The 55,801-nt window shown below is 55.4% G+C and carries 63 protein-coding genes and 3 pseudogenes (1 of these 66 cut by a window edge); 55 read left to right on the forward strand and 11 right to left on the reverse strand.

Going from position 1 to position 55,801, the window contains the following annotated elements; all coding sequences use genetic code 11:
* The first annotated feature begins 761 nt into the window (after window positions 1-761).
* The 37 genes and pseudogenes from FHC51_RS10905 (at window position 762) to FHC51_RS11085 (ending at window position 27,779) form a co-directional block, all read left to right on the forward strand.
* Window positions 762-983, forward strand: a complete 222-nt coding sequence (locus tag FHC51_RS10905) for a helix-turn-helix domain-containing protein (protein ID WP_220435506.1) — start codon at window positions 762-764, stop codon at window positions 981-983.
* Window positions 984-1,196: 213 nt separating this feature from the next.
* Window positions 1,197-1,652 (forward strand): YbcN family protein, encoded by a 456-nt coding sequence (locus FHC51_RS10910; RefSeq protein ID WP_220435507.1) that lies wholly within the window; start codon window positions 1,197-1,199, stop codon window positions 1,650-1,652.
* Window positions 1,652-2,320 (forward strand): metallophosphoesterase, encoded by a 669-nt coding sequence (locus FHC51_RS10915; RefSeq protein ID WP_220435508.1) that lies wholly within the window; start codon window positions 1,652-1,654, stop codon window positions 2,318-2,320. Before FHC51_RS10910 ends, FHC51_RS10915 begins: the two co-directional genes overlap by 1 nt.
* Window positions 2,313-2,912 carry a recombination protein NinG gene (locus FHC51_RS10920; RefSeq protein WP_220435509.1) on the forward strand — a complete coding sequence of 200 codons (600 nt, stop codon included), beginning with the start codon at window positions 2,313-2,315 and terminating at the stop codon, window positions 2,910-2,912. The genes FHC51_RS10915 and FHC51_RS10920 overlap by 8 nt, the downstream gene beginning before the upstream one ends.
* A complete protein-coding gene (locus FHC51_RS10925) occupies window positions 2,909-3,034 on the forward strand; it encodes a hypothetical protein (RefSeq protein WP_220435510.1) in 126 nt (41 codons plus the stop codon). Before FHC51_RS10920 ends, FHC51_RS10925 begins: the two co-directional genes overlap by 4 nt.
* Window positions 3,031-3,531 (forward strand): antiterminator Q family protein, encoded by a 501-nt coding sequence (locus tag FHC51_RS10930; RefSeq protein WP_220435511.1) that lies wholly within the window; start codon window positions 3,031-3,033, stop codon window positions 3,529-3,531. The genes FHC51_RS10925 and FHC51_RS10930 overlap by 4 nt, the downstream gene beginning before the upstream one ends.
* 208 nt (window positions 3,532-3,739) lie before the next feature.
* The gene (locus tag FHC51_RS10935; RefSeq protein WP_220435512.1) at window positions 3,740-4,231 is read left to right on the forward strand and encodes an HNH endonuclease; all 492 of its coding nucleotides are present in this window, start codon (window positions 3,740-3,742) and stop codon (window positions 4,229-4,231) included.
* Between the two features lie 183 nt (window positions 4,232-4,414).
* A complete protein-coding gene (locus FHC51_RS10940; protein ID WP_061353777.1) occupies window positions 4,415-4,813 on the forward strand; it encodes a putative holin in 399 nt (132 codons plus the stop codon).
* Entirely contained in the window at window positions 4,810-5,091 is a 282-nt protein-coding gene (locus FHC51_RS10945; protein ID WP_156238568.1) for a phage holin family protein, read from the forward strand. The genes FHC51_RS10940 and FHC51_RS10945 overlap by 4 nt, the downstream gene beginning before the upstream one ends.
* Window positions 5,088-5,630: a glycoside hydrolase family 108 protein gene (locus FHC51_RS10950; protein ID WP_220435513.1), complete on the forward strand. Its 543-nt coding sequence runs from the start codon at window positions 5,088-5,090 to the stop codon at window positions 5,628-5,630. The genes FHC51_RS10945 and FHC51_RS10950 overlap by 4 nt, the downstream gene beginning before the upstream one ends.
* Window positions 5,627-5,899 (forward strand): hypothetical protein, encoded by a 273-nt coding sequence (locus tag FHC51_RS10955; protein WP_220435514.1) that lies wholly within the window; start codon window positions 5,627-5,629, stop codon window positions 5,897-5,899. The genes FHC51_RS10950 and FHC51_RS10955 overlap by 4 nt, the downstream gene beginning before the upstream one ends.
* Window positions 5,900-6,330: 431 nt before the next feature.
* The gene (locus tag FHC51_RS10960; protein ID WP_220435515.1) at window positions 6,331-6,858 is read left to right on the forward strand and encodes a KilA-N domain-containing protein; all 528 of its coding nucleotides are present in this window, start codon (window positions 6,331-6,333) and stop codon (window positions 6,856-6,858) included.
* Between the two features lie 168 nt (window positions 6,859-7,026).
* Window positions 7,027-7,305: a hypothetical protein gene (locus FHC51_RS10965; protein ID WP_220435516.1), complete on the forward strand. Its 279-nt coding sequence runs from the start codon at window positions 7,027-7,029 to the stop codon at window positions 7,303-7,305.
* Between the two features lie 61 nt (window positions 7,306-7,366).
* Window positions 7,367-8,005 carry a putative metallopeptidase gene (locus tag FHC51_RS10970; RefSeq protein WP_220435517.1) on the forward strand — a complete coding sequence of 213 codons (639 nt, stop codon included), beginning with the start codon at window positions 7,367-7,369 and terminating at the stop codon, window positions 8,003-8,005.
* A 30-nt stretch (window positions 8,006-8,035) separates the two neighbouring features.
* Window positions 8,036-8,422: pseudogene (locus tag FHC51_RS10975) on the forward strand (DUF2280 domain-containing protein); the annotation flags it as partial.
* 2 nt (window positions 8,423-8,424) lie between these two features.
* Window positions 8,425-9,117 (forward strand): annotated as a pseudogene (locus tag FHC51_RS10980) (PBSX family phage terminase large subunit); the annotation flags it as partial.
* Window positions 9,118-9,174: 57 nt separating this feature from the next.
* Window positions 9,175-9,375, forward strand: coding sequence for a hypothetical protein (locus FHC51_RS10985; RefSeq protein WP_114387220.1), 201 nt, complete (start codon window positions 9,175-9,177; stop codon window positions 9,373-9,375).
* Between the two features lie 240 nt (window positions 9,376-9,615).
* Entirely contained in the window at window positions 9,616-10,965 is a 1,350-nt protein-coding gene (locus FHC51_RS10990; protein ID WP_220435518.1) for an anti-CBASS protein Acb1 family protein, read from the forward strand.
* Complete coding sequence (locus FHC51_RS10995; RefSeq protein WP_220435519.1) at window positions 10,925-11,851, forward strand: phage minor head protein; 927 nt, start codon at window positions 10,925-10,927, stop codon at window positions 11,849-11,851. The genes FHC51_RS10990 and FHC51_RS10995 overlap by 41 nt, the downstream gene beginning before the upstream one ends.
* 2 nt (window positions 11,852-11,853) lie before the next feature.
* Complete coding sequence (locus tag FHC51_RS11000) at window positions 11,854-13,119, forward strand: hypothetical protein (RefSeq protein ID WP_220435520.1); 1,266 nt, start codon at window positions 11,854-11,856, stop codon at window positions 13,117-13,119.
* A gap of 12 nt (window positions 13,120-13,131) precedes the next feature.
* Window positions 13,132-13,581, forward strand: coding sequence for a hypothetical protein (locus FHC51_RS11005; protein WP_023300384.1), 450 nt, complete (start codon window positions 13,132-13,134; stop codon window positions 13,579-13,581).
* A 17-nt stretch (window positions 13,582-13,598) separates the two neighbouring features.
* Window positions 13,599-14,675: a major capsid protein gene (locus FHC51_RS11010; protein WP_220435521.1), complete on the forward strand. Its 1,077-nt coding sequence runs from the start codon at window positions 13,599-13,601 to the stop codon at window positions 14,673-14,675.
* 9 nt (window positions 14,676-14,684) lie between these two features.
* The gene (locus FHC51_RS11015; RefSeq protein WP_220435522.1) at window positions 14,685-14,978 is read left to right on the forward strand and encodes a hypothetical protein; all 294 of its coding nucleotides are present in this window, start codon (window positions 14,685-14,687) and stop codon (window positions 14,976-14,978) included.
* A gap of 62 nt (window positions 14,979-15,040) precedes the next feature.
* Window positions 15,041-15,442: a hypothetical protein gene (locus FHC51_RS11020; protein ID WP_163280478.1), complete on the forward strand. Its 402-nt coding sequence runs from the start codon at window positions 15,041-15,043 to the stop codon at window positions 15,440-15,442.
* A gap of 173 nt (window positions 15,443-15,615) precedes the next feature.
* A complete protein-coding gene (locus FHC51_RS11025) occupies window positions 15,616-15,852 on the forward strand; it encodes a hypothetical protein (protein ID WP_220435523.1) in 237 nt (78 codons plus the stop codon).
* 3 nt (window positions 15,853-15,855) lie between these two features.
* Entirely contained in the window at window positions 15,856-16,206 is a 351-nt protein-coding gene (locus FHC51_RS11030; RefSeq protein ID WP_220435524.1) for a hypothetical protein, read from the forward strand.
* 2 nt (window positions 16,207-16,208) lie between these two features.
* A complete protein-coding gene (locus tag FHC51_RS11035) occupies window positions 16,209-16,577 on the forward strand; it encodes an HK97 gp10 family phage protein (RefSeq protein WP_220435525.1) in 369 nt (122 codons plus the stop codon).
* Window positions 16,574-16,957 carry a hypothetical protein gene (locus tag FHC51_RS11040; RefSeq protein WP_220435526.1) on the forward strand — a complete coding sequence of 128 codons (384 nt, stop codon included), beginning with the start codon at window positions 16,574-16,576 and terminating at the stop codon, window positions 16,955-16,957. Before FHC51_RS11035 ends, FHC51_RS11040 begins: the two co-directional genes overlap by 4 nt.
* Window positions 16,958-17,015: 58 nt before the next feature.
* The gene (locus tag FHC51_RS11045) at window positions 17,016-17,771 is read left to right on the forward strand and encodes an Ig-like domain-containing protein (protein ID WP_148399973.1); all 756 of its coding nucleotides are present in this window, start codon (window positions 17,016-17,018) and stop codon (window positions 17,769-17,771) included.
* Between the two features lie 50 nt (window positions 17,772-17,821).
* Entirely contained in the window at window positions 17,822-18,565 is a 744-nt protein-coding gene (locus FHC51_RS11050; RefSeq protein ID WP_220435527.1) for a DUF6246 family protein, read from the forward strand.
* A gap of 72 nt (window positions 18,566-18,637) precedes the next feature.
* Window positions 18,638-19,012 (forward strand): hypothetical protein, encoded by a 375-nt coding sequence (locus tag FHC51_RS11055; protein WP_220435528.1) that lies wholly within the window; start codon window positions 18,638-18,640, stop codon window positions 19,010-19,012.
* 56 nt (window positions 19,013-19,068) lie between these two features.
* The gene (locus FHC51_RS11060) at window positions 19,069-21,393 is read left to right on the forward strand and encodes a tape measure protein (protein WP_220435529.1); all 2,325 of its coding nucleotides are present in this window, start codon (window positions 19,069-19,071) and stop codon (window positions 21,391-21,393) included.
* On the forward strand, window positions 21,393-21,890 hold the full coding sequence (locus tag FHC51_RS11065) for a hypothetical protein (protein WP_220435530.1): 498 nt from the start codon (window positions 21,393-21,395) through the stop codon (window positions 21,888-21,890). Before FHC51_RS11060 ends, FHC51_RS11065 begins: the two co-directional genes overlap by 1 nt.
* Window positions 21,890-22,360 (forward strand): DUF1833 family protein, encoded by a 471-nt coding sequence (locus FHC51_RS11070; RefSeq protein WP_220435531.1) that lies wholly within the window; start codon window positions 21,890-21,892, stop codon window positions 22,358-22,360. The genes FHC51_RS11065 and FHC51_RS11070 overlap by 1 nt, the downstream gene beginning before the upstream one ends.
* Window positions 22,361-22,373: 13 nt before the next feature.
* Window positions 22,374-22,739 (forward strand): NlpC/P60 family protein, encoded by a 366-nt coding sequence (locus FHC51_RS11075; RefSeq protein ID WP_220436681.1) that lies wholly within the window; start codon window positions 22,374-22,376, stop codon window positions 22,737-22,739.
* Complete coding sequence (locus FHC51_RS11080; RefSeq protein ID WP_220435532.1) at window positions 22,726-25,203, forward strand: host specificity factor TipJ family phage tail protein; 2,478 nt, start codon at window positions 22,726-22,728, stop codon at window positions 25,201-25,203. The genes FHC51_RS11075 and FHC51_RS11080 overlap by 14 nt, the downstream gene beginning before the upstream one ends.
* Window positions 25,204-25,259: 56 nt before the next feature.
* Entirely contained in the window at window positions 25,260-27,779 is a 2,520-nt protein-coding gene (locus FHC51_RS11085) for a tail fiber domain-containing protein (protein WP_220435533.1), read from the forward strand.
* 118 nt (window positions 27,780-27,897) lie between these two features.
* On the opposite strand, the gene FHC51_RS11090 is transcribed toward FHC51_RS11085, so the two are convergent.
* Both FHC51_RS11090 and FHC51_RS11095 read right to left on the reverse strand, forming a co-directional pair.
* Window positions 27,898-28,851 carry a glycosyltransferase gene (locus tag FHC51_RS11090; protein WP_220435534.1) on the reverse strand — a complete coding sequence of 318 codons (954 nt, stop codon included), beginning with the start codon at window positions 28,849-28,851 and terminating at the stop codon, window positions 27,898-27,900.
* Between the two features lie 27 nt (window positions 28,852-28,878).
* Complete coding sequence (locus tag FHC51_RS11095; protein ID WP_220435535.1) at window positions 28,879-29,154, reverse strand: hypothetical protein; 276 nt, start codon at window positions 29,152-29,154, stop codon at window positions 28,879-28,881.
* Between the two features lie 289 nt (window positions 29,155-29,443).
* Here FHC51_RS11095 and FHC51_RS11100 point away from each other — a divergent pair, with 289 nt between their 5' ends.
* The 8 genes and pseudogenes from FHC51_RS11100 to pheP all read left to right on the forward strand — a co-directional run bounded on the left by FHC51_RS11100 (window position 29,444) and on the right by pheP (window position 39,004).
* Window positions 29,444-29,683, forward strand: coding sequence for a hypothetical protein (locus FHC51_RS11100; protein ID WP_220435536.1), 240 nt, complete (start codon window positions 29,444-29,446; stop codon window positions 29,681-29,683).
* Entirely contained in the window at window positions 29,683-30,000 is a 318-nt protein-coding gene (locus tag FHC51_RS11105) for a hypothetical protein (RefSeq protein WP_220435537.1), read from the forward strand. Before FHC51_RS11100 ends, FHC51_RS11105 begins: the two co-directional genes overlap by 1 nt.
* A 549-nt stretch (window positions 30,001-30,549) precedes the next feature.
* Window positions 30,550-30,894 (forward strand): HNH nuclease YajD, encoded by a 345-nt coding sequence (yajD, locus tag FHC51_RS11110; protein WP_103178545.1) that lies wholly within the window; start codon window positions 30,550-30,552, stop codon window positions 30,892-30,894.
* Between the two features lie 120 nt (window positions 30,895-31,014).
* Window positions 31,015-31,818 (forward strand): hypothetical protein, encoded by an 804-nt coding sequence (locus FHC51_RS11115; RefSeq protein ID WP_220435538.1) that lies wholly within the window; start codon window positions 31,015-31,017, stop codon window positions 31,816-31,818.
* Window positions 31,819-32,085: 267 nt separating this feature from the next.
* Window positions 32,086-33,167: pseudogene (locus FHC51_RS11120) on the forward strand (YncE family protein).
* 65 nt (window positions 33,168-33,232) lie between these two features.
* A complete protein-coding gene (locus FHC51_RS11125) occupies window positions 33,233-35,419 on the forward strand; it encodes a TonB-dependent siderophore receptor (RefSeq protein ID WP_220435539.1) in 2,187 nt (728 codons plus the stop codon).
* A 119-nt stretch (window positions 35,420-35,538) separates the two neighbouring features.
* Window positions 35,539-37,512, forward strand: coding sequence for a PhoX family phosphatase (locus FHC51_RS11130; RefSeq protein ID WP_220435540.1), 1,974 nt, complete (start codon window positions 35,539-35,541; stop codon window positions 37,510-37,512).
* A 103-nt stretch (window positions 37,513-37,615) separates the two neighbouring features.
* On the forward strand, window positions 37,616-39,004 hold the full coding sequence (pheP, locus tag FHC51_RS11135) for a phenylalanine transporter (RefSeq protein WP_156237965.1): 1,389 nt from the start codon (window positions 37,616-37,618) through the stop codon (window positions 39,002-39,004).
* 44 nt (window positions 39,005-39,048) lie between these two features.
* Here the strand turns inward: pheP and FHC51_RS11140 are convergent, their stop codons facing one another.
* Together FHC51_RS11140 and FHC51_RS11145 are read right to left on the reverse strand one after the other, a co-directional pair.
* Window positions 39,049-39,348 (reverse strand): helix-turn-helix domain-containing protein, encoded by a 300-nt coding sequence (locus FHC51_RS11140; RefSeq protein ID WP_103178550.1) that lies wholly within the window; start codon window positions 39,346-39,348, stop codon window positions 39,049-39,051.
* On the reverse strand, window positions 39,336-39,698 hold the full coding sequence (locus FHC51_RS11145; RefSeq protein WP_220435541.1) for a type II toxin-antitoxin system RelE/ParE family toxin: 363 nt from the start codon (window positions 39,696-39,698) through the stop codon (window positions 39,336-39,338). Before FHC51_RS11145 ends, FHC51_RS11140 begins: the two co-directional genes overlap by 13 nt.
* 252 nt (window positions 39,699-39,950) lie before the next feature.
* Here FHC51_RS11145 and FHC51_RS11150 point away from each other — a divergent pair, with 252 nt between their 5' ends.
* The 4 genes from FHC51_RS11150 (at window position 39,951) to FHC51_RS11165 (ending at window position 44,414) form a co-directional block, all read left to right on the forward strand.
* Window positions 39,951-41,189, forward strand: coding sequence for an MFS transporter (locus FHC51_RS11150; protein ID WP_220435542.1), 1,239 nt, complete (start codon window positions 39,951-39,953; stop codon window positions 41,187-41,189).
* A gap of 14 nt (window positions 41,190-41,203) precedes the next feature.
* A complete protein-coding gene (locus tag FHC51_RS11155) occupies window positions 41,204-42,229 on the forward strand; it encodes a sugar phosphate isomerase/epimerase (RefSeq protein ID WP_220435543.1) in 1,026 nt (341 codons plus the stop codon).
* Window positions 42,222-43,364 (forward strand): Gfo/Idh/MocA family protein, encoded by a 1,143-nt coding sequence (locus tag FHC51_RS11160; RefSeq protein ID WP_220435544.1) that lies wholly within the window; start codon window positions 42,222-42,224, stop codon window positions 43,362-43,364. Before FHC51_RS11155 ends, FHC51_RS11160 begins: the two co-directional genes overlap by 8 nt.
* 75 nt (window positions 43,365-43,439) lie before the next feature.
* Window positions 43,440-44,414 carry a LacI family DNA-binding transcriptional regulator gene (locus tag FHC51_RS11165; protein WP_220435545.1) on the forward strand — a complete coding sequence of 325 codons (975 nt, stop codon included), beginning with the start codon at window positions 43,440-43,442 and terminating at the stop codon, window positions 44,412-44,414.
* 1 nt (window position 44,415) lies between these two features.
* Here FHC51_RS11165 and FHC51_RS11170 read toward each other — a convergent pair whose 3' ends face one another.
* Together FHC51_RS11170 and FHC51_RS11175 are read right to left on the reverse strand one after the other, a co-directional pair.
* On the reverse strand, window positions 44,416-45,660 hold the full coding sequence (locus FHC51_RS11170) for a mechanosensitive ion channel family protein (RefSeq protein ID WP_220435546.1): 1,245 nt from the start codon (window positions 45,658-45,660) through the stop codon (window positions 44,416-44,418).
* A gap of 66 nt (window positions 45,661-45,726) precedes the next feature.
* The gene (locus tag FHC51_RS11175; protein WP_220435547.1) at window positions 45,727-47,163 is read right to left on the reverse strand and encodes an MFS transporter; all 1,437 of its coding nucleotides are present in this window, start codon (window positions 47,161-47,163) and stop codon (window positions 45,727-45,729) included.
* Window positions 47,164-47,270: 107 nt separating this feature from the next.
* On the opposite strand from FHC51_RS11175, the gene FHC51_RS11180 reads away from it, so the two are divergent.
* From FHC51_RS11180 to FHC51_RS11190, 3 genes are all read left to right on the forward strand, one after another.
* A complete protein-coding gene (locus FHC51_RS11180; RefSeq protein WP_220435548.1) occupies window positions 47,271-48,137 on the forward strand; it encodes a helix-turn-helix transcriptional regulator in 867 nt (288 codons plus the stop codon).
* Window positions 48,138-48,274: 137 nt separating this feature from the next.
* Window positions 48,275-48,604 carry a type II toxin-antitoxin system RelE/ParE family toxin gene (locus tag FHC51_RS11185; RefSeq protein ID WP_114315711.1) on the forward strand — a complete coding sequence of 110 codons (330 nt, stop codon included), beginning with the start codon at window positions 48,275-48,277 and terminating at the stop codon, window positions 48,602-48,604.
* Window positions 48,585-48,872 (forward strand): helix-turn-helix transcriptional regulator, encoded by a 288-nt coding sequence (locus FHC51_RS11190; RefSeq protein ID WP_103178559.1) that lies wholly within the window; start codon window positions 48,585-48,587, stop codon window positions 48,870-48,872. The genes FHC51_RS11185 and FHC51_RS11190 overlap by 20 nt, the downstream gene beginning before the upstream one ends.
* A gap of 36 nt (window positions 48,873-48,908) precedes the next feature.
* On the opposite strand, the gene nfsB is transcribed toward FHC51_RS11190, so the two are convergent.
* The 3 genes from nfsB to FHC51_RS11205 all read right to left on the reverse strand — a co-directional run bounded on the left by nfsB (window position 48,909) and on the right by FHC51_RS11205 (window position 50,590).
* Complete coding sequence (gene nfsB / locus FHC51_RS11195) at window positions 48,909-49,562, reverse strand: oxygen-insensitive NAD(P)H nitroreductase (RefSeq protein ID WP_220435549.1); 654 nt, start codon at window positions 49,560-49,562, stop codon at window positions 48,909-48,911.
* Window positions 49,563-49,638: 76 nt separating this feature from the next.
* Complete coding sequence (locus FHC51_RS11200; protein ID WP_220435550.1) at window positions 49,639-50,010, reverse strand: MmcQ/YjbR family DNA-binding protein; 372 nt, start codon at window positions 50,008-50,010, stop codon at window positions 49,639-49,641.
* On the reverse strand, window positions 50,000-50,590 hold the full coding sequence (locus FHC51_RS11205) for a TetR/AcrR family transcriptional regulator (protein WP_114315708.1): 591 nt from the start codon (window positions 50,588-50,590) through the stop codon (window positions 50,000-50,002). The genes FHC51_RS11200 and FHC51_RS11205 overlap by 11 nt, the downstream gene beginning before the upstream one ends.
* Window positions 50,591-50,780: 190 nt before the next feature.
* On the opposite strand from FHC51_RS11205, the gene FHC51_RS11210 reads away from it, so the two are divergent.
* Both FHC51_RS11210 and FHC51_RS11215 read left to right on the forward strand, forming a co-directional pair.
* Window positions 50,781-51,884 carry an MBL fold metallo-hydrolase gene (locus FHC51_RS11210; protein WP_220435551.1) on the forward strand — a complete coding sequence of 368 codons (1,104 nt, stop codon included), beginning with the start codon at window positions 50,781-50,783 and terminating at the stop codon, window positions 51,882-51,884.
* 32 nt (window positions 51,885-51,916) lie between these two features.
* Window positions 51,917-52,258: a RamA family antibiotic efflux transcriptional regulator gene (locus FHC51_RS11215; protein WP_103178564.1), complete on the forward strand. Its 342-nt coding sequence runs from the start codon at window positions 51,917-51,919 to the stop codon at window positions 52,256-52,258.
* Between the two features lie 8 nt (window positions 52,259-52,266).
* Here the strand turns inward: FHC51_RS11215 and FHC51_RS11220 are convergent, their stop codons facing one another.
* A complete protein-coding gene (locus tag FHC51_RS11220; protein WP_103824118.1) occupies window positions 52,267-52,509 on the reverse strand; it encodes a DUF1158 domain-containing protein in 243 nt (80 codons plus the stop codon).
* A 492-nt stretch (window positions 52,510-53,001) separates the two neighbouring features.
* On the opposite strand from FHC51_RS11220, the gene FHC51_RS11225 reads away from it, so the two are divergent.
* The gene (locus FHC51_RS11225; protein WP_375373820.1) at window positions 53,002-55,704 is read left to right on the forward strand and encodes a cation-transporting P-type ATPase; all 2,703 of its coding nucleotides are present in this window, start codon (window positions 53,002-53,004) and stop codon (window positions 55,702-55,704) included.
* 77 nt (window positions 55,705-55,781) lie between these two features.
* Here the strand turns inward: FHC51_RS11225 and FHC51_RS11230 are convergent, their stop codons facing one another.
* A protein-coding gene (locus tag FHC51_RS11230; protein WP_220435553.1) for a YbdK family carboxylate-amine ligase crosses the window boundary here: on the reverse strand, window positions 55,782-55,801 show its end. Its footprint extends 1,102 nt past the window's final position; only the last 20 of its 1,122 coding nucleotides appear in the window; the start codon falls outside the window, past its right edge; its stop codon occupies window positions 55,782-55,784.

The following is a 55,801-nucleotide window of genomic DNA, read 5'->3' on the forward strand; positions in this document are numbered from 1 at the left end:
ATTTCCATACGAATCTCAAAAGTGATCATAAGCTCCCCTGTATTCAGAGGAGCAGATTAACCCCTGGATCAATTTTCAACCGCTGGGGTGGATCAGTTTTGCACCGTTGGTAACACTTCTTCACGAACGTGCATCCGAATCACTATGACGATGACCATATCAACGATATGTGGGCGGCATGGAGCGCCTGCCGCGCCGCCACGCTTCAGGGTGCCGAACCTGTGCATGATGTCGACAATACCAATCGACAATTTGAGTCTTTAGGTTGCGCAGAAGATACCACGCGACGATTCAAGTGTACTGGTTTAATCGTTACCTCGGATGAACGGAAGATGCAGATGCCAGCAGCACCGCAGCAGGAGGTGAAGTGACGATGTGTTCATTCTCATGGTACGGACGAAAGGCATCAGCCGCAATACTTCCATTTATGGCCGGAGCGGCTGCTATGCACCACTTCCCTGAGCGTTATTTTTTGGTGGCGATACCAGTAATGCTCATCTTTGGGTGGGCAAGAGAAACAGACGCAGCCAATCACTATTGGGCGGCGAAGAAGGGGGATGGGTGATGCTATTTAGCCTGTGCGAGTTTTGCGGAAGGAAGCGGATCAGGGTACTCATGAAGTCATACCCTTCATTCTGGGACCAATGGAAAGTTTATAGGTTCTGCAACAGGGAGTGCGCGGAGAAATTCTTGGAAAGAAACAGAGAGGAAGCGCTGAGCCGGTGGCATCAGCTTTGCAAAAGCATGCCAAAGGAGGCCAAATGACGTCTCTATCCGCGACCATCCAGGCACTGGCAAAGGAGAGAGGGTTATCCATCTCTGGGCTGGCCGATAAGATGGGCGTTAACCGTAAAACTCTTTATTCCTGCATTCACGGCAACCCGCGACTGTCCAGTCTGCAGAGCATTTCAGACGCGCTTAATGTCCGGCTTTCGGACGTGATCGCTATAGCCGAAGATGTTGAGCAGGCAGCGCCGCAGTAACAACAATCAGGCCTCCCCGGAGGCCTTTTTCTCGCGTTGATAATTCAGACTCAACGAGCGATAATAACAACGCACCGGCCTGAACACCCGGTGTCCCCTGCGCATATAATGGGGACGTTATATGCGACCACAATCTGAACATCTTCACCTGTCACCGATGCAGAAATGCACCGGCGATTTTCTGCATTCTGCGTTACCTCTCGGAGGTGGCGTATGAACATCCCTCAATGCGGCATCAAGCTGCACTCAGGCAACTTCGCGGCTATCGGCAAGATGCTGCAGGAGCAACTCGCTACCGGCAAACCTCTACGCCTGCAGGTCAAAGAGTGGCGCGAGAAGCGCAGCCTGTCGCAGAACGCACTCAGTCACATGTGGTACCAGGAAATCAGCGAATACCTGATTAAATCCGGCCGCACTGACGCTACCCCTGAGTGGGTTAAGCGCAACCTCAAAAAGACCTACCTCGGCTGCGAGGAGGTCACCTACACCGACTTCATCACCGGCGCAAAGGAAACCACCTGGGAGCCTCGTCACACGTCTCAACTCGATACCGGAGAGATGCATATCTTCCTGTGCAAAGTCGAAGCGTGGTGCGCTCAGTTTGGCCTGTCGCTGACTATCCCGAACGGCTGTGAATTCCAACAATTGCGCGATAAGCAGGAGTCCTAATGAGCATCTATCAACGCATCAACGGCGCTGACTGGCGCAATATCTGGGTAGTCGGCGATCTGCATGGCTGCTACACGAACCTCATGACCCAGCTTGGCAAGGTAGATTTCGACCCGGAGCAGGATCTGCTTATCTCCGTTGGCGACCTCATCGACCGCGGCACCGAAAACGTGGAGTGCCTGGATCTGATTAATCAGCCATGGTTCCGGGCCGTTCGTGGCAACCATGAGCAGATGATGATTGATGGCCTGTCAGCGCATGGCAACGTTAATCACTGGGTGGCAAACGGCGGCGGCTGGTTCTTCTATCTGGACTACGACAAAGAGATTCTGGCTAAGGCGCTGGCTCACAAAGCGGCCGAACTACCGCTGATTATCGAACTGGTGACCGGCGACCGGAAGGTAGTCATCTGCCACGCTGACTATCCGCACAACGAATACGCATTCGACAAGCCAGTGCCGGAGGAAATGGTCATCTGGAATCGCGATCGCATCAGCGACTCTCACGATGGTGTAGTGCGGGAAATCAAAGGCGCGGACCTGTTCATCTTCGGTCACACCCCGGCGCGCGAACCCGTCAAATACGCCAACCAGATGTATATCGATACCGGTGCCGTGTTCTGCGGGAACCTGACAATGATGCAGGTGCAGGGCGGTGCCCATGCGTAAGCCGGCCCGCCGCAAGTGCAAGGTATGCAACGAGTGGTTCATCCCCCAATACGACAACATCCGTTGGTGCTGCCCGGCTCACGGCGCTATCTACGCGCTGGAGCTGCGTGCCAAGGAGAAGATTAAGGCTGAGGCGAAGCGCATCAGGGAGAAGCATCAGGCCGAGAAAGAGAGTAGGGATCGGCAGGCCAAAAAACGCCTTGAGGTTAAGCCGCTAAGTTACTTCCGCGACCAGGCACAGCAAGCCTTCAATGAATTTATACGGTACCGGGATCGGCATCAGCCATGTATCAGCTGCGGTCGTTATCACTACGGTCAGTATCATGCCGGCCACTTCCGCACGACTGGTGCTAACCCAGAGCTTCGCTTCAATGAAGACAACTGTCATCGACAGTGCGCCCCCTGTAATAACCACCTTTCAGGCAACCTGACCGCCTATCAGCCAGCGCTTATCGCCAAGATCGGCCAAGCCCGCTTTGATGTCCTGATGGGCCCGCACGAATTACCGAAATGGAAACGCGACGACTACATCAGGATCCGCGACGAGTACCGCGCAAAACTCAAAGAACTGAAACAGCAGGAGGCAGCATGACCCGCGATCAGATAGCCAGATACCAGGCCGAAAGCGTCATGCGCGCCAAGATGCCGCCAGTAGCAAAGCACAGCCAGAACCAGCAGACCAAAACCAAACAGCCAGAGAGGGCCGCAGCATGAAACTGGAATTAACCAAAGAGCAGCATCAGTGGATTGATCAGTGGCTCCAGTTGTGGGGTGCATGGTCTCAGACGGGCAAGATAGACAAGGCGATGGTTAACATGATCGCCAAGTTTATGGCGACCGTAGAGCCTCAGCAGGCATCTCGCCCGGTATGTAGCGACGACGACGGCATGCTGATCGACGCAGTGCTGCGCCACTACCTGAAGAACATCGACGAAAACGCCTGGCGGGTAATTTTCGCTTACTACGTCTGCAACTCCAGCGAGATCCGCATCGCCACATGGCAGCATGCCGTCAGCAAACCGCGCCTGATGAAGACCCGCGCCGGAAACCAGTATAAACGCCCGAGTATCTCAACCATCCGCCGGGAAGTGAAGGATGTCATCAACGCTGCGCTGTTCTGCTTGTACCAGCCTCTGCAAAATGCGTTTAACGATCGCGAAAGTGTGAGGAAAATAGCAAATAAATATCACAACGTGCTTGCTTTTCAATGAACAAATGAGCAGAATATTTAGTGTAGGTTGCCGTATTTGCGTTTGACCTATAAGAACAACAAGCCCGAGGTTTATCGCCTTGGGTTTTTTTATGCCCTAGTTCTCATGGGCTAAGAAAAATCAAGTTACACCAGCATAAATTACAAAGCCCCGGAACGCGTCAACGTTGCCGGGGCTTTTTGTCGATAGCCGTCAAGGAGCCATCAACATGAAATTAAAGTTAGCACATCTCAGACTGACTGAGTTACTAAATTACGATCCTGAAACAGGAATTTTTTCTTGGAAAGTTGATAGGCAAAGGGTTCGTAAAGGCGACACATCAGGTCACCCCGACAAGGCTGGTTATCTTCAAATACGCATAGATGGAAGGCTTTATCTGGCGCACCGTCTGGCGTGGTTTTATGTTAATGGGTCATGGCCTAATCTGGAAATAGATCATGTAAACAGAGATAAAGCTGATAACAGGATCTGTAATTTACGCCTTGCGACAAGGCGAGAAAACATCATCAACAAAGCCCCTAGCAAATTGAATAGCTCTGGAGTGACCGGAGTGTATTGGAATAAGTCAGCGGGTAAGTGGCATGCCCAAATATATTCAAATGGGAAAAGATTCTCCCTGGGCATGTTCACACAAAAAGAATCAGCTATTGAGGCAAGAAAGCAGGCCGAAATTATTCATTTTGGTGCATGCGTAGCTTGATTTGATATCAGCACCGGCCAAACACAACCCCATACACTACCTGGGACTATAAGCGCATAGCGCAACGCAGCACCCATCGATTGGCGGACCAGAACCCGCCTTTTTTACTCAGGCCGCAGACAATCACCCTCAGATGCCACGTAGCCCTCGTGTCTGACGGCCTTCTCTACACATGGACCACCTATGTCTGAACCTCTAACCATTGCTGGCGGTGTCACGTCCGCAACAATCGGAGTGACGTTCGCATCTCTGTTCCCCGAGGCAACGCCCGGCGTAATGCTGTGCGCGCTGGCTGGCGCAGCAATGTACGTTCTGACATCCGATCCACACCAACTGTGGAAGCAGTTCCTGTTCGCCGTCATCAGCTTTGTCGGCGGGGTGTTCTTCTCGGTACCGATGGCGAAGATACTGGCCGGGGTGATTAACACCGCCCTTGGCCTGTTGCAGCCACCGGTGAGTATCGAGGTATCCCCGAATATTGGCGCGCTGGTTTCCGCTTCCATCTCTGTCGCAGTCCTGCTTCGTATCCTCGCCAAATCAAAACGGGGGAAGATGCCGGGACTGGAGGAGGAAGGTAAATGACATGGCAAACCATCGTTCTTGATGTAAACGCCATTATCTGCGCGCTTATCGCCATCAGGCTGTTGTTCTTCAGTAAGAGTGGAAAGCGACACCGTCCTGCCGTGGCGTGGATGGCGTACATGATGATCCTCGCCGCCGGTTTTACGGCATTCCGCATCCTCTACGGCAAATACCTGCAGGTTGACCCGGGCGAGCTGATGCTGAACATCGCTATCTGCATCGCCGTGTGGCGCTCCCGCGGCAATCTAGCCAAAGTATTCCAGAAGGCCGGGCAATGACCAAAGACGACATCTTCAACGCCATCCTCGGCAAAGAGGGCGGTTATGTGAATCATCCGGATGACAAAGGCGGCCCGACGAACTGGGGGATTACTCAGGCAACGGCCCGCGCCCACGGTTATACTGGTGATATGCGTGACCTGAGCCGCGATCAGGCCCTCAACATCCTCGAGGCCGATTACTGGTATGGCCCTCGCTTTGACCAGGTTGCAACTGTCTCCCCGGTCATCGCCGCCGAACTCTGCGATACTGGCGTGAACATGGGACCATCGGTACAGGTGAAGTGGTTCCAGCGCTGGCTGAATGTATTCAACAACCAGCAGCAGCTCTATCCCGACCTGATCGCCGACGGTCAGATTGGCCCGCGCAGCATTAGCGCACTGAAATCCTTCCTGGCGAAACGCGGCAGTGAAGGGGAGGTGGTATTGCTCCGCGCCATCAACTGCAGCCAGGGTCAGAGATATCTCGAACTGGCAGAGCAGCGACCAGCTAACGAGTCATTCGCCTATGGCTGGATGCGGGAGCGCGTGAGCCTATGACCAGACTGAAAGCTATCCTGGCCGGAATCGGGCTCGCCATAATGCTGGTACTGGCCGCATTTGGTATTGGCGGTATGCGTGGCCGGGAAAAGGCCGAAGCAGAGGCAGAAAAGAAACGCACCGACGAGAGCGCCGCTGCCACCAAAGCAGCTGCAGAGCGCCGCGTTGAAGTAACCCGGGAGGCCAGCAATGTTCAGCAGACTGTTAACCATATGCCTGATGACGATGTTGATCGTGAGCTGCGTGCAAACTGGACCCGCAAAGGTTGAAGTCATCGACACTGGCTGCGACTGGATAAGGCCTATCTACGCCACAGACCACGACTGGGATGTGCTGGACCGCCAGACGAAGAAAGACATCCTGGCGCACAACAAATCGTGGCAGGCGAACTGCCCGAGAATAGAACCTCATCCCTGAGGCTCTGACACAGTCTCTCCTCTGGACTTTAAGCATAGAGAAATAACGGAGCCTCGCCTCAGCTGCCATGACACCCCGCACGAAGAATTAGTTGTCAGCAAAGAGCAACATCAGCCTCGCGAATGCGGGGCTTTTTTATATCCGCAGTAAAAACGCGCATCGCAGCGCATAAAAATCCCGAGTCTTTCAGAAAGTTGAGCCTGAGAACTGCCGTATATGGTGGCGACCATCTCGGGGCGGCTTTTCTGTGCGAACAGGCTCACTTTCTAAAAGGTAAATCGCAATGACATACCCAACAGTTGCAGTAAACGGCGTATCCGTTCGAGTAGATGACGATGGCCGTTATAACCTCAACGACCTGCATGCAGCAGCGGTCTCCAATGGGGAGGCCACTGAATCACAGCGTCCAAGTAACTTCATCAAAAGCGCACAGATCAGGCGCTTTGCTGACGAACTGACCGAAGCTACGAAAATAGCTTCGACCCGGGTGGTTAAGGGCGGTACGGAATCAGGCGTTTGGGGGCTGGAATTACTCGCGATTCGATATGCGGCGTGGCTGAGTCCGAAATTTGAAATCCGGGTATACAACACCTTCCGGGAAGCGGTACTCAGCGGCATCAGCAATATGTCTCGCCTCAATCGGCTTGACCTTCTGATCGCCAATGAGACCAAAGAAGTCAGCGCCTGCGCCCGGGCGATGAATAAGTGGGGAGTTGGCGGTCGCAAGAAGCTTCTCAACTGCGCTCGTGAGCGGATCGTCAGCCAGATGGATCCTGACATGGTCACGCTGATGGAAGCGAAAGCAGGTTAGCCAACGCAGAATTGCGTCGACGGAGTAGCCATTCCAAAGCGTCTCACCCGGGGCGCTTGATAATGGTGGCGAATATCTCATTTTTTATTGTGGTTGACATAAGTTATTGGTTTGCATTGGTTATTTTGTCTTTGGTATAATTAACCGTCTACTTCAAGAGGGTTGAGTATGCTGACAATAGTTCTGTTTGACGATGGGCGGCCTGGCGAGATTTGGCCTACAGAAGAAGTTGGGAAAGTGGTAAAGGTTCCTGACTGTCAGTTTAAGGCTCGCGGAATGCTTGGCGGAGTAGCAAACATCACTGATGTGGAGTATCAGGTCTTTGAGTTCCGAGTGGATGACGAGGTTTATCTGATTGGAGTTAACGGGCGCAGGCCAAGCGACGCTGTTATTAGCTCTCACATCATGCATAACGACCCCAAGCCTAAGCCATACAAAACACTGTAACCGCCTCCGGGCGGTTTTTTATTGCCATCACCATGGGCATAGCAAACACTGGAGTTAACCAATGGCTGAACATGATGAGCGCAGGCCATATCCGCCGGTTAACTTCATTGGTGGCGACAACTGGCAGCCATACACCAGATTGATCCCCGCCAACGAGGTGCTGGAGTGGATTAACCGCCAAATCCTCAGTGACGAAGGCAGCATTCACAACCCAGATCATGCTCACCTGATTGACGCGGATCTCTGCTTCATGTGGGCGTCCGACTCGTTTGCGAAGAAAGGTCGCTATGTATTGGGGCAGGCTGAGCAGGTAATGCTCCGCGCAGGAGGATGGCAGAAGGCTCGGATGGAACAGCAGATGCATGAATGGTTCGGGCGCATCCCGAAGTACATCATCACACTGGCAGCCGATTACTGCTCACAGTGCAGTGACCTTGAGTTCTGCGCCCTGGTAGAGCATGAGCTTTACCACATCGCCCAGGACACCGATGATTTCGGCGCGGCGAAGTTCAACAAAGAGACCGGGCAGCCAGTGCTTACACTACGCGGCCACGACGTCGAAGAGTTCGTTGGTGTCGTACGTCGATACGGTGCCAGCAAGGATGTGCAGGAGTTGGTGGACGCGGCCAATGCGCCAGCGGAAGTAGCTCACATTGATATAGCCAGGTCATGCGGGACGTGCATGTTGAAACTGGCATAGGCTTTATTAGGATTGTCATGGAGGTAACCGATGGCAGCATTATCGACAGAGGTTAAAGCCTTCATCGTTCAATCGCTCGCCTGCTACGAGACCCCGGTAAAAGTCATTGAGCTTGTAAAGGCTGAATATGGCATCGATGTATCACGGCAGCAGGTGTCGCAGTATACGCCCGGTAACGCAATGGCGGCCAAGTTGAGCCAGAAGTGGATTGACCTGTTCAACGCTACCCGTAAACGATTCCAGAATGAGATCGGTGACATCCCGATCGCAAATAAAGCGTACCGGTTGCGCGTTCTCGACCGAATGGCGACCAATGCTGAAAAGATGAAGAACTACGGAATGACCTCGCAGCTTATCGAGCAGGCCGCAAAAGAAATGGGCGATGCCTACACCAATCGCCAAAAAGTCGAGCATACAAGCACACGGATAACCCGTGGTTCCCGGACGTGCTGGAAGGTGAGCGACAGAACGATCAGCGCCGCCTCGATCCGGCAACATACGCATGGGTGTGGGAGGGGGCTTACCTCGAAAACTCCGATAAGCAGGTGTTGGCCGGTAAATACCGGATTGCTGAATTCTCGGACCAGCTATGGAAAGAGGCCGATCGCCTTTTCTTCGGTGCCGACTTCGGTTTCGCCAAAGACCCTAACACGCTGGTGCGTTCGTTCATCTTGCACAACCGGCTGTACATCGAATACGAGGCATACGGTCAGCAGACAGAGCTCGACCACATGCCAGAGCTGTACGACACGATTCCCGGATCGCGTGATTGGCCCATCAAGGCCGACTCCGCTCGACCAGAGACAATCAGCTATCTCAAGCGGCAGGGCTTCAACATCGCAGCCGCCGAGAAATGGCAGGGAAGCGTTGAGGACGGAATCGCGCACCTTCGCGGATTCGACGAAATCATTATCCATCCGCGCTGCAAGAACGTGGCGCGAGAGGCCCGTATGTGGTCGTACAAAACGGACCGCATCACCGGCGAGGTATTGCCGAAGCTAGCAGATGGTTACGAGCACTGCTGGGACGGGATTCGCTACAGCCTTGACGGACACATTAAGCGCAAAGGCCAAATGGCAGGGATGATGATTCCGAAAAGATTGAGAAATTAAATTAAGTATTAGCTTATCCGTGCCGATTATCTTCTTGAACAAAACTAAGGAGATACTATGGAACAGTTCGATACAGATGATGGACGTCCACAAATCGTCGTCACGTTTGAATACGTTGATCCAGAAACGGGCAAGAAGGTTTTTGTCTCAAGAGCTGTTGATAAAGCAACATATGATAAAGATTCTGGCGCCTTGTATGCAGAAGCAGAAATTATGGCTCAAGAATTTAAATTACGGATGCAAGAAGAGGGCCTGTAAGCCCAATTCTTTTTCAAAGGTCGCTCCGGCGGCCTTTTTTATTGCCATAAATTCAGTGATGAGGACTCTTTATGACTGAATACTGGTGCTGCGCCTGCGGGAAAATCATCAAATTCGAAAGGGTCATGCCGCTGAATTACATACCACGGCATTGCCGCACACTGATGATAAGAAAGGTTGAATCATTCACACCGGCAAAGGGGCCAAAAATCCCGCCGATCAAACGCTGACGGACAATCCATGACTGACAAATTAACTCTCGCCGTCAACCATGCGTTGAACGATGCGCGGATGGCGCGCGCCAGAATGGGGCTGATGGCGCCAACAATGGGGTTGGACAATAAGCGCCATTCCGCATGGTGCGAATACGGCTTCCCTGAGCAGGTAACCTACGAAAACCTCTACGCCCTGTATCGCCGCGGTGGCATAGCCCACGGCGCAGTAGAGAAGTTGGTGGGCAAGTGCTGGCAGACTAACCCGGAAATAATCGAGGGTGATGATGCCGACGAGAGTAAGGATGAAACTGCCTGGGAGAAGAACACCCAAAAGGTTTTCACAAAGCGTCTATGGCGGGCCTTTGCTGAAGCAGATCGCCGCCGTCTGGTCGGACGTTATGCTGGAATCTTACTGCACATCAATGATTCCAGAACTTGGGACCAGCCTGTTGTTCTTGGGAAGTCACTAAAAAAGGTTACGATCGCATGGGCTGGGTCACTAACAGTCAGCGAGTGGTTTACTGACCAGAAATCGGCAGATTACGGCCAGCCAAAGCAGTGGAAATACGTTGAGAGCCTGCCAAATGGCGGGACGAATCAGCGCTTTGTGCATCCTGATCGCGTCTTCATCTTGGGCGACTACTCGAATGATGCAATTGGCTTCCTTGAGCCACCTTATAACGCCTTTGTCAGTCTCGAAAAGGTAGAGGGCGGTTCCGGTGAATCGTTCCTGAAAAATGCCTCAAACAAGCAGGCAATCAACTTTGAAAAGGACATCGACTTTTCTAATTTGGCTTCGTTGTATGGCGTATCGGTAGATGAGCTTCAGGAGCGCTATAACGAAGCAGCCAGAGAGCTGAATATTGGTAACGATGTACTCCTGATCACCCAGGGCGCGCAGGTTACCTCAATGGTATCTGCTGTTTCAGACCCTGGGCCTACTTACGACGTCAACCTACAAACCGCTTCAGCTGGGGTAGACATCCCGGCGCGCATACTGGTTGGCAATCAGCAGGCTGAGCGCTCGAGTACAGAAGATCAGAAGTATTTTAACGGTCGCTGCCAGTCACGCCGCGGTGACCTGTCATTCGAAATAGAAGACTTCTGCGACAAGCTTATCGATCTGCAAATCGTAGACTCAGTCAGCCAGAAGGCTGTTATCTGGGATGACCTGAACGAACAGACCGGTACTGAGAAGCTCACTAACGCCAAGACAATGGGCGAGATTAACCAGACCATGCAGGGCAGCGGCGAAGAGCCAGCATTCAGTCGTAAAGAGATTCGCACGGCTGCGGGCTATGACAATGATGACGAAGAGCCTTTAGGAGAAGAGGATGGCGACGAAGAAGACGAAGCCACCGATTCTGCCGCGTAACTACCAGGATCCGACCGGAGCCGATGCGCTGGAACGCCGGGCAATGAAAGACTTCGCCAGGCGAATGAATAAGATTGGCAAAGCGTACAAATCAGCACTCGACAAAATACCTTCCTCCCTCGCAGTAAACGCCAGATACGAATACCAGCTAAACCCAACGCTACTCTCCATCATCCTGAATGATGCCAGTTACCTGGTGGATCAGGTGCTGCTTGAAGGTAGCGATTACGACCTGTGGTTTTACGAGTACATCGATCTGGCATCGGAGAAAGGGACCGGGCAGTCGTACTACAACCTCAGCCAGCAGTCACCGGTGTATGCCGCCGGGCGCGAATCACTGGCGTCCATCCTCGCAAGCGACCCGTACCAGCAACGCATGGCGCTGGTGCATGCCCGTGTGTTTGAGGAAATGAAGGGGCTGACAGCTGACGTTAAGCGCGACATGGCGCGCGTGCTGACTGATGGAGTGGGGCGCGGGCTCAATCCGCTGGATATTGCCCGCAACCTGACAGACCAGACCGGCATCGAGAAACGCCGGGCGAACAGAATCGCGCGTACAGAAGTGACCACCGCGCTGCGCCGGGCTAAGTGGGATGAAGACCAGGAGGCGAACGACCTCTACGGCCTGAAAACGCTGCTTGTTCACATCTCGGCGCTGTCACCGACAACCCGTCATACCCACGCAGTGCGCCATGCCCACCTCTACACCAATGAAGAGGTCCGTGACTGGTACAGCAAGGATGGCAACTCCATCAACTGCAAATGCAGCCAGCAGTCGGTGCTGGTGGATGCGGACGGTAAGCCGGAATACCCGGACACCATCACGAAACTCAAACAGGAATATAAATCGATGCAGGCGCGCGGTTACGCCTGGGCGGAGAAATAACTATGCCTATGCAGGTCAACATCACCACGAAGGTGAACAGCCAGTCTATCCGGCGCGAAACATACAACGGTCGCGAGCATCTGGTGCTGCCGAGTTACACACTTCCGGCGAACGTCGTCATGAATGGCGGGCTGTACACGCAAGAGCAAATCGACGCCCACTATAAGGGGCTGGAAGGCACCCTGGCGCCGCTGGGCCACCCTCAGGTTAACGGTCAGTTCGTGTCTGCTTTCTCCCCAGAGGGGATTAACGCAGGCCATATCGGCGCTTGGAACCGCAACGTCAAGAAGTCCGGTAATCGCATCTACCTCGAAAAGTGGGTTGATGTGGCTCGCGCTAATGAGTCGGAAGGTGGAAGGGAGCTTCTTGAGCGTGTCGCTGCCATTGAGCGCGGCGAAGACGTTCCGCCCATTCATACCAGTGTCGCCGCTTTCCTCGACCAGCTTGAGCCTAACGAACAACAGAGAGCTACGGGCGCCGAGTGGGTGGCGAAGATTCACAGCATGGACCATGACGCCATTCTGTTGCATGAGGTTGGCGCGGCGACACCAGAGCAGGGCGTGGGCCTGATGGTCAACGCAGACCTCGCGCAGCCTTTGAGGGCTAATTCAGGCGCGTTGGTGGGTGAATCCTACCGTGAGCGCGAACAGCGTCTCGATCGCGCAGCGAAAGCGAAGTTTGCGGCGGGCGCGGATGAATACGCCTGGGTTGCTGACTTTACCGACTCGCAGGTGGTTATCGTGCGAAATGGCGGAGATGCGCAGGTTTACGGTTATTCCGCTGATGGCGGGAAGATCACTATCGACGATGCTGGCACCGCAGTAGCGCGCCAGGAGTCGTGGGTGGCCGTCGTCGCTAACAAATTCAAAGCTCTATTCACACCGCAGGAACAGCCTGCACCAAACCACAAAACGGAGGGCGACATGCCTTTAACCAAAGAAGAACTGGAACAAATCGGCAGCATGATCGGCCAGGCTGTTGCGACCAATACTGAAGCGGCTATTAAGCCTCTCGCGGAAAAGGTTGATGCGCTGCAGGCCAATCAGAAGCAACTCGCGGAAACCCTGACCGCCAACTCCCGTGCCGAAGAGAAAGCAAAGCGTGATGCGGTTGCTAAGGTCCATGGCGACATCGTGGCCAACGCGCTTTCTGGCGAAGCTCTGGATGCAATGTTCAAGTCGCTGGGCGAAGCTGCTCCGCTGGGCACCAACAATGCACAGCAGCACAAAGAAACCGGCGCACCTGCCGCAGACGAACACTTCAAGTAAGGAGCCGGAATAATGCCACGTTATCGTCGCGTTAATATCGACGGTCAGTCTCTGTACAAGACCGAAACCCGCACTACGGCAGCAGCGCTGCTTCCTGGTACTGCGGCAACTATAAACTCATCCGATAAATTCGCTCAGGCCACTGCGCTAACCGGACGCCTGTACATCATCGATGTCGGTTACCACCAGGGCCTGACAATCACCGAAGAAATCCCTGCCGGGGATTCGGCAGTAGGTAACTACGTCGAAGAAGGTCGTGAGCTGGCGCTACGCTGCCTGCCTGGTGCGTATAAAAAAGACAGCCCGATCAAGCTGGGCACTGCCGGTCAGTTTACCCTGGCAACCGATGACACTGATTCAGTGATCGGATACAGCCAGGATGAATACACCATCGCGGCCAGCACCACCGACTTCATCCGCGTGCGCATGCGCGTTGGCACTGCCGCCGCTGCTGGCGCGTAACAAAAGGACAAAAACATATGTACTTCTCAAAAGAGACGCTGGCGACTAACTCCCGCCTTGGCGGGCACTGGAGTGAGCTGTGGGCAAACCGCAACATGTGGAACCTACAGAACGATTCCATCATTGCGGCTAACCGCGCAATCATGACGCCTGACATGCTGGCCTGTAACGCCGTTGGCGGTTTCTCCCGTGACTTCTGGGCTGAGATTGACAACCAGGTGCTGCAACTTCGGGATCAGGAAGTTGGCATGGAAATCGTGAACGACCTGATCGGAGTTCAGACGGTGCTGCCGGTAGGTAAAACCGCCAAGCTGTATAACGTGGTAGGCGATATCGCTGACGACGTGTCAGTAAGCATCGATGGTCAGGCGCCATTCTCCTTCGACCACACTGACTACGCGAGCGATGGCGACCCGATTCCGGTGTTCACTGCTGGCTACGGTGTTAACTGGCGTCATGCCGCTGGCCTGAACTCTGTAGGCATTGATCTGGTGCTGGATTCGCAGATGGCGAAGATGCGCAAGTTCAACCAGAAGCGCGTCAACTACTACCTGAACGGCGATTCAAAAATTCAGGTTCAGTCCTATCCGGCGCAGGGCATCAAGAACCACCGCAACACCAAGAAGATTAACCTCGGATCTGGTGCTGGTGGCGCGAACATCGACCTGACCAGCGCAACCACAACTCAATATTTTGAGTTCTTTGGTAAAGGAGCATTCGGTACCACCGCACGCACCAACAAAGTAGCTCAGTATGATGTGATGTGGGTTTCCTCTGAGATCTGGGCAAATATGGCTCAGCCGTACGTAGTCAATGGTGTGGTGAGCGGCACTCTCCTGCAGGCTGTTCTTCCATTCGCACCGGTGAAAGAAATCCGCATGAGCTTCGCGCTGACCGGTAACGAGTTTATCGCGTACGTTCGTCGTCGTGACGTGATCTCCCCACTGGTTGGTATGGCTGTCGGCGTTGTGCCCCTGCCGCGTCCACTCCCTAACGTTAACTACAACTTCCAGATCATGTCTGCTGAGGGTCTGCAAATCACCGCAGACGATCAGGGCCTGTCTGGTGTTGTCTACGGCGCTAACCTGGCGTAAGGAAACAGCATGGCTAAATACGAAGTTGTGCGCGCGTGGTTCGGCGTGAAGGTAGGGCAGGTGGTGGAGTTGAAAGAGCTTCACCCGGCGCTGAAGTCTAACGTCCGGCTCATGAATGGTGAGGCAGGCGGAGAACTTACCCCGTCGACGCCTGATGCCGGTACCGGTGAGAAATCGCGCAAAGAGATTATTCAGGGGCGCCTTACTGAACTGGGCATTGAGTTCAAAGGCAACCTGGGCGCTGAAAAGCTCAGTGAGCTGTTGCCGGATGGCGAACTCGAAAAGCTTTTCCCTGCTGAATAACAGCCGCCGCTAAGGCGGTTTTTTTATGCCCCGCTCCGGCGGGGTATTTCACGGAGTCGATAATGGTAACTCTCGAACAGGCGAAGGAGTATCTGGAGAGCCAGGGAATTACCATTCCCGATTTTGTTCTTCAGGCTCTCGTCGACCAGGCCAACAGTATTCAGGAGTGTCTCGATGCACATTATCCTGCATCGACATCGCTGTTGATTCAGCTCTATCTGCTGGCGCTTATGGGGCTCGGGCAGGGGGATAAATACATCTCCAGCCAGACGGCTCCAAGCGGGGCGTCGCGCTCTTTCCGGTACCAGTCGTTCACCGACCGCTGGAAAGCATCAGTGAACCTGCTGCGCGGGCTGGATAAGTACGGCTGCGCCACTGCCCTTATTCCTGCTGACCCTACCGCCGCCCCGGCATTCGCTGGTATCTGGATCGGTAAGGGCGGCTGCATGTGCGGGGATAAGTGATGACGTACAAATCAGTTAAGCACAGCCTACCACGGTATTTCACCCGCGTCTGGGTGATGACCGACACCGGGCGGGAAACTACCGGCTACGTGAAATCGGATGGTGAGTGGTTCATCAACTGCCCGCGCATCAGGGCGACTGGTGCGAAGGTGCTGAGGTGGAAGGAGTGAAATATGGCAACTGTAACAAGCATGATTAGCGCGTTGAATGTGACGGTAGTTTTTCACGTTGCTGGAGAGGTTAAAACTTTCAGCGAGACAGTGGTTTCACCAATCGTCATTGAGCGGTATTTGCAGCTGGAGAGCGGTGATGTAATAGGTCTTTTCGTGCCTGTCGGTAAAGGACAGCAGGTCAATGCGCTGAATATCGAGTGGTTTGAGATTGAGCGCGTTACGGCGCCAAAGGAGTAACCAGTGTCGGCAACAGCAAACTGGTCATACACCGCTACAGCGACCATCTGGCGAAAGCTGGAAGGCAATGACGAATACGGCGATCCGCTTGGTTATGCCGAACCTGAGCAAATCCTCTGTGATTACGAAGGTGGGCTCAGCAAGAAGTTAGCCAGCCTGGGATCTGAAATCGTCGTTAAGAACACTGTCTGGACTGAGTTCGCGCTGGCTGCTGCGGGTGATTACCTGCTGATTGGCGTATCGACAGAAGCTGACCCGGTTGTCGCCGGTGCCGACGAGGTGCGGCAGGTTATACGATACGCCGACACGTTCGAGCGCCTGGCGGATGATTACGCCATCCTGACGGGAGTGTAGCCATGGGCATCAAAACCAGAGGGATTAAGGAGTCAAAGAGAAACCTTGATCGCATCATGAAGGATGTCCAGAGGCGGGACCTTGTCAGGGGCATGCATGCGGCGTTGATTATCGGAGCAGATCGGGCAGCACTTTACACCCCGATAAACATTTCAACCTTAATTAACAGCCAGTATCGCGAGGTTGAGGTTAGAGGTGTTGTCGTGACTGGCAGGGTTGGCTATTCAGCAAACTACGCTGTTTATGTCCACGATCCAGACGTCCCGCAAACATTCCGCAGAGCTACAGCCAAAAAGGAATTTCTTACTCTTGGCATGAATGAGACCAGAAACCAGATGCAAGCGGCAATACTCAGGGAACTTTCAAAATGACACCTCCTATGTATGAGCGCGTGCGTAACTACTTCGTTGATGCCGGGCTTAACACTGGCTTCATTGTTCAGATGCTGGCATGGGACGACACAACCAAGTTAACCGACGCATTCATCGTGTTCCGGCCTAACGGCGGTACCGACATCCGAAATGACCTCGGATCTGACCACTACGTGCTGGTGGATGTCATCTCCGCCAAAGATAAGCGCCGCGCAGCCGCTGAGAAGGCTCAGGAAATCATCAATTACGTCGAACAGAACGACATTGCCGACGAATGCCTTGGCCTGATTCAAAACCTCGGCAATATGCCTACACCTATCCTGACCGAAGAGGGGCGCCTGGTCTTCCGACTCCAGTTCATGTGCGTTTACGGCGAATAACCCAATCACCAACCCATCAGGCTGCCATCCGGCGGCCTTTTTTATTTGAGAGGTACACATGCAAGGCTGTGCTAATGATTTTGGCAAGCTGATCGGGAAAGTAGCTGTGCTACGCATGGCCTTTGGCTGCCCCGACGCAGTGCCAGCGCTTTCTGAGTGGAAGCGTCTCGGCGCTATGACGACCAAGGGTATCGACTATTCGATGAACACCATTAACTCCGAAGCTGATGATGCTAAAGGGCTGGTGGAAAACTTGGTCAACAACATGGATCTGACGATCTCCGGTGAAGGGGAGTTACGCAAATCTGATAAAGATAACGAGATCGGCGCGTGGCGTCTGTCGAAGTACATCTTTGACGAAGTTCAGGCAGGCCGTCAGCCTAACCTGTGGGTGCGTTTCGACTTCGCTGGTGAGAACGCCGGTACTTACATCCAGGGTTACATGAACACAACGTCATGGTCTGGTGATTTCGGAACCAACGATATCTCCACGTTCTCCGGCGAGTGGAAGGTATATGACGCCGACACCGTTGTGTTTGAAGTCGCTGATTCCATCGCGGCCACTGGCGTCGAAGTTACCCCTGCAACTGCTTCCCTGGTCGTTGGCGCAACCCAGCAGCTGAGCGGCGCAGTTCAGCCAACCGATGCGACTAACAAGGCGATCACCTGGACGACTTCGGCGGCCTCTATCGCCACTGTCAGCTCAACCGGCCTGGTAACGGCCGTCTCCGCCGGCACCGCGACTATTACGGCTACCACTGCTGACGGTGACTTCACCGATACCTGCGCTGTTACCGTGACAGCCGCGCCGTAATCACTACAAAGGGCGGCGTGCTGCCCTTGATACTGGTTATGGAGAACGATATGACACCCTTGAAAGAGATTGGCGAGTGCATGATTGGTGCTGGAGAGCGTGAATATTTCTTCCGGCCATCGTTCCGTAACATGACGCGGATCGGTGAACCAGAGCATATCGTCCGCACTTTCTATGCGCTGTTTAATGACGACGTCGCGAAGATGCTTGAGGCTGCGCGAGATATTCACAGTGCGATACCAGAGCATCAGCGCAGATTTTACGCCCACTATTTCGGTGACGTTTCGCTGCCACGTTGGGCGTTGGATGCAGCAGGTTCTGCCGCTTTTGTGCGTGAGGCATTGCTCTCGGCTATTAACGTCATTCAGTCATGCTGTGACGAGGACGTTTCAGAGTTGACAGGCTGGCATGAGCCATCACGTACTGGACGGCGAGCGTTTGTATGGCGCCGTGGCGCGCTGCCGCCGGAGAACCTGATTCTGATAGCTCAGTCACTGATCATGCATGGCATAATCGGCCGGGCGAAGGTTCGTAAACTGCAGAAGCACGAAAGCAAGGAAACGACGCCGGAGTTTCATGCCACGGAATACATCATGGCGGCGAGAAACCATTTCGGGATCAGCAGGGAAGAGGCTGAAAACCTTACCATGACCGAATTTGCCATGATGCTTAACGCCAAATATCCTGACCAGAAAGGCTTCACCAGGGAAGAGTACGACGCTGTTATGGACGATGACGATCGCCGCTGGCAGGAAATGGTTGAGCGCGAAAAATCAGCAAAAAAAGCGGCCTGAGTTAATAATGAATGTACCGTAATCGCCTGACCGCGCGTAATATGGCTCGACAATAAAACTCAGGGGATAAGAGTGAAGAAAATACTTTTGGCTTTGGCTATTCCGCTGGTTCTGGCTGGCTGCAAGCCGGGTGAAGAAAAGGCAATTTCTTTGGCGCAATCAGAAGTTTCAGCAAACCTGCTTGATCCAAGCAGTGCGCAATTCCGCAACGTGAAAGTTGCAAAAATGATGGATGCTGACGAGGGCCTGGTCTTTGCTATAGTTTGCGGGGAAATTAACGGCAAGAACGGTTTTGGGGCCTATGCAGGGTTTCACCCATTCTTCGTTGAGCTGAACATGAAATCGAAAGGTTTGTTCTCGAAAGGCGTCGATTACACGCTTGGCGAACATTTCCTGAGTTCGCGCGAAACGCCGCCACCGCCAGCCTATACCGAACGATGCCAATAAACGACACGAATAACTAACCCACCTCTCGGTGGGTTTTTTATGCCTGGAGAAAAGTGATGTCTGAAAAAGCAGGCGAGATTTATTACGACATCGAGGCCGATGTTTCTGGCTTGCTGAAGGCGCAGGGAAAGGCCAATAAGTCACTCGACTCAATCGGCAACTCTGCCACAACAGCAGCCAAAAAGATGGATGAGCTGCAGACGAATATCAACCGCGTCGCCGGAGCTATAGCCGCTTCACTCGTTGTTGACTGGGGTAAGGCATTCCTCGTTGCTGCTGACAACATGAGCCAGCTAAACGCGCGCATTGAGAGGCTGACGGGCAGCGCGGCGGCCGCATCACAAACGATGCAAAGCCTGATGCGTATCAGTTCGTCCACGGGCGGTTCGCTGCAGGATACCGCGAAGTTATGGGAAACCCTCAGCACAGCGTTGCGTGATACCGGTGCGACTAACGGTCAGATCATCCAACTAACAGAAACCCTCCAGAAAATCGGCCGTATCGGTGGATCGTCATCCGAGGAAATGGCGAATGCGCTCCGTCAGTTCGGACAGTCGATATCTTCTGGTGTCGTGCGGGCGGAGGAGTTCAACTCCATTCTTGAGCAAATGCCTGAACTGGCGCGCCAGATTGCTACAGGGATGGGAGTAAGCATTGGAGAGCTTCGCCAGTTGATGCTGGATGGAAAACTGACGGCAGAAGATGCACTCAATGCTATCCAGAAACAAACTGGCTCAGTCAACTCTGAGTTCGAAAAACTGCCGCGTACACTGTCGCAGGCCAATACCGCACTGACCAACTCTTTCCTTTCGATGATTGACTCAGTTAACCAGGCAACCGGTGCCAGTAGTGGCCTGGCGGCGGTTATCGATTCAATGACAGCTGCGCTCGACAGACTGGTAGGAAAAGCGGCGTCGGCAGATGCTCAGATATCAGATCTGAATAGCACGGCTGAAATGTTCACGCGCCGGGCGCGTACCTGGTCATGGTTGGGTCTCGACGGCTGGGAGGCGCAAAATAAGGCGCTTGCCGGGTTGAGCAATAAGGCCGCCATGCTGGTTGGCGATCTGGCTGCTGTTTCCAAGGCATCCCAGAACGCCGCTAACACAAAGCCGATCGAGATTAAAACGACCGGCACCGCTACTGGCAGCAAAGCGAAAGGCGGAAAGTCTGCGGCACAGAAAGAGGCTGAGCAGTACGCAAAAGCTCAAGAGTCGGTTAACCAAAAACTGGACGAACTGCAGCAGAAATCTGAGCTGGCAGCCAATAGCGTTGGCGAACTATCCCGGGCTCAATCAATACTCAACGCCCAGCAATCACTGGGCAAGGATGCAACTCAGGACCAGATTGCGCTGGCCGGGCAGTACGCTGCCAAAGCATGGGATAACGCAAATGCTTTGCGTGAGCAGGCTAAGGCTGAGAAGCAGCGAACTGATGCGGCCAATAAGTTCAGTTCCATCCAGGGGCGAGCAAGCAAGACGGCCGGTATTGATAGCCAGTATCAGCAGGATATGGCCGATCTGAATCAGTACGCTCAACTCTATCCACAAAAGGTTGCCGAGGCTGAGGCAGCCCGCGCTGCTATCGAGCAGCAATACAGGGATCAGCGCAACGCGGCGATGTGGGAAGAGTGGTCACAGCAGAATGCCGCGACGCAAGCAGCGTCTGCCGCCTTTGAGGCTTTTGGTAATAACGCATCCAACGCCCTGACAGGCATTATTACAGGCAGCATGTCAGCATCAGATGCCCTTCGCTCGATCGGCAGCACCGTTCTGAACAGCGTCATCAATACCTTCGTCCAGATGGGTATGGAGTGGGCGAAGGCAGCAATCATGGGCTCCACAACACAGCAGGCAGCCATTGCAGCAACCACAGCTGCCCAGGTTTCAGGTATCGGGGTGCAGACCGCAGCCAGCACAACAGCAGCTGCGGCGACCACAGCAGCGTGGACACCGGCGGCGATCATGTCATCCATTGCATCATTCGGCGGTGCGGTGGCTATTGGTCTCGGAGCGGTGGCGGCAGTTGCAGCCTTGTCTGGCAAGCGCAAAAACGGCGGTCCAGTCAGCGCTGGCGGGATGTACCAGGTCGGCGAAGGTGGCATGCCGGAGATATACCGGGCCAGCACAGGGAAGCAGTACATGATACCGGGCGATAATGGCAAGGTCATCAGCAACAAGGAATTGCAGGCCGGTGGCGGTGGGGTGGTCATCAACATCCAGAATTACACGTCATCCTCTGTTGATGCGCAGGCCGGAACCGATGCAAATGGCGGGGTAACCGTCGATGTAATTGTGGCTGACCTTAATAACGGCGGTCCAATTAGCCAGGGTATAACGGGTAATTTCAACGTTAAGCGCACGCCGCGGGGTCAAAGTTAATGGCAATAATTGATTACCCTGGCTGGTTGCCGCTCGCGCAGAAGGCCAGCAAGAATATGACGCTGGATACCGGGTTCCTGACTGACCAGCCAGCAGTCGGACCGGCAATCTTCCAGAACCAGACTGATGACCTGAAGGTGACCTGGTCACTTACCTGGATTTTCACCCTGGATCAGGAGAAGGCTTTCCAGCAGTGGCTGCGCAGTCCGAACTACCTCAACCGTGGCCTGAACTGGTTCCGCATGCCGGTTAATATCGGAGGCAGTGGCCTCCAGATGCAGGAACTGCACTTCACGCAGATGCCGGTGCAAACCAGCATTGATGGCGGGGTTGTGACCTGGACGGGCACGGTGATCGCGAATCGCCTGTATAACGCTGATGACGAGTTCGACGACATCATTGTAGAGCTGCCGCCACCTTGGAATACCTGGCTGGATATCATCGTTACCGGTTACCCGGACGGGCGCGATCCGGAGAGTCTGCCGAGGGTTCCCTGATGCCAAGTTACCGTGAATATCGACAACAGCGCCCGACGCGCGGCCTGTACGACACCATCACGTTCTACCACCACTCGTTTGGCTATGTCCGCCTGGTCAATAAGCAGTTCTTCGAAAAGATACTTGGCGGGCAGGTGTACACGCCAGCCAGGTTCGAAATCGAAGAGAGTCAGCAGAGCGGTACGCCGGTGATCGACGCGACGGTGAAGCTGGGCCGGTTGTCGGCAGATGTGAAAGCGCTGATGAAGCAGTGGAAGGGCGCAGCCCGGCTGACGGCCATCACCGCCACACGGCAGATATTCGACAGCGCTGACGTATCGGCCCCGATTAAATCATGGCAGCTATACGTGAAAACCGTCGATATCGACACGGACAGCGTCTCGGTCACGTTATCCATGACGAACCCGCTGAACAACAATATCGGAAGGCTATATGACCCTGTCGAATACACCGGCCTGCAGTACCTCTGATTTTATCCGGAGGATGATCGGCGTGCCATGGTCTAACCGGGCCTGCTCGTTCGAGAGGGTCGATTGCTGGGGCCTGGTGGTGTTGTACTTCCGCCACGTCCTTGGCACTGAACTGCACCAGACGCCGGACTACGAAGCCGGGGCTGACTTCTTCACCTGCTATCAGGGTGATGTGACGTTCTGGCGCCCGGCCGACAAACCGGTTGAGGGCGGGATTTTCGTCGGCTATCAGGGCTCGCAGCCTGCGCATGTCGGCCTGGTACTGAAACGCCAGGCGCTGCACGCGCGGGGCGAGGGCGGAAGCGTCCGGATGGACTCGTTGCTGGTTATCCAGCGGGCATTCACCAGAGTGGAGTATTTCGAATATGGCTCTGATTGAGCTGCAGCGCTTCCCCGGAACGCCAAAAGAACGATACAGGGTGCCAAACGGCACCCTTTTTTATTCCTGGCTTACGGAGAACGACAGCAACCTGCACCGGGATCTGCTCATCGTGCGCAATGGCGTTACGCTGGGTGATGACGATCAGCTGGATTTTGAGCTGAGTGAGATGGACGTTATCCAGCTGTTCGACCAGCCAAAGGGTATTATCGGCGACATCCTGAGTCCAATCTTCAAGGTGGTCGGGCAGGTGTTCTCCTTCCTTGCTCCGAAGCCGGCCATCGCGAACACCGGCGGCAACACCGTCGATTCGCCGAACAACAGCCTGACCGGGCAGACCAATACCGCCCGCGTGTATAAGGCGAAGCCGGACATCTACGGCCAGGTGCGTTCGTTTCCGGACCTGATTCAGGAATCGGTATTCGAGTACATCAGGCAGGATGATTTTGACGGCGGCCTGAAATACGTCACCGAGTGGATGTGCATCGGCATCGGGCATTACAGCTACGAGTCGGTGCGCTATTCGGAATCAAGCCTGGGCTCGCTGGCAGGCGCGGAATATCAGTTTTATCAGCCTGGAGAAGTCATCCCGCAGATCGTCGAGGGTTACGGCTTCGATGATGTGGATGGTCAGGAGGTTCCGGGCCAGAACGACGCTGACGATTTCCCGGTTGAAACGGCGACGGCTAATACGGTCGTGAGCGGCACGTATTCCGGTGGTCAGATAGCCATGCAGATCGTGAAGCAGGCCGAGTTCGACTACTTCATGGGTCTGGTATTGCCACACGCGGTGACGTTCACCATCAACGTCACCTATCCGACGGCATCCGGCAGCGTCACGAAGGATGTGCTGTTCTCCGGGACGCTTATCTCGGCGGTGGAGACCAACGACGGCGCGGTAATAGACCCGGTCACCTGGTACACGTTCACGATGGGGGATTTACAGGGCCCTTCTGACGTGCCGGCTACGGCCACAATTAACACCACCACTTTCATACTGAACGACAACGAGGCGCTGATAGTGGGCCCGTTCTTCTCGCCGGTGGAATCCACCGAGCTGTGGCTGCATACCCAGTCCAGTCTGGGCGGGAATAAACAAACCAACTGGAAGGTAGTTATCTGGAAAATCGACGACGATTACAACCAGATCCCGGGCACCACGGAGACGTTCACCTATTACCAGGGCACTCCACACGACCATACCAGCGAGGTGTTCTACCGCACGGACAAATTGACGCCTGCTGCCGGCTTCGGCAGATATGCGATCAGCTTCCAGCGCACCGACAACGCCAGTGACGCATCAGTACTGAAGGTGGAAGAGATTCACGCCATTAACATCCGCACGAACGTCGTTCACCCAACTGACACCCTGGTACGCGTGAAAGTGAGGGCGACAGAGAATGCCCTGGGTAGCCGGGAGCGCAAATACAACGCCCTAGTAACCCGTCACACCATCACTTACGACCTGGCGACGCAGACGGTGGACTACACGCTGCGTCCGTCTCGCTCATTTGCGGATGCAGTGGCGCACACCTGGCTGGTTATGGGAGCGCAGCCGGAAAGCAGCATTGACCTGTACGGCCTGTATGCGATCGCCGAAAGGCTGCCGGATGACCGGCTTGGGCAATTCGATTACACCTTTGATGACGAGAACGACTCGTTGGGTGACCGGGTGCGCGCGATCTGCAATGCCGCCTCGGTAATGGCCTACTGGGACGATGGCGCGCTGACGTTTACCCGCGATCAGAAGGTGGATTACCCGGCGGCGGTATTCAACCGGGCCAACATGAAAACGGACGAGTACAAAATCACGTATGAGGCCACTTTGCCTGGCGGATATGACGGTGTGCAGGTGTCATATGTTCATCCGACCACGAACAACAAGACCTACATCAACTATCGGGTCCTGAACGGGGTAATCGTCGAGCAGGAGGCGGAGAACCCGAACAAACTGGAGATTGTCGGCTTCCGTAACGAGTACCAGGCGCGGGAACGTGCGCTGCGCGAAACGCGGCGCCTGATGTATTCACGCGTCAGGATGAATGCCCGTGTGTTTGAAGACGGGATCATCCAGGTCGGCAGCGTTATCCAAATGCCGGACATCTACGACAGCAATCAGCAGCAGGGCTACATCACGGGACGCACCGGTAACAATTTCGATACCAGTGAGCCGATCCACTTTTCCGGCACTATGTATGTGCTGGTCACCGACAGCCTGGGCAACCCGACATTGCGATACCCGGCATCTCCCCGTAGCGATACACCCTACGGCTTCACAGCGGCGGTACCGGCAATCCAGCTCAATATCTGGAACGGCGACACCGTGCAACTCCCGTCGCGCTACCTGATCGCCACCGTTGAAGAGCTGGACAGCCAGCTGTGGACAGTTAACAGCATAAAACCCAACACAGATAACACGGTCTCGCTGACCGTATCCGAGTACAGCGACAGCATTTACCAGTAAACCTCGCCTGACAATCCCAACCCGGCCATCGAGCCGGGTTTTTTTATGGAAAAAATATGGCTACTCAACCTACACATTTGCCTGTTCCGAGTGAAACGCCGCGCGACCTGAAATTTAACGCGGGTAAAATTGACGAGTTCGTGACTTCAGATGCTCATTACTACACCGACAGGTTTGGCGTTCAGCACTGGACCATTGCTGGCATTGAATACACCGCAACTCAGGCAATCGCGCGGTTTGGCTATATCACGATGGACTCGTTTCAGGCTGGCGCAACACTGACATTGCCAAATCAGGTTTTGCGCGATACCAGCAACGGTGAGTATTACCGCTGGGATGGTTCATTTCTGCCAGCAGGGAAAATAGTTCCACCCGGCTCAACTCCTGATTCGGCAGGAGGTATTGGGATTGGTAAATGGCTGGGTGTAGGCTCGGCTGTTTTGGCTAGCCCTAATGATGGAGCTGGCGATGCATTGGTTGTAGTAAAACAGCCAGGCGACTCGGTTGGCAGAACCGTTCACGACAAAATGCTGGAGTCGATCAGCATTGCCGATTACCTGGCGGGCGGAGATGTTGCTGGAGCAATCATTAAAGCGGTGGCGGCGACGAATGGGACTATCATAGTGCCACCTGGCGATTACACGGCCGCACCAACCTTGGCGCAAATTCCATCTGTACTGAAATTGCTTTCGCGAGCAGAGTTTCGCGGATCGCTATCGATTAGTCTTCCTGCAGGTACAGTGAATCTGTCAGAAAAGACGGTAATCAGGTCGCAAAATGTCCATAACCTATCCATATCTGGCGTTAAATATTCGACATCGCTAACCGGCCTGGTAAGTGTTAGCGGCAGTCCAAAGGCATACTTGGTAACTATCTCTCTGGCAGATGCATCAAACGTCTCTGTCGGCGACGTAGTGATGATTCGCCACGATATCGCGGGAACCGGAGGCTATCACATTCATTGTGGTGGGTGGGTTGTTGCTGCGGTATCTGGCAATAATGTCACCGTAAAAAACACCTGCCACCTTTCTGCATTCCCGACATCAACGATTACTAGTGGGTCGGTAGTCATTCTGAAAAGCATTCTGAAATACGCTGGCTGTGATGGTATTGTGGCTGCAGGCGCGGGATGCATTAAGACGATAAATGGCGTCGCTATTGTCGGTGATTATGATCTGGCAACAGGCTCTGGAACTATCGGGGCGCATGGCTTCTCGCTTACCACTCCAGACATTACGGTCGCTACCCCAGACCCATCTAACGATGTTTTTGATGCATCAGGATGTATAGCGATAGGCCCTGATCTGGCTATTGTTGGCTTCGGCGAGCAGGGATTTGTTGCGTCAGAAAGATCCGGGGTGGTGTCAAACTTCATATCCTCATGCTCTAATCGCAAGCGCGGAATTTATGCCGAAGGGGCACACATACGCGGAAAATTCATGCTCAGCTCGGGGAATGGCGAGGATGGTATCATTTCGGATGTTGGGGGCGATATTCAGGCCAACGGCTCTATTTGCTCAGGGAATGGACTTAATGGTTTCTGGTCATTTAACCATAGTTTATTAAGTGCCCCAGGTGGCGTCTCGTGTGGTAACTTCACGAACGGCGCGGAAGCACGCGGTCCAGGCGCATTGAATCTACAAAATGGGAAGAGCTATTTAAACAGATTAATTGGTGTAACCGCTTCAAATAGCGGTGTAGTTATTTTCACTAATTCAACCGCCACACAAAACGGCACGGACGGCATGGTTGCTGTTTACGCTGGATTAATATCTGCCGACAATGCCAGTTCAATGAATAACGGCCGCTATGGGGTTAACGTAACTCACGCAAAAATTGTGCTTACAGGCTCGGGAAGCGTGACCGGAAACACAACGGCAGATTACATCGATAACGGTGAAGGCACGATAATCAAGCCAGACGGATCAATGCTGCCGAGGAATGCTGGCCCCCAAAGCATTCTGTCTATTCGTAACGCTAATCTCACCGGTGCCGACTTTACAGCGTCATCAATTGGAGATCTTACCCTCGCACAAAGGAATGCCTCTTCAGGCTCATTAACACCACTATATGTGTTCAAAACTGACGGGACCCAGCATCCAGTCAATGACGCTACACAAAACCTTGGCAGGGCAGCCAATCGCTACAATGTCGGTTTCTTCGCTGGCGGAACTCAGTCAACGTCAGATGCCACTCTGAAAGACCCGATCCGCGATTTCACCCATGCTGAACTCAATGCAGCAATGCGAATCGCTAAAATGTTTGGTTTCTGGACGTGGCTTGATGACGCTGGAAAACGCCTTCATGCAGGAACGACGGTGCAGGCGGTACTGGAGGTGCTGGAAGAAGAGGGGCTCGACTGGCGGAACTACGGTTTCATCGGCTTTGATGAATGGGAAAATGAATATGCACCCGTCACCATTGAGGTTGATGGCTTAGATATTGAAACTGGTGAGATGAAATTAGTGCGTGAAGCTGGCTCTGTCTGGCAGCTGCGCGATCAGGAGTTTGATCGGTTTGTGATGCGTGGGCTATCCGAAAGACTAAGCATTCTTGAAAGTAAGCTGGAGCCGTAATAATTTGAGGCCGCAAACCTTTATCTCAGGATTGCGGCCTTAATAAAACCCGGATTACGAAGTATTCTAATCCTGGCGCTATGGCGGACTGTCAAGACGTGAAGTCAACCCGTCTTCTTTATGCTGGTTGTTTTTCATGATCCGATAAAGCCACGATCATTCTTTTAGCCACAAAATCCCACACATGTTTTAAGGCGCGTTTGCGGTTCTCTTGTGGGTTAGCTCTTTTGATCGCCTCCTCCCAGTCAATTTTACCGTTAAATACTGCATGGTTTACATGCTTGATTCGGTCAGCAGGGATAGCATTAGGAGGTGTCAGAATGAAGCACCCAGACATAGCAGCCTCAATTACTGTAAGGCCTAAAGTTTCAGGGTGGGTGCAAATGAAAATATGCGCTTCGTTGAGTTCGTTAGCAAAAACATCAGCTGGCACGGAAAATCTGTTGTACGGCCTGACTGTGATATTTTCAACGTCAATATCAATCAGCCCTTCATTAGTTAATGTTCTTGCCTCATATTCAACAGGAATGCGATGTAAGTTCATCATTGCTGTCAAAGAGTAATCAGGGCGGCTGTAATCAAAAGAAGGATGGTCGATAAATATTCTCAGCTTTTCACCTTGCTTAGGGGTGAACTTTTTATCATCAGCAGCCCATCCAATATAAGCGTTGTGATTGATATGACGCTTTAACCTGTCCAGATTATCGAAATAGTTCTGCTCGCTGTCCATTATTGTCAAGGTCAGGTCGACATGGGCAGTGTCAAGCATTGATGCATCATAAATATGAGATACAACGCCTTTGAAGTTATTGCGAAGCCATTTGCACATTTCCACCGGCAGGGTGCTAAAGTAGCGCACGCCCGGGGCAACGATAGCATCATAACCTTCTGCTGCTTTAGCTAGGTTCTTTGCCCACTCCATGTGTTCAATTCCTGAGCTATGGCGAGGGAAGAAGCCAATTTCACAACCATTATCGCCCAGGCATTTAGGAAGGTAATACATCCACATAGCCGAAAAACTGTTTATTTCTTCTGGAGAGGTGATTTCGTTTCCAATAAGTAAAATTTTCAAGCGATTCCCTTTTTATTATTCTGTTGTTTAGATATTGTTATCAGATTCAAAAACTAACGTATCACCAAACCAGATACGGAATGGTAATTTTTTGCCATCAATAAAAGTTTCCTTTTCGGAGGTTATAACCTCGGATGACTCACGATCTATCAGTTTCCAGCCTTCTTCTGCGCTACAGGTCAGAAGGTAAGATGATGGCATGTCAAGGAGTGGGTGAACCTCACTCATAACTTCAACAGACACATCCAGAGAATTAAAGATCGGCAACTGGCCAGATTTCAGCCCAGTTAGGTGACTATTCATTTCTATTCTCCATATTTGGCAAACGAAGCATACCCGCGCAACGGGTGAATGATTAATATTTAAACAAGTAAGATTGTCCTGATCATAACTATAAAACGAACATCAGTAACGTTTTTTTGAAGCCTACCCACCATTAAATGGTCATTAACTCCATAAATCCCGACCTATCCTTGCCAGGCAACAAGCGAAGCTTAATGAATCCAGTCAGCCGCATTGATAGGCATCGCCGCATTGATCTGCACGCCCTTAAAAACTACTGTATATAAAAACAGTAAAAGGAGTGCAGATCATGCCCCGCCGTCACGACATTCACGCCGCATTTGTGGCCGCAATACAGCTAAACCCCAAGGGCTACCGGTGCTTACGCACAGAAGACTTTATCCGCGAGCTGGCAAAGGTCCACTGGCATTTCAGCCGGGCCGACGCCAACGAGTGGATACAGCGCTACCAGCCAGATTTCACGGATAAGACAACTGACGGAACCGACAATCACTACTGGATCCTGCGCAACATGGGGAGGGTTCACTGATGGGATTTCCTTCACCGGCGGGCGACTATGTAGAGCAGCGGTTAACACCGGAGTGTATCTGCGGGATCGGCATCGACAGCCGCATCCTGGAAACCTCATCCGGCTTTGCGGTCATCGAGCCGTGCACCAGGTTGGTACAGAATCAGGTTCTGCTGATTTTGTCCGGCGGACGGACTCAGTTTGCCCGGGTAATGGGTAGAGCGCTGATTTGTGATGATGGCGAAGCGATCGAGGGGGAGGCGGCGGAGGAAGTTGAGGTTCTGGGGCGAGTGACGTTCTTCATCAATAGCGCGATCGAAGACGACAGGGTGGTGTGATGTGGCGAGACAGGAATGGGACGATATTGGGACTCACATCGTTTTCGGTGGGTTCTGGTGGTTTTCGTTCTTTTCCTGTCATGGGACGTGTGAGCGCAGGTATGACGCGGTATGTTACTGTTTAATCAGGTGGTTCTAGGAACTTCTAAGCCGTAGGTCAAAGGTTCGAATCCTTTAGGGCGTGCCATTCAAAATCAATAAGTTACGACAAATCTCCCACCTCACCAATAAATCACGCCGGGTAAATTGCCGTGTATGTTTCCTGCCCCTAAAATCCCGCCACTAAGCATCAGCTTCACACACAATATTTAACCTACTCACGAATAGCTAATATTCTGTATCCACTCCCCTCTTAAATCTGCTTTCCTAAAAGTGACCCAATCTTTCGGGGGGCTGCTGTACGCATACGCGAGGGGCTGGCTGAAGAAACCGCGGCGAATGACCAGAAAACGGTTTACAAAATCGCGCGAAACCTCGTTTAACCTTCGGTTCCATTCTGCGATATAGTAGCGACATTCTCGTCTCACCTTCTGACAGGTAACACCGGCAATGGCTCTGATCCCCAAAAACTACGCGCGGCTGGAAAGCGGCTACCGTGAGAAAGCCCTCAAAATCTATCCCTGGGTATGCGGACGCTGCTCGCGGGAGTTTGTCTATTCAAACCTGCGTGAACTGACGGTTCACCATATCGATCATGACCACACCAATAACCCGGAGGATGGCAGTAACTGGGAGCTGCTGTGCCTGTTCTGCCATGACCACGAGCATTCGAAGTACACCGAAGCCGACATGTACGGAACCACCGTGGTGGCGGGTGAGGATGCGCAAAAGGATGTGGGGGCAGCCACCTACAACCCCTTTGCCGATCTGAAATCGATGCTGAACAAAAAATAATTCATGTAGTGTCCAGGCCGGGCAAGCGACGCGAACCCGGCAACGCCCGAACAGATAACGGGTGAGTATTCAGAGGAAATGATGTCCGGTATTGCGCATTACTATGTCCAGCAGCAGAGCATGAACACGCAGCAAGTGGCGACGCTATCGGCTCAGACCGCATCTTCAGGGGCGTCGCAGACCAGCGTCCCGGCCTCTTTTCAGCAGGTATCCCACGCATCGCAACCGATCGTTTCGCAGCCTGCTATCCCGACGCTCAATTCCGCTGATACCCGCCAGACCGCCGTTGCCGCAACGCCCGCCTCGTTTGGTCAGCTGGATCAGTACGCCCGTATCCAGGGCTGGAGTGAGAAGCAAATTGCGCTGATGAACCGCCTGTCTGAGTACAAAAACAGCCGCTCCGGTCCCGCCAGGAGGGCGCCAGGCGCAGGCGTTCGCGGGATTCGCAATAACAACCCCGGCAATCTGGAAGCCAGCTGGGCGTTTAGCTGGCTGGGGCAGAATGGCACTGACGGGCGTTTCGCCACCTTTGCTACTCCCGAACACGGGATACGCGCGCTGGGGGTCAACCTGCTCTCCTACCAGCGACGCGGACTGGATACCATCAGCAAAATTATCTCCCGCTGGGCGCCACCGCAGGATAACAACGATACCACCGCCTATATCCAGAATGTCAGCCAGGCGCTCGGCGTCTCGCCCACCACCCGGCTGGATGTAACCTCGCCTGACATATTACGCGCCCTCAGTAAGGCGATTATTCGTCAGGAAAACGGCAATGTGCCGTTTTCGGATGAGGTCATCAACAGCGGCGTCTTTTCGGCGCTGGGGATGACGGAGCTGTCTGGTGCCCAGCCTGCGGTGTTGAAAAGCATGCCGGTTGACGAACAGCACTCCCCCTTTGTGTTGCAGGCCCGCAAAGAGTAACCCGCGCTTATCTCCCTTTTTACTTTGTTGCCCCTGTTTACACTTGATCATATAAAGATAATGAGTGTAGTTCTCATTCTCTTTAGTGTTTGCGGGTGCACAGGGACTTTTCCGCAAGAGCAGTGAGCGCAGATCTCACATGGAACACTGAGTGTTAATGGTGACTCTGCACGGGGCGTAAGCTCCGATATCACAACCATAATCGCAACACTTATGCGACGCAGACGTCCACCGCAAATTCGATTTGTACGGTAAAGGATGCTCCTGATGTCAAAGAAATTTTCTACCCTGGCGCTGCTGGTGGCTGTCTCTCTCAGCGGCTGCGCTGCACAGCACACTGCCACGACCCAACCTGCTGCTGATATCCCGAAACCTGCTGCCCCGGCACAGACCAACGACATCAAGCGCGATCTGGCTGACGGCCTGTATGAAATGGTCCTGAGCCCGAAAGAGGATGCGCTGTATGTTCCAGCTCGGAGGGTTTCAAGGATGTGCAGGGCGGGGTGGTCTACAAGCTCGATCCGGCGACCCTTAAAACCACCGGTCGCAGCCATACCGATCTGAAAAACTTCGCGCTCGCTATCTCCCCGGACGGCAAAACGGTCTATGCCACCAACTCGCTGGACGGCGGGATCAGCGCCATCAGCACTGAAGACGGCAAAGTGAAAAAACGTCTGCTGTTTACCGAGCGCAACAAAGAGGGCTATCCGTACGGCGCGCGTCAAGTGCTGCTGCATAACGACCTACTCTATATCGGCGGAGTGGGCGATCCCGCAGTGGTCTGGGTGGTGGATGCGAAGACCCTGACGCTGAAAAAAACCATCAAAAACGCCGGGCAGTGGGTGACCGGCCTGTTGTGGTCTGAACAAACCGGGCGTCTCTACGTGGCCAACGGCGGCGGCGAAATTCTGATTATTGACCCCCGCAGCAACCGCATCGAAAAACGCTGGAAGCCGCTTGGCGATAAACCAGCGCTGCTGCTCAACCTGGCGGAGGATCCCGCTACGGGTCGCCTGTTTGTCACCGACAACTCCAAAGCTAAAACCACGCTGGTGCTGGATATCCGCAGCGGAGAACTCATCAAACAGCTCGACGTGGGCGACTCGCTGGCGGTGAAGTTCAACGCTAAACGCAACGAGCTCTACATCACCCAGCGCGAAAGCGGCAAGCTGTTGAGCCTGGATGCCACCACCTATGCGGTGAAGCAGAGCTGGGATCTGCCGCCAAACCCCAACAGCCTGCTGCTGTCGGCGGATGGTCAGACCCTGTACGTCACCGTTAAACAGCCGTTCAACAAAGATTACTCCACCAACGGGCCGGACAGCGTGGTGCGTATCGCCCTGAAATAGTCTTTTTTTATAACAATCAAGGCCCGGCGACGGGCCATTTTGCGCGCACGTTGAAAGAGTTAATCATGAACCACACCAGAACAATGAATAAAACGCTGCTGGCCCTCGCCATCGGCACCATCGCCCATTCCGCCGTCGCGGCGGAGAGCAAAAAAGAAGAGACCCTCGTGGTGCAGGCCGCTGCCAGCGATTTTAAACCCGGCGGCGACCAGCTGGTGCCAGCCTTCCTGGACGGACAGGTGGCAAACGGCGGGCGCATGGGGATGCTCGGGCAGCAAAATGCCATGGACGTGCCGTTTAACATCATCAGCTACACCTCGAAGCTGGTGGAAGATCAGCAGGCGCGCACCATAGCCGACGTGGTGGCTAACGATGCGGGCGTCCAGTCCGTGCAGGGCTACGGCAACAGCGCGGAGAGCTACCGCATTCGCGGCCTGAAGTTCGACGGGGATGATATGACCTTCGGCGGACTCTCCGGGGTGCTGCCGCGTCAGGTGGTGGATGCGCAGATGGTGGAGCGGATTGAGATCTTCAAAGGGGCCAACTCCCTGATGAACGGCGCGGCCAGCTCCGGCGTGGGCGGGATGATCAACCTTGAGCCGAAACATGCAGGTGCCACGCCGCAGGCGAAAGTGGGCGTGGACTACACCTCCGATTCCCAGATTGGCACTACCCTGGATGCCGGACGTCGCTTCGGTGACAACGACCAGTTTGGTGCCCGCGTCAACGTGGTTCATCGGGAAGGTGAAGCCCCGGTCGCCAACGACCGCCGTCGCACCACGCTGCTCTCCACCGGCCTCGACTATGCGGGCGATAACTTCCGCAGTTCCGTGGATCTGGGTTATCAGAAGAAAACCTTCCACGGTTCAGAAACCGGGGTCAACGTCTCCGCCGTGGATTTTGTACCGGAGCCGCCGAAAAACGATCGCAACTACTCCCAGAAATGGGCCTACAGCAATATCGAAAACGAATTCGGCATGTGGCGCAGCGAGTATGACATCACCGATAACTGGACCGCCTATACCGGCCTGGGGGCACAGCACGCCCATGAAGAGGGGCTTTACAGCGGTGCGAAGCTGGTGGACAAGAGCGGCAAAGCCACCGCGTCCCGTCTGGATACCAACCGCCTCAGCGACAGCGTGAGCGGCATGGCGGGCATTCGCGGTAACTTCGATACCGGCTTTGTCTCGCACAAGGTGAACGTCGGCTATTCGGCGATGACCAAAAACGAAAAAATCGCCTGGAAGATGTCGGCCGCGAAGGATAACCCGGTCACCAACATCTACCACAACACCGGCGTGGATGCGCCGCCGAGCACCAACTTCAACGGCTCAGGCGGCAACTACAGCGATCCGCTGACCAGCGGCCGCACCCGCACTCAGGGCTGGCTGCTGAGCGACACCCTCGGCGTGCTGGACGATAAACTGCTGTTTACCGTCGGCGCCCGTCATCAGAAGGTGGTGATCCGCGGCTATAACAAAATCACCGGGATGGAAAATGCGGCTGACAGCTTCGATGGCGACCGCTGGATGCCAACCTACGGCGTGGTCTACAAGCCGTGGGAGACGGTGTCTCTCTATGCCAACCACACCGAGGCGTTGCAGCCGGGTAAAACCGCGCCAAACACCGCCATCAACTACGGTCAGAGCACCGGTATCGTCCACTCGAAACAGAACGAAGTGGGGGTGAAGGCCGATTTCGGTCGCGTGGGCGGCTCGCTGGCGCTGTTTGAGATCAAAATGCCGTCCGCCATTCTCGACAGCCAGACCAAATACTACGGTCTGGATGCCGAACAGCGTAACCGCGGTGTGGAGCTGAACATCTTTGGCGAGCCGATGCTGGGCCTGCGTCTGAACGCCAGCGCCACCTGGCTGCAGGCGGAGCTGACCAAAACCAACAACGGCGTAAACCAGGGCAACGACGCGATTGGCGTGCCGAACTTCTACGGCGTGCTGGGGGCCGAGTATGACATCAAACCCGTCGATGGCCTGACCGCCACCGCCCGGGTGAACCACTCTGGCTCGCAGTATGCGGATCTCGCCAACAGCAAGAAGCTGGATAGCTACACCACGCTGGATCTGGGGGTGCGTTACCGCTTCGCGGTGAACAATGACCAGAACCAGATGACCGTTCGCGCCGGGATCGAAAACGTCACCGATGAGAACTACTGGGCAAGCGTGGATGACAGCGGCACCTACCTCTTCCAGGGTGAGCCGCGCACCTTTAAGGTTTCTGTCGGCTACGAGTTCTGAGTTCGTTCCTTGTTATCGGGGCAGGGATGCCCCATCGTCCGACTGTTATAAAAATGTAATCAATTGTTCTTATAGTGTTCCCACTTTATCGTTTCTTAGCCAAAAGAAAGGAAGCCATCGTGGGTAAACCTCTTAAGTCCGTATTCAAAAAAGAACATCGTGACGATGTCAGCAATCCCAGCGCTAACCCGGTATTTTCCAGCGTGGCGGAGATGTTTCTCTCCCGCCGTCGCTTCTTGCAGATGGGTGCCGTAGCCGGTGCCGCCGCCTCTTTCCCGTTCCTGCTCAAGCCTGAAAGCGCCCTTGCGGCGGTTTCACAGCCTTCCGCCCTGAGCAAGGCGGTTTCGCTCGGCTTTACCAGCATTCCGGTCTCCACCGACGACACGGTCAGGGTGCCCGAGGGCTATATCGCCCGGCCTTTCTACCGCTGGGGCGATGCCACCGGCATTAAGGGCACCATGCCGGCGTTCAAATTTGACGCCAGCAACACCACCGATGAGCAGGCGGCCCAGGCGGGCATGCACCATGACGGTATGGCGTGGTTTAGTCTGCCGCAGGGGGAGGAGAACCCCGGCCACGGCCTGCTGGCGATGAACCATGAGTATATCGACAACGGGATGCTCTTTACCGACGGCACTGCCACCTGGAGCCTGGACAAAGCGCGTAAAGGCCAGAACGCGATGGGGGTGTCGGTTATCGAAGTGAAAAAGAACGGCAGTGACTGGGAAGTGGTGCGCCCCTCCAGCTTCGCCCGCCGCATCACGGTCAACACCCCGATGCAGATCACCGGCCCGGCGCGTCAGCAGGATTTAATGAAAACCGCCGCCGATCCGCAGGGCGAGCGGGTGCTCGGCACCATGCAGAACTGCGCCAACGGCCACACCCCGTGGGGAACTTATCTCACCTGCGAAGAGAACTGGTCAGATATTTTTGTTAAGAAAGGCGAGCGGAACGCGCTGGAGAAGCGCTACGGCATCAGCGACAGCGATGAGTCCTACCGCTGGAGCGAAGTGGACGACCGCTTCAACGTGGATAAAACCCCTAACGAGCCCAACCGCTTTGGCTGGGTAGTCGAGATCGACCCCTATAATCCAGACTCCACGCCGCGCAAGCACACCGCGTTAGGGCGCTTCAAGCATGAAGGCGCCGCTGTCACCCTGGCCGCCGATAAGCGCGTGGTCACCTACATGGGCGACGACCAGAAGTTTGAGTACATCTACAAATTTGTCTCCGACAATAAATATAACCCGGCGGATCGCGATGCCAATATGCAGCTGCTGACCACCGGCACGCTCTACGTCGCCCGCTTCAACGACGACGGCTCCGGCGAGTGGTTGCCCCTGGTCTTCGGCCAGAACGGGCTGGATAAGAGCAAAGGCTTCGAAAGTCAGGGCGATCTGCTGATCAAAACCCGTCTGGCGGCGGATGCGGTTGGCGCCACCAAAATGGATCGCCCGGAGTGGATCGCGGTCGATCCCCACAGCAGCGGCAGCGTCTACTGCACCCTGACCAACAACAGCGATCGCGGTAAAGAGGGCAAAGCGCCGGTGGATGCGGCCAACCCGCGGGCCAATAACACCTTCGGCCACATCATGCACTGGCTCGAAGAGGGGAGCGATCCCGCGGCCCTGCGTTTCAAATGGGATATCCTGGTGCTGGCCGGACGCACGGACACGACGGATGAAAAGGCGAAGGGCAGCATGAAGGGGGCCGAATTTGGCAGCCCGGATGGCCTCTCTTTCGACCATCAGGGCGTGCTCTGGATCCAGACCGATGTCTCCTCCAGCACCATTAACAAAAAAGCCTATGAGGGGATGGGCAATAACCAGATGGTGGCGACCATTCCGGGCACCAACGAGTATCGCCGCTTCCTGACGGGCCCGCGCGGCTGCGAAATCACCGGCATTGCGTTCACCCCGGACAACCGTACGCTGTTTATCAATATTCAGCATCCGGGCGAGGGTGGGGATGACATTACCGACCCGGCAAACCCGCGCGCCGTTTCTAACTGGCCGGACAACAACCCGAACGGACGTCCTCGCGCGTCAACGGTCGTCATCACCAAAGCGGACGGCGGCCTGATCGGTTCGTGATCCCCTCCCGCCGGGCAGCAGCCGTTGCCCGGCGTTTAACTTGCTCCCGTCTGCCTGAAGTGTTAAAAGGTGCCCCTTCCTCAAAAAGAGACAGGGCCAGGCCGTGAGAAACGCCTCATCCGCTTCAGACAAAAGTGCTGCTGAAGCCGCGTCGGAACAGACACCGACGCTCCATCGTGGTTTACAAAATCGACATATTCAACTTATCGCTCTCGGTGGCGCTATCGGCACCGGACTGTTCCTCGGCATCGGGCCCGCTATTCAGATGGCCGGCCCCGCCGTGCTGCTGGGCTATGCCATTGCGGGCATGATCGCCTTTCTGATCATGCGCCAGCTCGGTGAGATGGTGGTTGAAGAGCCGGTCTCCGGCTCCTTTGCCCATTTCGCCTACAAATACTGGGGCCCTTTTGCGGGCTTCCTGTCGGGCTGGAACTACTGGGTGATGTTCGTGCTGGTGGGCATGGCGGAGCTGACCGCCGCAGGCATCTACATGCAGTACTGGCTCCCGGACGTACCCACCTGGGTCTGGGCCGCGGCGTTCTTCATCATCATTAACGCCGTCAACCTGGTGAACGTGCGCCTGTACGGTGAGACGGAATTCTGGTTCGCGTTGATCAAGGTGCTGGCGATTATTGGCATGATCGGCTTTGGCCTGTGGATGCTCTTCTCCGGGCACGGCGGTGAGCGGGCGACTATCGACAACCTGTGGCAGCACGGCGGCTTCCTCGCCACCGGCTGGAAAGGGCTGGTGCTGTCGCTGGCGGTGATCATGTTCTCCTTTGGCGGACTGGAGCTTATCGGCATTACCGCCGCCGAAGCCCGCGATCCGCACAAGAGCATCCCGAAAGCGGTCAACCAGGTGGTCTACCGTATTCTGCTGTTCTATATCGGCTCGCTGGTCGTCCTGCTGGCGCTCTACCCGTGGGTGGAAGTGAAGTCCGACAGCAGCCCGTTCGTGATGATTTTCCACGATCTGAACAGCAACCTGGTGGCATCGGCACTTAACTTCGTGATTCTGGTGGCCTCGCTGTCGGTCTATAACAGCGGCGTTTACTCCAACAGTCGGATGCTGTTTGGTCTCTCCGTGCAGGGTAACGCGCCGAAGTTCCTGACCCGCGTCAGCCGTCGCGGCGTGCCGGTCAATTCGCTGCTGCTCTCCGGGGGCATTACCTCCCTGGTGGTGCTGATCAACTACCTGCTGCCGCACGAAGCCTTTGGCCTGCTGATGGCGCTGGTGGTGGCAACGCTGCTGCTGAACTGGATTATGATCTGTCTGGCCCACCTGCGTTTTCGCGCAGCGATGCGTCGCAAAGGGCGCGAGACGCAGTTCAAGGCGCTGCTCTATCCGGCGGGGAACTATCTCTGTATCGCCTTCCTGGCGATGATCCTGGTGCTGATGTGCACCATGGATGGCATGCGCACCTCGGCGATCCTGCTCCCGGTGTGGATTGTCTTCCTGTTTGCGGCGTTTAAACTCTCCCGCAAAAAGTAGTGCGGTTTCTGCCCGGCGGCGCTGCGCTTGCCGGGCAGAAATAATCAAATGTGGAACGCGACCCGCTTTCCGGTAGGCAGTATGACATCAATACTCACTTCGCCCCCTAAAGCTGTAACGTAGCGTTTCAGGGTAGAAAGGCGTGGATCATTATCCGGCTGCTCTATTTTCGCAACAGTAGGTTGTTTAACGCCCATCGCGGCGGCAAGCTCTGTTTGCGACATATTGAGCTCTTCACGCAGTTGGTTGAGCGCAACAATAATGCGTAATTCTTCAACCTTAGCGGCTATCCGCTCCTGGCTTTCTTCACTCTGCTGGGCCATCAGTTCTTTTAACGTTGCCATTTGGCCTCCTTACTCGCCAGATATTTGCTGAACTCAGCGTCAGCTATGTTAATCATACGCTTATAGAAATGCTTATCACCCGCGCCTGTCTTGTTGCCAGCGCATAAAATAATGGCCTGACGCCCGGGATCGAAGGCAAAAAAAGCGCGAATCGGATCGCCTGCATGCTGAATGCATAGCTCTTTCATATTGGTGTATTGCGATGCCTTAACGGTATCAACCCAGGGCCGCCCCAGTTGAGGGCCATACTCAGAAAGAATATACAACGCTGCCAGGACATCTTCTTTCAGGGCTTGTTTCTGATGGTGAAACCATTCGTCAAACATATCCGTTGTTTCGACTTCCCACATAGTGATTTCCTTATAGCCTTTTGGCTATAAAATAATATAGCCAAAAGGCTATACCTGCAACTGCCCAGCCTCCATAAAACCGTAGGTCGGGTAAGGCGAAGCCGCCACCCGGCACCCCCGCGCACCCTACTTCACCTTTATCGTGACCCCTCTCGCACTTCTTAACCGATCCCCAGGATCTTTGTTTTGTAATCGATTACTTTTCATTTGATACGGTTTGTAATCGATTACTTTTTAAGGGTGGGGCTTATCATGGTGTCGACAACTGAAAGTAGTGGAAAGGTGACAGGGGAGTACCGGCTGCTGGTACCGCGCCTCTCCCTGATGATGTTTCTGCAATTTTTTATCTGGGGTAGCTGGTCGGTAACGCTCGGTCTGGTGATGACCCAGCACAACATGTCATTGCTGATTGGCGATGCCTTCTCCGCCGGGCCGATCGCCTCTATTTTATCGCCGTTTGTGCTCGGAATGCTGGTGGACCGCTTCTTCGCCTCGCAGAAGGTGATGGCGGTGATGCACCTGGCCGGGGCGGCGATCCTGTGGTTCGTGCCGGGGGCGCTGATCGCGGAGAACGGCGCGCTGCTGATCGGCCTGCTGTTTGGCTATACGCTTTGCTATATGCCAACCCTGGCGCTGACCAATAACATCGCCTTCCACAGCCTGGCGAACGTCGACAAGACCTTCCCGGTGGTCCGCGTGTTTGGCACCATCGGCTGGATTGTGGCGGGGATCTTTATCGGCGTCACCGGCGTGGCCGCAAGCATCACCATCTTCCACGTGGCGGCGGCCAGCTCCGTCCTGCTGGCGCTCTACAGCCTGACGCTGCCGCACACGCCTGCCCCGGCCAAAGGGATGCCGGTGAAGGTGCGCGATCTCTTCTGCGCCGACGCCTTCGCCCTGCTGAAAACCCGTCACTTCTTTATCTTCTGCCTGTGCGCAATGCTGATCTCCGTCCCACTCGGCACCTACTACGCTTATACCGCCTCTTACCTGGCGGATGCCGGGATCGCGGATGTCAGTACCGCCATGTCCTTCGGCCAGATGTCCGAAATCTTCTTTATGCTGGTGATCCCGCTGCTGTTCCGCCGTCTGGGTGTTAAATACATGCTGCTGATCGGCATGCTGGCGTGGTTTGTCCGCTACGCGATGTTTGCCCTGGGGGTAAGTGAAGAGGGGCGCATTCTGCTCTATCTCGGCATCCTGCTGCATGGCGTCTGCTATGACTTCTTCTTTGTGGTGGGCTTTATCTATACCGACCGCGTGGCGGGCGAAAAGGTCAAAGGCCAGGCGCAGAGCATGATCGTGATGTTCACTTATGGTATCGGGATGCTGCTGGGCTCGCAGATTTCCGGCGCGCTCTACAACCGCCTCGTGGCGGGGCAGACCGTGCCACAGGCGTGGGTAACATTCTGGTGGATCCCGGCGGTGGCTGCTGCCGTGATTGCACTCGTTTTCCTTGTCTCGTTCAAATATGACGATGACAAGGCGTAATTTCTGGAGGTGGTATGAGGACGATTAAAGGCCCGGGTATTTTTCTGTCGCAGTTTATCGGGGCACAACCCCCGTTCAACACCCTCGACGGGCTGGCCGGTTGGGCGGCGGAAAAGGGCTACAAAGCGCTGCAAATGCCCTGCAACCATAAAGCGATTTTTGACGTCGAGCAGGCGGCAGAAAGCCAGACCTACTGCGACGAGATAAGCGGCAGGCTGGCGGAGAAGGGGCTGGTCATCAGCGAGCTCTCCACCCATCTGGAGGGGCAGCTTATTGCGGTCAATCCGGTCTACGACGAGGCGTTCGATAACTTCGCTCCTCCGGCGGTGCGCGGTAACGCCAGCGCCCGCCAGGCCTGGGCGACCGACATTGTAAAAAAGGCGGCGGTGGCCTCGGCACGGCTCGGTTTAACGGCCCATGCCACTTTCTCCGGATCGCTGGCGTGGCCGTTTATCTATCCCTGGCCGCCGCATAACGAGGCGCGTTTTGCGGAGGCGTTCAGCGAGCTGGCCCGCCGCTGGCGACCCATTCTGGATACGTTCGATGAGCAGGGGGTTAACGTCTGCTATGAAATTCATCCCGGGGAAGATCTGCACGACGGCGTCACCTTCGAGCGTTTTCTGGCGCTGGTAGACAACCATCCGCGCTGCAACATGCTTTACGATCCGAGCCACCTGCTGTTGCAGCAGATCGATTATCTGACCTGGATCGATCACTACCATACCCGCATCAAGGCGTTTCACGTTAAGGATGCCGAATTCCGTCCTAACGGGCGCAGCGGGGTGTATGGCGGCTATCAGAGCTGGATCAACCGCGCCGGACGCTTCCGTTCGCCGGGGGACGGGCAGATCGACTTTAAGGGTATCTTCAGCAAGCTGACCCAGTATGACTACGACGGCTGGGCGGTGCTGGAGTGGGAGTGCTGCCTGAAGGAGGGGGAAACTGGGGCGCGGGAAGGGCGCGAGTTTATCTCCCGCCACATTATCCCGGTATCCGATCGGGCATTTGATGATTTCGCCGCAGGAGAGCGTGATGATTAACGTCGGCATTATCGGCAGCGGCTTTATCGGCCCGGCGCATATCGAAGCCCTGCGCCGTCTCGGGTTTGTGCAGGTGGTCGCCCTCTGCGATGGCTCGCTGGAACAGGCGCAAGAGAAAGCCCGGGCGCTGAATATTCCCCACGCTTACGGCAGCGTGGAGGCACTGCTGGCGCACCCGGAGCTGCACGTGGTGCACAACTGCACCCCTAACCATCTGCATGCGGCGATCAACCGCCAGATCCTGCGTGCCGGTAAACATGTTTTCTCCGAAAAGCCGCTGTGCATGACGCCAGACGAGGCGCGGGAGCTGGTCACGCTGGCGGAACAGGCGGGGGTGATACACGGCGTGAGCTTTGTCTACCGTCAGTTTGCGATGGTGCGCCAGGCGGCGAGCATGGTGGAGCAGGGCAGTCTCGGACGGCTGTTTGCTGCCCACGGCAGCTATCTGCAGGACTGGATGCTGCTGGAAACCGACTACAACTGGCGGGTCGATGCGTCGCTCGGGGGCGCATCGCGGGCGGTGGCCGATATCGGTTCCCACTGGTGCGACACCATTCAGTTTCTGACCGGACGGCGCATCACCGAAGTGATGGCCGATCTCGCTATCGTCTGGCCGACCCGCAAGGCGAACGTCGCAGGTACTCAGACCTTCAGCCAGGTGGGCGACGCGGTGTATGAAGACAAACCCGTCACCACCGAGGATTTCGGCTCGGTGCTGTTCCGCTTCGACGATGGCAGTAAGGGCTGCTTTACCGTCTCGCAGGTGAGCGCCGGACGTAAAAACCGCCTCAGCCTGGAGGTGAACGGCAGCGAGGGCTCCGTGGCCTGGGATCAGGAGGTGCCGCAGCAGCTCTGGGTAGGCCATCGGGCGCAGGCCAATCAAGTACTGACGGACGATCCGGGCCTGATGAACCGGGATGTGGCCGACAGCGCCCACTTCCCGGGCGGCCATATCGAAGGCTGGCCGGATGCCTTTAAAAATATGATGGCGCACTTTTATCAGGTGGTACAGGCGGGCAGGATGCCGGAGAAGCCGGTGTTCGCCACCTTCCATGACGGGGCGAGCGTCATGTATATCATTGATGCGATAGTCAAAAGCCATCAGCAGCAGCGCTGGGTCGCTGTCGCGCAGTAACACGTTGCCCGGTGCGCCGGGCAGCCCATTTATGGTAGCCTGCTGCAAACGCAAACTGCAGGATCACTCGTCGCTATGTCAATTCAGAAAATCGCCCAACTGGCGGGCGTCTCGGTGGCGACGGTATCGCGCGTGCTGAATAACAGCGATACCGTCAAAGCCAAAAACCGCGAGCGCGTCTTGCAGGCGATTAAAGAGGCGAACTATCAGCCCAATCTTCTGGCCCGCCAGCTGCGCACGGCGCGCAGCTATATGGTGCTGGTGATGGTTTCCAACATTGCCAACCCGTTCTGCGCCGAGGTGGTGAAGGGCATTGAGGAGCAGGCGGAGAAAAACGGCTACCGCATTCTGCTGTGCAACTCCGGCTCCGATATTGAACGCTCCCGCTCGGGGCTCAGCCTGCTCTCCGGCAAAATGGTCGACGGCATTATCACGATGGATGCCTTCACCCGCCTTCCTGAACTGGCGGCACTCATCGGTGATGCCCCCTGGGTGCAGTGCGCTGAATACGCCGATGCGGGGGCGGTCTCTTGTGTGGGGATCAACGATGTCGACGCCTCCCAGCATGTGGTCAGCCGCCTGGCCGACGGCGGACGACAGCGGATTGCGCTTATCAACCACGACCTGAGCTACAAATATGCCCGCCTGCGCGAGCGGGGCTATAAAAGCGTGCTGCATCTGCGCGACCTGGCGTATCAGGCGGTAGAGTATGCGAGCGATCTGAGCGCGGCGGCCGGGATGACGGCGATGAGCAAACTGCTGGCAACAGAGCCGCGCCCGGATGCGGTGTTTGCGGTCTCCGATACCCTGGCCGCCGGAGCGCTACGCGCTATCGAAAAGGCCGGGCTGCGCGTGCCGGAAGATATCGCGGTGGTGGGTTTCGATGGCACCGAACTGTCGGAGATGGTCTCGCTGACCACCATTGAACAGCCATCGCGGGATATCGGGCGCAAGGCGGTCGATCTGCTGCTGAACAAAATCGACAACCCTGATGCGCCCACGGAGCGGGTGATGATGAACTGGCGCTTTATTTCCCGCGCCAGCACCTGAGTTATTTTACCAGCACGCCGGCCAGGGAGCGAATATCGTTCCCGGTGGGAGACTGGTGAATGCGCAGGCCAAATTCATCGATCACCGCGAAAATATGGTCGAAAATATCGGCCTGAATCGCCTCATATTCTGCCCAGATGACGGTGTTGGTAAACGCATAGATTTCAATCGGCAGACCGTTGGCGTCCGGCGCTAACTGGCGAACCATTAACGTCATATCCTGGCGAATACGCGGATGGTTGCGCAGATATTCATTCAGATAGGCGCGGAAGGTACCAATATTGGTCATTTTGCGCAGGTTTAGCACCGATTCGCCTTCACCGTTTTGCTGATTCCACAGGGTGATTTCCTCATGGCGCGTGGCCATATAGGGCTTGAGCAGCTTTGCCTGAATCAGCCGCTGTTGCTCCTGTTCGTCGAGGAAATGGATGCTGGTGGTATCAATATTCAGGCTGCGCTTAATGCGTCGTCCGCCGGAGGACGACATGCCGCTCCAGTTGATAAAGGCGTCGGAAACCAGCGCCCAGGTCGGGATGGTGGTAATGGTGTTATCAAAATTACGCACCTTGACGGTGGTCAGGCCGATATCGGTTACCGTGCCGTTGGCGCCATATTTCGGCATCTCCAGCCAGTCGCCGAGCTTGAGCATATCGTTGGCCGAGAGCTGAATGCCCGCCACCAGCCCGAGAATGGGATCTTTAAACACCAGCATCAGCACCGCCGCCATCGCGCCCAGGCCGCTAATCAGAATGGCGGGAGACTGACCAATCAGCAGGGAGATAATCAGGATCCCCACCAGAATGGCACTCACCAGCTTGATGCCCTGGAAGATACCCTTCAGCGGCAGCTGCGAGGCGGTGGCCATTTTTTGCGACAGATTGAAAATCACGTCCAGTAGCGAGAAGAACGCCAGCAGGGCGTAAACCATCACCCACAGCTTGGCGCAGGTGGTTAATATCTCTGCCGCATCGCTGCCTTTTTGCAGCCACAATACCGCCTGCACGTTGACAATTATCCCCTGCAGGGTAAAGGCCAGACGGTGAAATAATTTATTCTCGGTAATGATTTGCAGCCATAAATGGCTGCTGGCCCGGGCGCGTTTCTCGAAGGCCCGCAATACCACTTTGTGCAGAATAAAGTGAATAATCAGTGCAGTAAGAAAAATAATTCCAAAGATAATCACGAGGGAAGTGGTGTGATTAATTTCAATACCTGACTCTTCGACCAGGGAAATAAACTCCTGCATAACATCTCCTGTATTAAAGCAGCCGCCATAATGGCGGCTGCGGATCGATTATGCAAACCCAGGGGCTTACCGGGACGCGTGACAGGCTTTCGTCACCGGCAGGCTAAGACGATGGCGCAGCCGCAGGGTCGCCAGCGCCAGCACCACCATCATGCCCGTTTCCACCGCCAGGAAGAGGTTAATCGCCTCCGCGTAATCCCCGTGATGGTTTTGCAGGGCGTGGAGCAAAATCGCGCCAAATATTGCAGGCCCCAGGCCGAGCGCCGCCTGTTGCAGGGTGCTGAGAATGGCGCTGGCGGCCCCCGCGTCGTCGGGCTGAATATCGCGCATGCCGATACGGTAGAAGCTGTTCACAATCAGTGCCTGACCATAGCCCACCAGCCCGGTGGCCGGGGCGAGGGTCAGGGCGGTATTCTCCAGTCCCCAGATGCGGAAGGTGGCGATCAGCGCCAGCAGGCCGGTTATCTGAATTGCCAGGCCGGTAAGCAGAATGGTGCTGGTGCTGTAGCGGGCAATGAGACGTGGGGCAAACCACGCCGAGACGAAATAGGTCACGCCCAGGGCGATAAAGCTGTTGCCGGATTGCCACGGGGCCATCCCCAGCCCGGTCTGCATGGTTAGCGCCATGCAGAACATAAACCCGGACCAGACGCTGAAAAAGAGCATCGCAATCAGCACGCCAAAGCGAATGCTGCCGAGCTGCATCAGACGCGGTGGGATCAGTGGATGGGCGCCTTCACGCTCTTTTTTACGCGCGTTCAGCACCATCAACCAGCCCAGCGGAATAATAGCGAGAAGCATCGCCTTCAGCGGCCAGGACCAGTGCCACTGCGGCCCCAGCGCCATCGGGAACAGCAGGCAGCAGAGGATCGCGGCCAGCAGCGTGGTGCCCGGCCAGTCGATGCGCGACGGCGTATCGCGACGGGTTTCCGGAACAAAACGACGGCTCAGAGCCAGCACCAGCAGGCAGATCGGCACGTTGATAAAGAAGGCGTTGCGCCAGCCCAGCCCGGCGATATCCGCCGACACCAGCCAGCCGCCGCCCATCTGCCCGACGATAAAGGCAATCCCGCCGATGCCGCCAAACAGACTGATGGCTTTGGCGTGAGCGGTGCCTTTCAGCGTCACATGCAGGGTGGCGAGGATCTGCGGCATGATCAGCGCAGCCCCCGCGCCCTGCACGATGCGCGCGGCCAGCAGTTGCTCAATATTGCCTGCCACGCCGCACAGCAGTGAGGCCAGGCCAAAGCCCGCCACGCCCCACATAAACAGACGGCGGCGCCCGAGGTTATCTCCCAGCTTGCTGCCGAGCGCCAGACAGACGGCGAAGGCCACCCCGTAGAGGGCGACAATCAGCTCCAGCTCGGTGGCGGTGGCGTGCAGCGAGTGAGTGATGGAATCCAGCGCCACGTTGGTGATCGAGGTATCGATCAGCGGCAGCATCTGGCCGGTTAACAGCAATATCAGGCCTGCCCGGCCCGGTGAAACAGCTGACCTATTCATGGTGACTCCATTGCGTCATTCATCAGATGGTCGTAGCATCAACCATCTGATAAACGGGTACCAGTTCTTGCTTATACTGGTACTGGCACTACCATGCAGGGGGCACTATGGCGCTGATGTCTGAACCGGTCACCGCACTCCAGGATGACACCCGTAAACAGCTGGGCGCCTTTTTACGCGCCCGACGCGAAAGTCTCGACCCGCAGCGTCTTGGCCTGCCGCGCAGCGGTCGCCGCCGCACGCCGGGTCTGCGGCGTGAAGAGGTGGCCATGCTGGCGGATGTGGGCGTCACCTGGTACACCTGGCTCGAGCAGGGCAGGAATGTAAACCCGTCCAGCGCGGTGATGGCGGCGGTGGCGAAAGCGCTGCAATGTACCCCGACCGAAGCCCGCCACCTCTTTCTGCTGGCTGGCCTGCCGCCGGGCGAAGCGCCGCAGGCGGTCTGCTGCGAGGGGATCAGCGAAGGCACCCGACGTCTGCTCGATACTCTGATGCCAAAACCCGCCAGCATTCAGAAACCGAATTTCGATATCGTGGCGTGGAATGACAGCTTCGGTCATCTGATGGGCGTCGACTTTAACGCCATTCCGCCGGAAGATCGCAACTGTATCTATCTCTTCCTCACTCACCCCGCGTGGCGCGCCCGGCTGGGCAAGCGTGATGACGTGTTGCCGATTTTTGTCTCCTATTTTCGCGCGGCGATGGCCGAGCACCGGGGCGACCCGCAGTGGGAGGCCAAACTGGCACGCTTCTTTGCGGTATCTGAAGAGTTTGAAACCCTGTGGCACCAGCGCAACGACGTGCGCGGCGTGGAAAACCAGCTCAAGCTCTTTACCCATCCCGACCTGGGCGATTTTCATCTCCAGCAGATGTACTGGTACTCCGCTCCGCGCAACGGCTCGCGGCTGCTGGTCTATCTGCCGGTGGATGAGGCGGGGGAGAGGGCAATTGCGTGGCTGGCTGCACAGAAATAATTTCTGCGAGGGGCTTTCAGGGAATAGAAGTCACTCCGGTCTGGCCTGGATAAAGGGTGTAAGGTAAATCACGAAAGGCAAAATTAGCCTTTAATGCAAATTGCCTTACATGCTAATATTTTCAGGGATGAAAAATCGTGTTCAGACTTATCGTTCATCAGGCAGTCAGAGAAGAGATCCTCTCGTTGCCTGCAGGCGTACAGGCGAAGCTGATTCGTCAGCTTGATAAATTGCGTGCTAACCCAACGGCGCTTCGGGAGCCCGACAGCAAGCCATTACCCCATGGTTTGTTTGAAATAAGAACCGTCGGTCTGATTCATAGTCGCGGGATCTATGTTTATCAGCGGGAAAAAACAATTTATCTGTTGCGTGTATTTATCAAGAAGACGAAGAAAACGCCTTCTGCTGAAATCCGTCTGGCACTGAAAAGACAACAGGAGATGTTGGATGAGCAAGAAGATCATTGACTGGGATACGTTAAGAGCGGAGCTGTTAAGCGATTCAGATGTGCAGGCTGCCTTTGACGCCGAAGAGCGTAAGGCGCGGCTACAGGAGATGCTGGCACAGTGGCGCAAACAGGCTGGACTGACGCGTGCGCAGGTGGCGGAGCGCATGGGGGTCAGCGCGCCAACCGTATCCCGAATGGAAGCCAATATTACCCGGGCGAGTCTGGATACCTTAACGCGTTATGCGTTGGTGTGCGGCGTTAAGCATCCGCAGATTACGCTCTATTGAAAACAGGCACGCCGGAACCCAGCGTGCCAGTAGTCATTAGCACTCAGTCACAATCGTGCTCAGCGGCAGACGCGATTTCGGCAGCGTGGCGTTGAAATCTTCCACGCTGTGATGCCCGACCGGCACGACCACCTGGCTGGTGAAGCCTTTCTCTTTCAGACCGAACTCTTCGTCGAGGATGGCGGCATCGAAACCTTCAATTGGCACCGCGTCCAGACCCATTGCGGCCACGCCCAGCAGGAAGTTGCCGACGTTCAGGTAAACCTGTTTTGCCATCCAGTGATGATCGTCTTTCAGATCGACACGGTGCATATCGGCGAAGAAGGTGCGGCCCTTGTGGTTAGCAGCTTTCGCTTCCGGGGTGGCGAAGCGGCCATCGGCCTCTTCCTGATCCACCACGCGGTTCAGCCAGGCATCGTCCATCGCGGTTTTGGCGCAGAACACCACCACGTGAGAGGCATCCAGCATTTTACGTTCGTTGAAGACAAAGCCACCGGCTGCGGATTTCGCCACGCGCGCTTTGCCTTCTTCGGTGCTGGCGACGATAAAGTGCCACGGCTGCGAGTTGGTGCTCGATGGGCTGTACTGCAGCAGAGTTTTAATCTGTTCCGCCTGGTCGGCAGTCAATTTTTTGCTCGGATCAAAGGCCTTCGTCGAGTGACGCTTTAAGGCAACAGAGATGATATCCATAACGACTCCTGGGGTTTAATGCAAAAGGGAAAATGATACAAAGGGAAGGGAACAAAGGTAAGGGCATTCCGAGCGCTTAAGGGCCCGGACGCAGACGTTTTTGCTCTTTTTTCGGCAGCTTATCCACCACCAGATGCCACGAATCATTGACCAGATCGGCGATCAGCTCAGGGGTGATATCCTCCGCCGCGTAAACCGAAATCCAGTGCTTTTTATTCAGATGGTAACCAGGCTCAATGCCCCGGTAGATCTGCTGGTTGAGCAGCGATTTTTGCGGGTCGGACTTCAGGCTTACGTGCTGGCGCCCGCGCGCGACGCCAATCAGCATAAAAATCTTGCCGCCGACCTTAAACACATCGTAATCCGGGCCAAACGGCCAGCAGTGTTCGGTAAAGGGCAGCTCCAGCGCCACCTGTTTTGCGCAGGTGGCGAGCATTTTACTGTCCATCGCTATCCTCTTCGGCCAGCGCCCGCCACATCGCTTCAAAACCCAATGCTTTAAATTCGGCTGCGCGGGCCGGTTCGCGGGTAGCGAAGGACATGGTAGTCTCCGCCAGGGATAAAAAGAGCGCGTCGCCAAACAGCCGGAACTCTTCCGACATAAACACCGGGCGAATATGGCGACGGCACAGCTCATGCAGTTCCGGGAACATCTCATGCACCGCCTGCTCGGTTTCGGCGTTGATCTTCTCGCTCACCCCAAGCTGGCGGATGGCGCCGTGGGCCACCGGATTGCGGATCCCCCAGTCAACGTAGCTGTTCCAGATATTGCGGGTATGCTCTTTTGGCTGGGTCAGGGCGCGATCCATATTCGCCAACATGGTCTGGCATAGATCCTGTTTCAGGTGCAGATAGAGGGCGTTGAGCAGATCGTCTTTGGTAGCGAAATAGCGAAACAGGGTGCCTTCTGCCACGCCCGCGCTGCGGGCGATTAACGCAGTAGAAGCCGCAATGCCGGACTGGGCAAACGCGGTGGTTGCCGCGTCCAGCAACGCCAGTTTTTTATCTTCACTTTTCGGACGAGCCACTGCATTTCCTCCAGGTAATGTGCAAAAACCCCGATTGAATCATGCCCTTTGTGGGGCTGCAACGCGGAATGTCAAAGATCTTAAAACGTCTTGACGACTTTCGCATCACTTCTATAATGAGTGCTTACTCACTCATAATCAAGTTTTGCCCGCGCAGGCCATCGGATGGGGCGCGAATTCGGGTCGGGATATGAAAAAGCGTTTTATTGTTAGCGTGGTGGTAGTGATGATGATTGCATCCGCGGCGAGTTTGCCGTTTGTACTCAATGCCGGGTTCGGCCAGCCGCCACAGGGCGCGCAGCTGAGTGAGTTTGCCGCTTCGCCGCAGTATCGCGACGGCCAGTTCCATAACACCTTGCCGACACCCGGCTTTACCGGCAACAAGAACATGGTGGCGGCGTGGTGGGATTTTCTGGTGACGAAGCGTGAGAACGCACGTCCAGCCCAGCCGCTGCCGCTGGTGAAAACCGATCTGGCCACGCTGCCTTTGGATCAAGAGACGCTGGTCTGGCTCGGCCACTCCTCGTGGTATCTGCAGCTGGCAGGCAAACGCATTCTGATCGATCCGGTATTCAGCAACTATGCCGCACCTTTCTCTTTTCTCAATAAAGCCTTTGCCGGGGAGTACCCGTGGCGTGCCGAAGAGATGCCCGATATCGATCTGCTGATTATCTCGCACGATCACTATGATCATCTCGACTACGCCACCATTAAAGCCCTGTTGCCCAAAGTGAAGCGCGTGGTCACGCCGCTCGGGGCGGGATCGCACCTGCGCTACTGGGGGATGGAGCCCTCGATCATTGAGGAGCGGGACTGGGAGCAGTCGGTGCGGATCAGCGACGATCTCACCGTACATGTCCTGCCGGCGCGCCACTTCTCCGGGCGCGGGCTCAAGCGCAACCAGACGCTGTGGGGCAGCTTTATGTTTGTCACCCCAGAGACGAAAGTGTTCTACAGCGGTGATTCTGGCTATGGCCCGCACTTTAGCGCCATTGGCGAGCGCTTCGGCGCCGTCGATCTGGCGATCATGGAGAACGGCCAGTATGACCAGGACTGGAAGTACATCCACATGCAGCCTGCCGAAACGGCGCAGGCGGCGGAGGATCTTAATGCCAGCGCGGTCGTACCGGGCCACTCCGGGCGCTTTGTGCTGGCAAAACACACCTGGAACGACCCACTGATCCAGCTTACGCAGGCCAGCAAGGATAAAAAATATCGCCTGCTGACCCCGGAGCTCGGTGAGCCGGTCAGGGTAGATGATGCCACGCAACAATTTCGTGCGTGGTGGGAATAATGTTAAATCGAAGAGCAGAGGGGGAGAGCAGCATGACTATTTCCGCTCAGGTTATCGACACCATTGTCGAGTGGATCGACGACAACCTTCATCAGCCGTTGCGTATCGAGGATATCGCCCGACATGCGGGCTACTCCAAATGGCACTTACAGCGGCTGTTTATGCAGTACAAAGGCGAGAGTCTGGGGCGCTATATTCGCGAACGTAAGCTGCGGCTGGCGGCGCGGGATCTGCGTGAATCGGATGAAAAGGTCTACGATATCTGCCTGCGTTACGGCTTTGACTCCCAGCAGACTTTTACCCGCGTCTTTACCCGCACCTTTAACCAGCCGCCTGGGGCGTATCGCAAGGATAACCACAGTCGCGCGCATTAACAGCAGACTTAACGCGCAAACCAGCGGCGCCAGATGAAACGCAGAATAAAGAATTCAATGGCGCCGAGCAGTAAAAACCACAGGCAAAAGATGATGGTGTAAAGCTGATTCAGATCCATCAGATGGAAGAGGGTCATCAGCTTTTGCGCCACCACCAGCCCCAGCGACGGCGCAGGTAGTAACAGAACGGAGAGAAAGGCCATCAACAAAATGCCGCCTGCCGTTAACAGCGATTCTAACGGGTGTCTCATGATTATGTTAATCGTCAGTTAAAAATAACATTGTCACGGATAGGGCTTCGTAAAGCAATATCAACCGTCAGACGCAGGCGCGATAAATAATGGTCCGCTAATTCGCTGATATTTCCCTGTCAGAAAAATCTCTATTCAATTAACCTGCGTTAATGTCAATTATTGTCAGCCTCCGGCGAATAGTTTTACAAAGGTATAGGTACTCATTCCAATTAACGTTGCAATAACAATGGCAACAAAAATATATAACGCCAGGCGTCGTCCGCGATAAATCCCAAACATGGTTCCCTCTCGTTTAGTTTCGGTTTAGAAATAATTTGTAAAAATCGCTCTGGTGAAATGAAACGTTACCGGTTTAATGCCGCCGACAACAATAATAGTGCGATAAATTAATTTTCCTGACAACCCAATATTGTCGACAGATTTATAAAAGCAGATATGGAATTCAGGCTTTTGCTCACCGCAATCTGAAGGAGCTGAAATATGACCAAAATGCACCACACCCAGACGCCGCCGCCCACCACGCCAGACATGGCCTATCAGCAGACCGTAGAGCAGACGCTTGCCGCGCAGCAGAGCACCGCGGCGGGTCTGAGCCGCACGCAAGCACAGGCGCGGCTGGACAAGCATGGCCGCAACGCGCTGCCGGAGAAGAAAGCCAGACCAGCCTGGCTGCGTTTTCTGGCCCATTTTAACGATGTGCTGATTTATGTATTGCTGGCCGCTGCACTATTAACGGCAATAATGGGCCACTGGATCGATACCCTGGTTATTCTGGGTGTGGCGGTCATTAACGCGTTAATTGGTCATATTCAGGAAAGTAACGCCGAAAAATCACTGAGCAGCATCCGGAATATGCTCGCCAGCGATGCTCGTGTTATTCGTGACGGCGATCATGAAACAATACCCACAACTGAAATAGTTCCCGGGGATATTATTGTTCTGCGTGCCGGGGATCGTATTCCGGCCGATATGCGTTTAATTGAGGCGCATAATTTACGCGTTGAAGAGGCTATTCTCACCGGCGAATCGACGGTGGTGGATAAACACACCCAGCCGCTGAACGGGGAATTACCGCTCGGCGATCGCACCAATCTGGTCTTCTCCGGTACCACGGTGAGCGCAGGCGGCGGCGTTGGGGTAGTCATTGCCACCGGCCAGGAGACCGAACTGGGCCACATTAATCAGATGATGGCCGGGATCGAGAAGCACCGCACTCCGCTGCTGGTGCAGATGGACAAACTCGGCAAGGCCATCTTCGGGATCATCATGGCGATGATGGCCGCGCTGTTCGTCTTTAGCCTGCTGCTGCGCGACATGCCGCTCGGCGAGCTGCTGCTCTCTTTGATTAGCCTGGCCGTGGCGGCGGTTCCGGAAGGTCTGCCTGCCATTATCTCGATTATCCTGTCGCTGGGCGTACAGGCGATGGCCCGCAAGCGCGCCATCATCCGTAAACTGCCCACCGTGGAAACCCTTGGGGCGATGACCGTGGTCTGCTCGGATAAAACCGGCACCCTGACCATGAACGAGATGACCGTCAAGGCGATCATCACCGCCGACAGCTGCTACCGCGTTGAGGGCGACAGCTATGCTCCGGAAGGCAACATCTCTCTGGAGGGCAGCGACGAGCCGGTGCAGATCCAGCCGGGTACGGTGCTGGAGCACTATCTGCGCACCATCGACCTGTGTAACGACAGCCAGATGATCGAGGACGAGCGCGGCCTGTGGCGTATCACCGGCGGGCCGACCGAAGGTGCGCTGAAGGTACTGGCGGCCAAAGCGCGGCTGGCACCGGTAACGACCACGCTGATTAACAAGATCCCGTTTGACTCCCAGTACAAGTACATGAGCGCCCACTATCGGATAGGGGACGAGGAGCAGATCCTCATCACCGGCGCGCCGGACGTTATTTTCGCTCTCTGCGCGCAGCAGCAGATCCGTAATGGTGCCGAAGCCTTCAACCGCAGCTACTGGGAAGCTGAGATGGAGCGTTACGCGCGTCAGGGGCTGCGTATGGTGGCGGCGGCGTACAAACCGGCGAACGGTGAGCAGACGTTAACCCACGACGACCTCAGCCACGGCCTGATCTTCCTCGGTATCGCCGGGATGATGGATCCGCCGCGTCCGGAAGCGATCGACGCCATTCATGCCTGCCAGCAGGCGGGGATCCGCGTCAAGATGATCACCGGGGATCACCCGCAGACGGCCATGAGTATCGGCCAGATGCTGGGGATCGCCAACAGCGGCCAGGCGGTGACCGGCTCCCGGCTGGAACAGATGGATGATAGCGAGCTGGCAAAAGCGGCGGTGGAGTACGATATCTTCGCCCGCACCAGCCCGGAGCATAAGCTGCGCCTGGTGAAAGCCTTGCAGGAGAAAGGTGAAATCGTCGGTATGACCGGCGACGGTGTAAACGATGCCCCGGCGCTGCGCCAGGCGGACGTGGGCATCGCGATGGGCATCAAGGGCACGGAAGTGACCAAAGAGGCGGCGGATATGGTTCTGACGGATGATAACTTCGCCACCATCGCCAGCGCGGTGAAAGAGGGGCGTCGCGTCTACGACAACCTGAAGAAGACCATTCTGTTTATCATGCCGACCAACCTGGCGCAGGGGCTGCTGATTGTGATTGCTCTGCTGGCGGGGAACATCATTCCCCTGACGCCGGTGCTGATTTTGTGGATGAACATGGCGACCTCCGCCACGCTCTCCTTCGGGCTGGCGTTTGAGGCCGCCGAGCGCAACATCATGCGTCGCCCGCCGCGTCAGACCGGGCAGCACGTGATGGATGGTTATGCCGTCTGGCGGGTGGCCTTTGTCGGCACCCTGATCGCTGTCGCCGCCTTTGCGCTGGAAGCCTGGCTGGCTCCGCGCGGCCACAGCGCGGAGTTCATCCGCACCGTGCTGCTGCAGATGCTGGTCTGTGCCCAGTGGGCCTACATGATTAACTGCCGCAACACCGAAGGTTTCTCCCTTAACCGCGGCCTGCTGGCGAACAAAGGTATCTGGCTGGTGACGGGCGTGCTGTTGCTGCTGCAGCTGGCAATTATCTACCTGCCGTTTATGCAGATGCTGTTCGGCACCGAAGCGCTGCCGCTGCGCTACTGGGGTGTAACCCTGGCGACCGCGGGCGCGATGTTCTTCATCGTCGAAATCGAGAAGCGACTGACCCGCAGGTTCCGTAAGGCGGCATAACGTTTGGCCCTCTCCCAAAGGGAGAGGGCCAAACTATCACACCTCAGGAGATCGCTTTGGAGGTTAAAACAGAGCGATTACGGGCTGGTCGCCCAGA

This window comes from Leclercia sp. EC_58 (assembly GCF_019584355.1).
In the GTDB taxonomy this organism is placed as follows: Bacteria; Pseudomonadota; Gammaproteobacteria; order Enterobacterales; family Enterobacteriaceae; genus Enterobacter.

Coding starts and splice junctions, on each gene's coding strand:
- FHC51_RS10905 (WP_220435506.1), top strand. CDS start 762: ATGACGTCTCTATCCGCGACCATCCAGGCACTGGCAAAGGAGAGAGGG.
- FHC51_RS10910 (WP_220435507.1), top strand. CDS start 1,197: ATGAACATCCCTCAATGCGGCATCAAGCTGCACTCAGGCAACTTCGCG.
- FHC51_RS10915 (WP_220435508.1), top strand. CDS start 1,652: ATGAGCATCTATCAACGCATCAACGGCGCTGACTGGCGCAATATCTGG.
- FHC51_RS10920 (WP_220435509.1), top strand. CDS start 2,313: ATGCGTAAGCCGGCCCGCCGCAAGTGCAAGGTATGCAACGAGTGGTTC.
- FHC51_RS10925 (WP_220435510.1), top strand. CDS start 2,909: ATGACCCGCGATCAGATAGCCAGATACCAGGCCGAAAGCGTCATGCGC.
- FHC51_RS10930 (WP_220435511.1), top strand. CDS start 3,031: ATGAAACTGGAATTAACCAAAGAGCAGCATCAGTGGATTGATCAGTGG.
- FHC51_RS10935 (WP_220435512.1), top strand. CDS start 3,740: ATGAAATTAAAGTTAGCACATCTCAGACTGACTGAGTTACTAAATTAC.
- FHC51_RS10940 (WP_061353777.1), top strand. CDS start 4,415: ATGTCTGAACCTCTAACCATTGCTGGCGGTGTCACGTCCGCAACAATC.
- FHC51_RS10945 (WP_156238568.1), top strand. CDS start 4,810: ATGACATGGCAAACCATCGTTCTTGATGTAAACGCCATTATCTGCGCG.
- FHC51_RS10950 (WP_220435513.1), top strand. CDS start 5,088: ATGACCAAAGACGACATCTTCAACGCCATCCTCGGCAAAGAGGGCGGT.
- FHC51_RS10955 (WP_220435514.1), top strand. CDS start 5,627: ATGACCAGACTGAAAGCTATCCTGGCCGGAATCGGGCTCGCCATAATG.
- FHC51_RS10960 (WP_220435515.1), top strand. CDS start 6,331: ATGACATACCCAACAGTTGCAGTAAACGGCGTATCCGTTCGAGTAGAT.
- FHC51_RS10965 (WP_220435516.1), top strand. CDS start 7,027: ATGCTGACAATAGTTCTGTTTGACGATGGGCGGCCTGGCGAGATTTGG.
- FHC51_RS10970 (WP_220435517.1), top strand. CDS start 7,367: ATGGCTGAACATGATGAGCGCAGGCCATATCCGCCGGTTAACTTCATT.
- FHC51_RS10985 (WP_114387220.1), top strand. CDS start 9,175: ATGGAACAGTTCGATACAGATGATGGACGTCCACAAATCGTCGTCACG.
- FHC51_RS10990 (WP_220435518.1), top strand. CDS start 9,616: ATGACTGACAAATTAACTCTCGCCGTCAACCATGCGTTGAACGATGCG.
- FHC51_RS10995 (WP_220435519.1), top strand. CDS start 10,925: ATGGCGACGAAGAAGACGAAGCCACCGATTCTGCCGCGTAACTACCAG.
- FHC51_RS11000 (WP_220435520.1), top strand. CDS start 11,854: ATGCCTATGCAGGTCAACATCACCACGAAGGTGAACAGCCAGTCTATC.
- FHC51_RS11005 (WP_023300384.1), top strand. CDS start 13,132: ATGCCACGTTATCGTCGCGTTAATATCGACGGTCAGTCTCTGTACAAG.
- FHC51_RS11010 (WP_220435521.1), top strand. CDS start 13,599: ATGTACTTCTCAAAAGAGACGCTGGCGACTAACTCCCGCCTTGGCGGG.
- FHC51_RS11015 (WP_220435522.1), top strand. CDS start 14,685: ATGGCTAAATACGAAGTTGTGCGCGCGTGGTTCGGCGTGAAGGTAGGG.
- FHC51_RS11020 (WP_163280478.1), top strand. CDS start 15,041: ATGGTAACTCTCGAACAGGCGAAGGAGTATCTGGAGAGCCAGGGAATT.
- FHC51_RS11025 (WP_220435523.1), top strand. CDS start 15,616: ATGGCAACTGTAACAAGCATGATTAGCGCGTTGAATGTGACGGTAGTT.
- FHC51_RS11035 (WP_220435525.1), top strand. CDS start 16,209: ATGGGCATCAAAACCAGAGGGATTAAGGAGTCAAAGAGAAACCTTGAT.
- FHC51_RS11040 (WP_220435526.1), top strand. CDS start 16,574: ATGACACCTCCTATGTATGAGCGCGTGCGTAACTACTTCGTTGATGCC.
- FHC51_RS11045 (WP_148399973.1), top strand. CDS start 17,016: ATGCAAGGCTGTGCTAATGATTTTGGCAAGCTGATCGGGAAAGTAGCT.
- FHC51_RS11050 (WP_220435527.1), top strand. CDS start 17,822: ATGACACCCTTGAAAGAGATTGGCGAGTGCATGATTGGTGCTGGAGAG.
- FHC51_RS11060 (WP_220435529.1), top strand. CDS start 19,069: ATGTCTGAAAAAGCAGGCGAGATTTATTACGACATCGAGGCCGATGTT.
- FHC51_RS11065 (WP_220435530.1), top strand. CDS start 21,393: ATGGCAATAATTGATTACCCTGGCTGGTTGCCGCTCGCGCAGAAGGCC.
- FHC51_RS11070 (WP_220435531.1), top strand. CDS start 21,890: ATGCCAAGTTACCGTGAATATCGACAACAGCGCCCGACGCGCGGCCTG.
- FHC51_RS11075 (WP_220436681.1), top strand. CDS start 22,374: ATGATCGGCGTGCCATGGTCTAACCGGGCCTGCTCGTTCGAGAGGGTC.
- FHC51_RS11080 (WP_220435532.1), top strand. CDS start 22,726: ATGGCTCTGATTGAGCTGCAGCGCTTCCCCGGAACGCCAAAAGAACGA.
- FHC51_RS11085 (WP_220435533.1), top strand. CDS start 25,260: ATGGCTACTCAACCTACACATTTGCCTGTTCCGAGTGAAACGCCGCGC.
- FHC51_RS11095 (WP_220435535.1), bottom strand. CDS start 29,154: ATGAATAGTCACCTAACTGGGCTGAAATCTGGCCAGTTGCCGATCTTT.
- FHC51_RS11100 (WP_220435536.1), top strand. CDS start 29,444: ATGCCCCGCCGTCACGACATTCACGCCGCATTTGTGGCCGCAATACAG.
- FHC51_RS11105 (WP_220435537.1), top strand. CDS start 29,683: ATGGGATTTCCTTCACCGGCGGGCGACTATGTAGAGCAGCGGTTAACA.
- yajD (WP_103178545.1), top strand. CDS start 30,550: ATGGCTCTGATCCCCAAAAACTACGCGCGGCTGGAAAGCGGCTACCGT.
- FHC51_RS11115 (WP_220435538.1), top strand. CDS start 31,015: ATGAACACGCAGCAAGTGGCGACGCTATCGGCTCAGACCGCATCTTCA.
- FHC51_RS11125 (WP_220435539.1), top strand. CDS start 33,233: ATGAACCACACCAGAACAATGAATAAAACGCTGCTGGCCCTCGCCATC.
- FHC51_RS11140 (WP_103178550.1), bottom strand. CDS start 39,348: ATGGCAACGTTAAAAGAACTGATGGCCCAGCAGAGTGAAGAAAGCCAG.
- FHC51_RS11145 (WP_220435541.1), bottom strand. CDS start 39,698: ATGTGGGAAGTCGAAACAACGGATATGTTTGACGAATGGTTTCACCAT.
- FHC51_RS11150 (WP_220435542.1), top strand. CDS start 39,951: ATGGTGTCGACAACTGAAAGTAGTGGAAAGGTGACAGGGGAGTACCGG.
- FHC51_RS11155 (WP_220435543.1), top strand. CDS start 41,204: ATGAGGACGATTAAAGGCCCGGGTATTTTTCTGTCGCAGTTTATCGGG.
- FHC51_RS11160 (WP_220435544.1), top strand. CDS start 42,222: ATGATTAACGTCGGCATTATCGGCAGCGGCTTTATCGGCCCGGCGCAT.
- FHC51_RS11165 (WP_220435545.1), top strand. CDS start 43,440: ATGTCAATTCAGAAAATCGCCCAACTGGCGGGCGTCTCGGTGGCGACG.
- FHC51_RS11170 (WP_220435546.1), bottom strand. CDS start 45,660: ATGCAGGAGTTTATTTCCCTGGTCGAAGAGTCAGGTATTGAAATTAAT.
- FHC51_RS11175 (WP_220435547.1), bottom strand. CDS start 47,163: ATGAATAGGTCAGCTGTTTCACCGGGCCGGGCAGGCCTGATATTGCTG.
- FHC51_RS11180 (WP_220435548.1), top strand. CDS start 47,271: ATGGCGCTGATGTCTGAACCGGTCACCGCACTCCAGGATGACACCCGT.
- FHC51_RS11190 (WP_103178559.1), top strand. CDS start 48,585: ATGAGCAAGAAGATCATTGACTGGGATACGTTAAGAGCGGAGCTGTTA.
- nfsB (WP_220435549.1), bottom strand. CDS start 49,562: ATGGATATCATCTCTGTTGCCTTAAAGCGTCACTCGACGAAGGCCTTT.
- FHC51_RS11200 (WP_220435550.1), bottom strand. CDS start 50,010: ATGGACAGTAAAATGCTCGCCACCTGCGCAAAACAGGTGGCGCTGGAG.
- FHC51_RS11210 (WP_220435551.1), top strand. CDS start 50,781: ATGAAAAAGCGTTTTATTGTTAGCGTGGTGGTAGTGATGATGATTGCA.
- FHC51_RS11215 (WP_103178564.1), top strand. CDS start 51,917: ATGACTATTTCCGCTCAGGTTATCGACACCATTGTCGAGTGGATCGAC.
- FHC51_RS11220 (WP_103824118.1), bottom strand. CDS start 52,509: ATGAGACACCCGTTAGAATCGCTGTTAACGGCAGGCGGCATTTTGTTG.
- FHC51_RS11225 (WP_375373820.1), top strand. CDS start 53,002: ATGCACCACACCCAGACGCCGCCGCCCACCACGCCAGACATGGCCTAT.